The following is a 55,998-nucleotide window of genomic DNA, read 5'->3' as shown; positions in this document are numbered from 1 at the left end:
ACATCGCCGACGAACGCGACTGGACGCCAGGGCGGTTCGAGGCGACTTCGTACTCGACCGACGGCGAGTTGCGGGGGCAGTGGCACGTCGAGCGGGCGTGGTTCGACGGTCTCGGGCTCGAAATCGACGACCTCGAGTTCTCACAGCGAGTTCTCGGGACGATCGGTCGGACCGACGACGCAAGCGCCGAGTGACTGAGACGGACTGCTGTCCCGATCGCCCGCCGATCGCCAGGGTGGGGTCGCCGATCGACAGGACGTGACGACAGGAGACCGTATGATAGACTGCCGGCCAGTCTGGCTGACCGTCGAGACGGGAAGTAAACCCTTCATACGTCGGATTCACACAGCTGACGGATCGTTTCTCTCAATGCTATCGATGGATTAATACTGTCTTGTAGACCAGTCGTTGTCGATTCATCGATGTCCGGCGAACGGATCTACGTCTCGCATGCCTCTGGCGACCTCGAACTCGTTCAGTGTCTGTTTTCGACAGTCAAGAACTTCCCCTTCGGCGTCCACATCGCGCTCGAGGAGGCCGATACCAGTCGCTCACGGAAGCGACTCGAGGGACGTCTCGCGAACAGTGACGTCGTCGTCGCGGTGTTGACCGACGATGGGGTCGACGACCCATGGATCAACCAGGAGGTCGGATACGCCCTGGCCAAGGGAATTCCGGTGGTACCGCTGTACGACCACGAGGAGCTCCGCGGTGGCTTCATCGACGACGTCGACGGCGTGACCATCGACCGTGCCGATCCGACGAGAACGATCTTCGATCTGCTCGGTCGGCTTCGAACGGAACTCGCGCCACTGGGTGCGCTCTCGGTTCCCAACTGGTACGTTCGGTTCCCGTGTACGGTCCCCGACTGTGGCCAGCCAGTGACGCTGGAGATCACACAGGATCAGGCGACGCTGTGGAAACGACACGAACACGGCAAGCCGCTGACGGCGTCCTGTGAAGGGTGTGCGTCGACGTACTACTTCGACCCGGCGACGATCGGTTACATCAGTCGGGAGCGGACGATCGAGGGTCAGTCGTCGTCCCGGAGCCGTTCGTAGGCCTCGCTGACGAGTTTGAACGCGGACTTGCTGCCGCTTTGTCGATCGGGATGGGCGCGTTTGACCTGCTCGTGATACGCGGTCCGGAGTTCTTCGGCGGTCGCGTCCTCGTCGACGCCGAGCACCTCGCGGGCTCTCGTCTTTCGCATATCGACGTCCCTGACGATCCCGTCGGACTCGGCGCGCTCCTTGCAGGTCGGACAGAACCGCTCGGTCCGGTCGTCGATCGTCGTCACGCGGAACAGTTCGACGTCGACCCACTCGTTGCACTGCATACAGAGGTTCTTCTCGCCGTCGGCCGCGTTTTCGTCGCCGGTCGATTCCGTCGCTGACGTGGCCGTCGCGTCGTCCTCGTCGTCGCTGCCGTTGCCGGGTACCTTGGACATGCAGGTCGGACAACAGTCGATTACGGTGCCGTCGTCTAACACGACGTCCGCGAGTTCGGTCTCGAGGTAGGTTTCGGTACAGCCGTCACAGGTGGCCCGGCGCTGGTCGAGTGAGGCGCACTTCCGTGCGGCCTCCCGTGCGTGTGGCTCACAGCGAGGACAGCAGGCGACCCGCTCGCCGTCGGGCATCGTCACTACCGTCAGTTCGTCGAGCGGGACCGTACGGCCACACCCCTCACAGCCTCCCTGACGATCGTCAGCCACAGCCATTGGCCGGCTATTTGAATTCCACCGTAATGAATTTTCTTTTGACAGGCGGTGCCGTGAACGGACTGGCCGACGTCGTCGGCGCTTCGTCGACGGATCCCCGCTCACGGCGGTGCTCGCCGAACCGGGAGAGCAATAGGGCCCCAGCCTCGAGTAACGGGTATGGACACCGCAGTTCGAACGGCCGACCAGTCCGGGGCGATCGACCGCGAGACGATCCTGCTCGGCGTCGGCGACGTCGCCTTGCTCGCCGGGCTGATCGTCGTCGGACAGCTCAGCCACAACGTGAGCCCGATCGAGCAACCGCTCGCGACGCTCGAGGCGATCGCACCGTTCGTGATCGGCTGGCTCGTCGTCGCGGCTCTCGCCGGACTCTATACGCGGTCGGTCGCCGCGTCGGTGTCACAAACGGCGCGGCTGGCGACGGTAACGTGGCTCGCGACGGCAAACGTCGGGCTACTGCTCAGACAGGCCGTCTTCGGTGACACGGCCGTCTGGCCGTTTCCGCTCGTCATCACGGGATTCGGGCTCCTCCTGCTGGTCGGCTGGCGGATCGCATACGCGGCGTACGTGGATCGGTCGCCGTAGCTCCGGCGTCGAATCGTCTTCAGTAGCTACTTGAGTCGACCAGACGACCGACGCATATGGGCGGACGTGGGCCGAAACGGGAACTCGCCGAGAAGATCGCCGGAGAGATCACGCTGAGCGACGATCCCGGTGCGACGTTGCGCAAGTGGCGAACCGACTTCGACGTCTCGCAGACGGATCTCGCGTCCGAGCTAGACGTCTCCTCGTCGGTCATCTCTGATTATGAAAGCGGGCGACGGGAGAGCCCCGGGATCGGCGTCGTTCGACGTCTCGTCGAGGGCCTGCTCGCGATCGACGAGCGACGCGGCGGCGACCGCATCCGACAGTACGGCCGGGTACTCTCGGCTGGCTTCGAGAGCGACGTCGTCTACGACCTGCGGGAGTACGCGACGTCGATCCCGCTGGTGACACTCTACGACGAACTCGACGCGACCCAGATCGCGCCCGGCAACACCGATCGCATCAGCGGGCACACCGTCATCGACAGCATCGAGGCGATCACCCGTCTCTCGAGTGAGGAGTTCTTCCGGCTGTACGGCCAGAGTACGAACCGCGTGCTGGTGTTTACGGGCGTCACTCGCGGGGAGTCGCCGCTGGTCGCCCTGCGGGTCGTCAATCCGACGCCCAACGCCGTCATCCTCCACGGTATCGACGAGGACGAACTCTGGGACCACGCCGGCGATCTCGCACGCATCGACGGCTACTCGCTCGCCGTCACGAACGCCGACTTAGACGAGATGCTCGAGTACCTCGTCGGCCTCGAGTAAGTTATGCTCGATCGACTCGACTGGACGGAACGACTGTCGCTCGCACTGACGGCCGTCTTCGCGGGTACCTTCGCAGTGACCCTCCAGTCGGACAGCCCGTGGGTGTGGCTGGTCTGGGGGACTGCGATGGTCTTGCTCGCGGGCAGTGCGCTCGTTCTCGTCAATCGAAACGGGCCATCGGCCGACTGATACGGACTGCTGTCCCGAGGTCCCGCCGATCGCCAGGGTGGGGTCAGCGATCGGCGGGCAGTGACGACAGGAGGCCGTATGACGCGACGGTACGAGCGGGGCAGCTGGGTTTCTCATACCAATCACTGTCCGGCGGTCCGTATCATGGCCCTGTAATCCACCAGCCGTGACCGGCCAACCACGACAGCATCGAGAGGCCGACCGAACTCGCGACGACGGCTGCGACCGAACACGAGACGATCGTCCGCCGGAAGTGGCGCTCGGTCGTCTCCGCACAGCCGGATGCAACGACGAATTCGGTACCGGTTTCGCCGGCCGTGATCGTCGGTTCGTCGTCTCCAGCAGCGTCGTTCGGCTCGGTCGCGACACCGACCACCGTCACCTCTTCACCCGGTCGAAGCGCTTCCTCGTGGTAGATCCGGTTCCGGTCGGATAACTCGAGTTCGTTCGTTTCGAGCAGATGCGTTGCAAGGGGCTCTGAAGGCGTGGAATCGCCCGGAACGGGTTCGGACGCCGTCCGTTCGAGTCGGAGTTCGGCCGCGGAAGGGTCGACGGCGACACGTCCGGTATCGTCACGAACGGCAAACAGCCGCCGCCGTTCCTCGAGGCGGGTTGTCTGGTCGACCAGCACCGAGTCGAGCGTCGTGTCCCCTGCCGGTGTCGATCCGAACTGATAGTCACTCGCCTCTTGAAGCCGCTCGTCGTCATCGTCGGCCACTCGCGTCGCGGAGAGGCGATACCAGATCACCTCGGCGCCGGTCACAGGTGCCTCGAGTGGCTTCTCGAGCGGGACGACCGTCCCCGACACCTGTACCGGCCCGGACGTAACCGCACCCGCGCTGGTGGGTCGACTGCGTCGAAACGCAACGTAGGACCGGAGGTTCGTCACCACACCGCCGAGAAAATAGAAACCGGTACCGACCAGCAGACCGGCGATGACGACGGTCCCGAAGGCGGTTCGACTGTGCCCGAACGGGTTTGTCGGCCCGATCGGATACTGTCCGACAGCAAACGGAGCCCACACGGCGAGCACCGCGAGGAGCATCATCGTCCCGTAGAGTCGAGTGCTCATGTGGATTCGCCGATCGATCCACCTTACACCTGTCCGGGCGTCGTCGTTCCAGGCAGCCAGCCCGACGACGAGGAGCCAGACGTGAAGAAGCAACACGAGAACGACGATGTCTAACCCCGTGACGATCGTCGTCGGCTGTAGCGTCGGTACTGTAATCGCCATGAAAAAACGTCGTGATCGCCGACCGATCAGGCGATCTGGTCTTCGTACTCCGCGGCCGTTAGCAGCTCCTCGAGTTCGTCGGCGTCGTCGGCGTCGATCTCGAGCATCCAGCCGTCATCGAAGGGCTCCTCGTTGACGAGTTCGGGGGCGTCGAACAGCGCTTCGTTGACGGCCGTCACCTCGCCGCTTACCGGTGCGTAGAGGTCGGAGACGGCCTTGATCGACTCGACGACGCCGAACTCCTCTTCCTGGCCCAGTTCGTCGCCCTCGTCGGGAAGTTCGACGAAGACGACGTCACCCAACTCGTCCTGTGCGAAGTCGCTGATACCGACGCGGACGGTGCCGTCGTCTTCGTGTGCCCATTCGTGCGATTCGAGATATCGTCTGTCGTCTGGAATGTCGAAACTCATGTTATTCAGTATCGATGAACGGCAGTGGTTCAACTCTTGCTTTTTTCGACCGGCCGCGGACGACGACCTGAAGGGTCGTTCCCGGCTCGGCGTACTCGACCGGGACGTACCCGAGTCCGATCGGTTGCTCGAGTGACGGGCTCATCGTTCCGCTGGTGACGGTGCCGATGACCCGGCCGTCGGTGTTCGTGATGTCGTAGCCGTGTCGTGGGACGCCGCGGTCGATCAGCTGGAAGCCGACGAGTTTCTCCTCGACGCCCTCGCGGTCGATCTCGGCGAGTGTGTCCCGACCGACGAACTCGGTGTCTAGATCGACCGCAAAGCCGATGCCGGCCTCGTAGGGCGTTCGCGGGTCGGACTCGTAATCGAAGTCCTGACCCGCAAGCAGGAGGCCGGCCTCGATCCGTAAGGTGTCTCGAGCACCCAGGCCACAGGGCTGGCAGTCGAACAGCGACCAGATCTGCTTGGCTGCAGACCACGGGACGATCAGTTCGAAGCCGTCCTCGCCGGTGTACCCCGTCCGCGCGACCCAACACTCGACGTCGTCGATCGTGGCGTATCGGGCCGCGAACCGCTCGAGTTCCGCGAGCGGTTCGTCGGTGACCGCCTCGACCGGTTCGACGGCGTTTGGCCCCTGGACGGCGAACATGGCGTACTCGTCGGTCCGGTTGTCGACGGTCGCCTCGAGGTCCCACTCGTTGCGGTAGTCGACCCACCGCTCGTGGGTCGACTCGTCGGTGCCGGCGTTGGGGACGAAAAGATACGTCTCGTCGTCCTCGTCGGGCAGCCGGTAGACGATGGTGTCGTCGATGATGACCCCCTCTTCGTCGGTGATCGCGGCGTACTGGGAGTCACCGACCTCGAGTCGGGTGACGTCGTTCGACGTGAGCCGTTGCATCAGCTCGGTCGCGTCGGGTCCGGTGACGTGGAGCTGGCCCATATGAGAGACGTCGAAGATCCCGACGTCTTCACGGACGGCCGCGTGCTCCGTCTGAATCGAATCGAACTCGACCGGCATGTCCCAGCCGCCAAACTCCGTAAACTTCGCGCCTCGCTCGTCGTGGATCCCACGTAACGGCGGCGTCTGAAGCGGCATAGTCGAGCTATCACTGGCAGTGTAGTAATGTCTTTTCGTCGCCGAACGTCTCGCGGTTCCCGCCCTGTTTTCGTCACACCTATCTCGCGCCCGCGGGAACGCTCGAGCATGATCGACCGCGTTCGTGCCCGTCTCGCCCGTCTCGTCGGTCCCGACGTCGAGACTGCGACCGAGAGCGGGCCGACAGTGGGGCTGTTCGTCGACGGGCCGAACGTCTTCCGCGACGAGTTCGACGTCGACTTAGACGACCTGCGCGACGCCGCCCGTGATCTGGGGCGCGTCGGCGTTATTCGACTCTACCTCGACGAACACGCCACACCCGGGCTCATCCAGGCCGCCGAGGCTCGTGGCTTCGAAGTGATCATCACCAGCGGCGACGTCGACGTCAAACTCGCCGTCGACGCGACCGCCTTCTGCAGTAACGGCACGATCGACCGACTGGCGATCGCCTCCCGGGATACGGACTTCAAGCCCGTCCTCGAGTACGCGGGGTCGACCGGTGTCGAGACGGTCGCGATCGCACCGGGATCGTACGGTCGCTCCGATGCTTTGCGAAACGCAGCCGACGACGCGATCACGCTCGAGGACTGAGACGGACTGCTGTAACTAGTTACCGCCGACCCCGTCCTGGCGATCGGCGGTAATTGATACTGCCAGACAGAAGTCAGTGACGTGTATTCGCCAGACGGGAGCGGCGAACGTTCACAATAGTTCTGTCTGGCAGTATGAGACGCACCCGAAGTCGGAGAATTTTCCCCCGTCGCCCACTCACTGTCGGCTATGATCGACGACGAGACGCCGGTGCTCGACAACCATCTCCATCTCGACCCGGACAACAACCGTGGCATCGACGCCGTCCGTGACTTCGCCCGCGTCGGCGGCACGCACCTGCTCGTGGTGAACAAACCCTCCTGGCATCTCGGCGTCGAGGCCGAGACCGGCGAGGACTTCCGTGCGGTCTTCGAGCGGACGATCGAGATCGTCGAAGAGGCCAATGGGGTCCTCGAGGGGCGTGCCTGGCCCGTGCTGGGCGTCCACCCCGGACTGATCTCGCGGCTGGTCGACGACCGCGGATTCAGTCCCGAGGAGGCGGGTGAGCTGATGCAGGCAGGGATCGACGTCGCCGCGGAGTACGTCGCGTCCGGCGAGGCGCTGGCACTGAAGTCGGGCCGTCCGCATTACGACGTCGACGACGCGGTCTGGGAGGCCTCGAACGCCGTCATGCGTCGCGCGTTCGAACACGGCGCCGACCTCGAGTGTGCCGTCCAGCTCCATACCGAGGCCAGCGAGGACATGACCGACGTCGCCGAGTGGGCCGAGGACGCGGGTCTTCCCGCCCACAAGGTGGTCAAACACTACGCGAGTGGCCGCCTCGAGGGGCCGATTCCGAGCGTCATGTCCGAGACGGATCGCCTCGAGACGGCCGCCGAACGCGGTGAGCCGTTCTTGATGGAGACCGACTACATCGACGACCCCGACCGGCCGGGTGCCGTCCTGGGACCGAAGACCGTCCCGCGGCGAGTCGGCTGGCTGCTCGAAAACGACTATGCGGATGCAGTCCGGAACGCCCACGTCGAGACGCCGAAGCTCGTCTACGGAATCGACACGGAAGAGACCCTCGAGCGGGCTTAAAGCGGGGTCTGACTCGAGTAGGGAAGGCGTACAGGTAGAGAAAGGCATTTCAAGCGGCCGGTGTAGGTGTCTGTATGAGCAATCCCCCGACCGAGTTCTACTCGGAGGAACGCTGGCAGAACTGGATCGACCGCATCAAAGACGAGGACATCGATCCGGAAGACGAAGACTCGGCCCGACTCCTGTTGAACCTGCAGGACGACACCGCGATCGCGATCGCCAAGATCGTCGCGGCCTACGACGACGGGGACCTAGAACAGGAAGCGGCACTCGAGGAGATCAACGACGTTCGCGAGATCGTCCTCGACGAGGTCGACATCGAGGACGAGGAGAAACTGATCCTCGTCGACGGCGTCCAGACGAGCCTGGTCTGTGTCTTCTTCGCCGCAGAAGAGTACGTCGCCGGCGGCCCTGCCGAGGACGGCAGCGTCGGTGACTACCTCGGCGCAGCCGCGGACGCGGAAGCCGAGGAGGACTTAGACGCCGCGCTCGGCTACGCCGCACAGGCGGGGACGCTCATCATCGACGGCGAGGAACTCGACATGGGCGTCGCCGAGGACCTGGAGTACGGGCTCGTCACCGAGTGGATCAACGGTCTCGACAGCCTCCAGAGCGCGATGAGCGATCCCGAGGTCGTCGAAGAAGACGACGAAGACTGATACGGTCTACTGTAGCCAATTACCGCCGATCGCCAAATGGTCGGCGATCGGTGGGAACTCGGGACAGCAGTCCGTATGCTACGGTTCCCCCCTCTCTATTCTCCGCGAAGCAGCGATCCGGAGCGCCAGCTCCTCGCGGCGAAGCGATGACTCGTCTCGAGTCACGAGCCCAGCTGCCGGCGGTTTCGAAACCGGATATATTCGCATCGTTCTATCGGATGCTCGACCGCGCAATTTCGCCGACCGATCGCTCGGATACCGATCGCCTACTGACTCGTCTCGCCGCGGTCGATATCGCTTCTTCGTTCCCCGATCGGGTGAAATGCCGGGATACAGCGGCTGAAAATTGCCCCTACGCTTATTACCGATCGACTGGTACCCGCGATTCGAGATCGTGACCGACGGGTCCGTCGCACCTCGCAGCTTCCGTCAGAGGTTTCCGGTCCCCCAAAGGGTTTAAATGTGGTAATTATATCTAATTACACCTCATGACGGAGAACTTCCCCGACTACGTCGACGTCGACTACGACGATGGTGACGGCGAAGATCCTGAAGACTACCCCCACATTCAGGACAAGATCGAGAAGGCGATCGAGGTCACCCGCGAGGGTCTCGAGGCGTACGAGAATCCCGCGGTGATGTGGACCGGTGGGAAAGACTCGACGCTGACGCTGTATTTCATCAAGGAGGTCGCCGAACGCTTCGATCTCGAGGTTCCCCCCGCGGTCTTCATCGACCACTTCCAGCACTTCGACGAGATCCACGGCTTCGTCGACCACTGGGCCGACGAGTGGGACCTCGAAGTCATCTACGCACGCAACGAGGACGTCGGCGATTACGTCGAGGAACACGGCCTAGAGCCCGGTGACGAGATCGAGATCTCCGAACTCTCCGAGCACAACCGCCACCACGTCCGTGAGATCCTCGAGTACGAAGAGGACACGTTCCCGTTCCTGCTCGACACCTACGTCGGTAACCACCTGCTGAAGACGGTCGCGCTCAACGACGCACTCGAGACCCACGACATCGACGGCGTCATCTCCGGCGTCCGCTGGGACGAACAGGAGGCCCGTGCCGACGAGACGTTCTTCTCGCCGCGCCACGATCCCGACATCTACCCGCCCCACGACCGCATCCAGCCCATCCTGCAGTTCGACGAGGCAGCCGTCTGGGACGCGTTCTGGAACTTCGTCGTTCCCGACACCGTCGCCGAGTTCCCCGACGACGGCTACGTCCCCGAGAGCGACGACGACCTCCCCAACGACGTCACGCAGGACGACATCCCGATCTCGCCGAAGTACTTCGCTGGCTTCCGCTCGCTGGGCAGCGAAGTCAGCACCGAAAAGAGCGACGAGGATCCCGCCTGGCTGCAGGACCTCGAGGGAACGACCGAACGCGCGGGTCGCGCCCAGGACAAAGAGGACCTGATGCAGCGCCTGCGCGATCTCGGATACATGTAAGCGCAGCGGCGTCGCGTACCCGCGTTAGTATCGATTGCTTTCTATACCGACTGTCTCCGCGGCGTAGCAGCGGCTCTGTGCTCGAGACCGTCAGTTCGTCAGTTCGTCGCCCGGTACTCGCCGTGTTTGAGCCCGATCGCGAACATGATCGCGCCGAAGACGATCATCGACGGCGCGACCATCATTAGAATCGTATCCGTGACCATCATGTCCGAGGCGATCATTCCGCCAACGCCGACAGCGATGACGGCGATGAACGCAACTGCCGCCGTGAGTTCGTCGAACTCCATACGCGACTGTTAGGAATCGGCCACCTAATGGTCTCGGAAATCGGCAGTCCGCTTGTCGTGGAGTCCAGAGACAGCAATTATTGCGTTTTCATGCGGACGGGCGGACCAAGTTCGCCAGCGCGACGACGACGCCGAGGAACCAGCCAAGCGGGAACGACAGTCCTAACCACATCGCCGCGTAGGCGGCTCCCTCGAGGTCGAAGTTCGCTCGGAGTATCTCGTTGATACCGCCGACGTGAAGGACGTTATCGAGCGTCCAGGCGGCGAAGTCGTAACTGGGCTCGAGAACGACGCCCTCGAGGGCAGGCGTTACGAGCGCGGCGACGACCGGCGGGAGAAACAGCGCGGTCATCGCGAAGGGATAGGCGAGGACAACCGTCACTCCACGACCGCCCTTCTTCGTACACGTCGCGGCGAGCGCGGTCGAGACCGTCGCGACGCCGCTGGCGGCGGCGACGGCAAGCACCGCGTCGACTGGGATATCGACCTGCTCCATGTACGACATCGCACCCCAGACGATCGTCAACAGGCCCCAGCCGAGCAACGCGACACCCGTGACGCCGAGAATGCCGAGTCGGGTGCGCGTCGAGTCGAGTTTCGCCGCGTAGTAGCGGGTCGCGAACCCGATGACGGTAAGCGGGTAGAGGATCAACAAGCCGAACAGTCCGAGAATACTCCAGGCGTGATAGCCGACCTTCTGGAGTGGGGTCTCGGGTTTCCACTTTCCCATGACGGAGTGGCCGCGGCCACGCTGGCGAGGAAAGACGAGTTCCATCCAGGCCCCGTGAAGCCGCTGGACGTCGGCTTTGATCGCGCCGACGATCCCACCACCGCCACGTCGTTGCGTGCGGGTGGACATACCCGAGCCATACGAACGCCGTACCGTAAACGTTCCTGCTTTTTCTTCGATTCCGATAGGTCCGTGAGTGTCGGCCGCTGTAACCCGCAAGCGGCGTGATTCGACGGTCGCCGATCGGTCCGCCGCCATACTCCTCGAATGTATGATAGAAATCGCTGCGTGCTGTGTCCCGCTTCGCTGGCCCGGCAACACCACAACCGGATCTCTGGAGTCGCCGGCTCAGTTCCAGGGTGCGAAGTCGGGATCGACCGTACGGTCGGTCTCGTCGATGCCGTCGATCGCTTCGACGTCCGCTCGATCCAACTCGAGGCTCAGCGACGCCCAGTTGTCCTGAATGTGGTCTTCGCCCGTCGCCTTCGGGATCGCGGTGACGCCCTTTTCGCGCAGCCAGGCCAGGCTGACCTGGGCCTCGCTGACGTCGTGTTTGTCGGCGACGTCTTGAATCTCGGGTTGGTCGAAGACCGCACCGCGGGCAAGCGGCGAGTAGGCGACGACCTCGACGTCGTGATTCTGACAGGCCGCCCTGATCTCGGATTGGGGGAGCAGGGGATGTACCTCGACCTGGTTAGCCAGGATCGGTGCGTCACAGATGTCGACGGCCTCGGCGAGTTGTTCGGGGACGAAGTTGCTAACGCCGACGTGTTCGATCAGCCCCTCCTCGTACAGCTCTGAAAACGCCGCGAAGGTCTCCTCGGGGTCGTAGGTCCGGGCTGGCCAGTGGACGTACAGCAAGTCCAGGTAGTCGACGCCGAGTCGATCGATACTCTCGCGGGCCGTCTCGAGGACGTCGTCGGAGTCGAGATTCGAGATCCAGATCTTGGTCGCGAGGAAGACCTCCTCGCGGTCGACGTCGGCCCGGGCGATCCCCTCGCCGACGGCCGTCTCGTTGTCGTAGCCCTGTGCGGTGTCGATGTGTCGATAGCCCGCCTCGAGGGCCGTCCGGACGCTCTCGGCACACTGATCGGGGTCGTCGTTCTGCCAGGTGCCGAGTCCGAGCATCGGTATGCCGCTTGCGGTCGGACACGCTTCCGGCGTGACGGTGTCGGCGTCATCGGTTCCCATGTCCGGATCGACGCCCAGAACGCGAAAATGGATTTGGGTTGCGGTGAGTGGTTCGGGGTTTCGATTTCGGACACTCCAGTCGCTTGGACCGACGTGGCGACCCGGTCGGTGCGATCTACTCGGTCGGTCTGCCGAGAACGAATCATGCTTCGTAGCGCTCATACTACCGGACAGAACTATTCAACGATCGGTCGCGCGACTGCGGCCGTCCCAACGGGTGACGGCCGCGCGTTCGCGACCGACGACTCACTGACTGCTGTCCGACAGTATCAAGAGAGCTCTCCCCCTCTCGACAAGCAGTGGTTCGGGAGCTCGGTGCCCTGTTAGTCGCAGACCCGTTCGTCGTGATGAACGCGATCGGACTCGTCGCGTTCGCGCTCGTCGGCGCGAGCAAGGCGATCCGCGAGCAGTTCGACCTGTTCGGAATCGCGGTCGTCGGCCTCGCGACGGCCTTCGCCGGCGGGATGACCCGCGACATCCTCGTCAACCGCATCCCGCTGGCGCTTAGCGATCCGAGCGAAATCGCGCTCGGCGTCGTCGGCGTCGGCCTGGCGATCGGCCTCCACGTCGTCCTCGAGTCGCCGGACGATCATCCGGTCACGCTCGTCTCGGACGCCGTCGGTCTCGCGGCGTTTGCCACCGCCGGGGCTATCGTGGCGACCGAGGCGGGCGTCTCGGCGTTCGGTGTCGTCGCCATCGCGACGGTCAACGCGGTCGGCGGCGGCGCGATAGCCGACATCCTGCTGGATCGAGCGCCGTTTATCCTGTTCGAAGACTTCTATGCGAGCTGTGCCGTGCTGGGCGGCACGACGTACTGGCTCGCGGTGACTGCCGGCCTGGGCGGCAGCACCGCTGCGGCCGCCTGCGCGGCGGTAACCGTCGGGACGCGGCTGATAGCCGTCACCCAGGGCTGGTCGCTCCCGACGGCACAGCGGTTCCGACCGGGTTGAGGCTACTGGACATCCACAGCGGCGTCTTCGAGTCTCTCGTGCGAGAGAGCCCTCCGCCTCGAGGACCGCAGCGCTTCGAAACCCACAAACGCCGGGCGCTCGAACGCCGCGTCAATGGAGCCACTCGAGCGGTATCGACCGATCATCGACGACTTCGAGGCGTTTCTCGCGGCCTGTAAGCGGCCGCTTGGTAACGCCGTTCGGATCAACACGATCAAGACTTCGGTCGAGCGAGCGCTCGAGACCCTCGAGGAAGACGGTCTCGAGTACGAGCAGGCCGACTGGAACCCCCGCGTGTTGCGCCTGGAGACGGGATCACCGGGATCGACGTGGACGTCGTTTCACGGCTTCACACACGGGCAGGAAGAAGTCTCGGCGGTGCCGCCGGTCGTCCTCGACCCCCAGCCCGGCGAACGCGTCTGGGACAGCTGTGCCGCGCCGGGCGGGAAGGCGACCCAGCTCGCGGCGCTGATGAACGACGAGGGGACCGTCGTCGCCAACGACAGCAACCTCGGGCGGATCTCGGCGCTGCGGTTCAACGCCGAACGCCTCGGTGCGACGAGTCTGGCCGTAACCAACGACGACGCACGAAACTACTCGCTGAACCGCTTCTCCTTCGACGAGTTCGATCGCGCGCTCGTCGACGCGCCCTGTTCCTGTGAGGGGACGATCCGGAAGAACCCCGACGCCCTGGACAACTGGTCGGAAGATCACATCGCCTCCGTCGCAGGGATCCAGAAGGGCATTCTCCGACGGGCCGTCCAGGCGACGCGCGAGGGCGGCACCGTCGTCTACTCGACGTGTACCTTCGCCCCCGAGGAGAACGAGGCCGTCATCCAACACGCATTAGACGAGGAGGATTGTCGCGTCGTCGACTTCGACCTCGGCCTCGAGCATGCACCGGGGCTGACCGAATGGGACGACGAGACCTACGACTCGAGTCTCGAGCGGGCGGCACGGATCTACCCCCACCACAACGACACCGGCGGCTTCTTCGTCGCGAAACTGGAGGTGACTGCCTGATGGCCGACGACACCGACTCGGGCCTCGAGCGAAACGACGGGCAGCGATTCGATCGCCTCCCCCCGACACCCGACGAGCGCACCGTCGAGGGTCGCGTCAGCCGCGAGGAGGTACTCGACTACTTCGCGGATCGCTTTGGCATCCCACCCGAGACGTTCGACGACCACACCTTCTGGGAGAAAGGCGCCGGCAAGATCTGGATCTACGGCGGTGAGGCGCCGACGCCGCTCGAGATCGAAGCGATCGGTATGACCTGTCTGCGAACGCGACAGGAACACTGGAAGCCGACGACCGACTTCGTCCAGCGCTTTGGCGATCACGCTACCGACTGTGTGATCGACCTCGACCGCGAGGAAGCGCAGGCGTTCGCCGCCGGCGAAGACCAGGCCCTCGAGCGCTGGGAGGGTGACTGGGGCTACCTGATCGCCGCTCACGAAGTGGCCGGCGAACTCGAGGCGCTGGGTATCGGACTCTACGTCCACGGCGAACTGCGCTCGATGGTGCCGAAGGGGCGACAGCGAGAGCTGTAGCGTTGCAGTGTTGTTGTCGGATCGACTCTCGGTCAGCCGGTGAGATCGGGTAGTTCTGCCTCGATTTCCTCGCGTCGGTCCTCGAGCCACGCCGGCAAGACGAGTCGCTCGCCGAGCGCCTCGAGGTCCTCGTCGACCGTGTAGCCGGGCGATTCGGTGGCGAACTCGAAGAGGACGCTCTCGTACTCCCGGGCGTAGACGGATTCGAACCACGTTCGGTCGATGACCTCGGTCGGTCGTAATCCGCGATCGATCAGGAACTGGCGCCACTCGTCTTGTTCGTCGTCGTCGACCCGGAAGGCGACGTGGTGGACGGTCCCCGCGCCGGGGATCCCGGGTCTCGCCTGTGGCTCTTCGACGATATCGACGACGTATCCCAGGTCGCCGCCGGCCTCGTAGCGCAGTCGCGTGCCGTCGCGATTGGTCTGGCGATAGCCCATCCCCTTCAGCAGGTCGCCGGTCGCGTCGCCGCTCGTCAGCGAGAGCGTCACGCCGAAGAAGCCACGAATCGCATGGGCGTGGGGTACCGGGCTCTCCGGGAGATTCGCGGGCGGGGCGTCCGCGCGAGCGACTAACTCGAGTGGGAGGCCGTCTGGATCGGTCGCCGGTAACACGGTGTTCCCGAACCGGTCGTGTGGCGACCCGGGATCGGCATCGGCCTCAGCGAGTCGATCCCGCCAGTACTCGAGCGAGCCGTCGGGGACGAGAAACGAGACCGTACTGACCTGTCCCGTCCCGACGCGGCCGCCGTCGGCGTCTGGATACGGGAAGACGGTCATGCCCGTCCCCGGTGTCCCCTCGTGGTCTCCATAGAAGAGGTGATAGACCGACACGTCGTCCTGGTTGACGCTTCGTTTGACGAGTCGCAGACCGAGCGTCTCCGTATAGAACTCGACGGTGCGCTGTGGATCGCTCGCGACGGCAGTCACGTGGTGGATTCCGGGGGTGGCAGTGGGCATGGCGAGTGGCGCCTACACCGCCAGCCGAAATAAAATACTGTTGTGAGAGGGCGATGCCGTGGTCACGCCGCCGCTGGCGGCAACGTCGCCTCGGCGAACCAAAACGCCTCGACCGCCCGGCCCAGTTCGGTGAACTCGTCCGGATCCGTCGGCTTCGTAAGATAGGCGTTCGCACAGAGTTCGTAACTCCGGGCGACGTCTTCGGTCGCCTCCGAACTCGTAAGGACGAGGATCGGCGGCGCGGTGAGGTCCGAATCGCTCTCGACCGTCTCGAGGACGTCGAAGCCGCTTTTCCGAGGGAGGTTCAGATCGAGCAACACCAGGTCGAGTTCCGGCGTGTCCTCGTTTTGCTGTCGCGTGTACAGGAACTCGAGGGCTGCGTCGCCGTCGTGGACGGTGTGAAACCTCGTCTCGACGTCCACCTCCCGGAACGCCTCCTTGACGAGACGGACGTCTCCGGGATTGTCCTCGACAAGCAGGATCCGTATCGGTTCCGACGGCTGGTCAGTCACGGCTCGTGCGTTTTTGATACCTCGCCAGCATAAGGCTGTGCACTAACAGCATTGGGTCGGCCAGTAGTAGAATCCGTTACACCGTGACCTTGACCTCCTCCCTCGGCTAAACAGTAGTTGCTGATTCGATCAGGAAAACCGCGAGAATGGAATTTCCGTATCGGCCCTAGCTTCGTGAAACTGTTCCCAGGGCTAGCCAGAGAGTGCAACAACTGCCAAATCATCCCGTCAGCCGCTGTTCTCCCAGTCTTGCCAGTATTGAGGGACGTACTGACTCGGGCTGATCAGCCCGAGTCAGTCGCCGAGACAACCGCTATCCGTACGGTATTTGGCCGAGAAACGCGCGAAACAGGGCGGTCGGGACGACTGGGTCCGTCCCGACTGCCCACCGTGGTCTCACGAGCAGATTTGTCAATACCCACAGATTGTACAACGCAACAGCGAACAGGAAGTAGAACAGCCGTACTGAGAACGTCGGTGAGGACGTTCTTGGGAGAAACTCAGTGATCTTGCGATAGGACGTTTCGATACCCCAGCGACGACGATATGCTTCAGCTAGCGGACGAGCGATCTCGACGTCGGCACTGACGTCGAGATCGCGGTTGGTGACCAGACAGAAGTGGTCGTCATCTCGTGTTCGATGCGGAACGACGACGAGCCGGACTGACGTCCGGCCCGTCGGGTGGATTCGATCGAGCCATCTCGTACTCTGCGATGAACGTATCACTGTCGTGGTCGTCAATGAATTGCTGTACCTTTCGTGTTTGCGGCGCACGCATCAGGAACTCAACGTCGAGATCTTCGAGCGTCAATGCGAGGTGAACGCGATAGAAGCCACGATCGAGGTAGAGCCGGTTGATGTCGGCGTACTCGCGGACTTCTGAGACGAGTTGGCGGAGCGCCTCCGCCAACTCGTCGGTATCGCTCCCCCCAACGCTACCGATCCAAGCGTGAATCGAACGCTCGGATCGACAATACAGACGGTAGCGAACTTGTATGCACGATCGGTGCCTTGGATTGGATTCGTTGTACAGACGTGAGGTGTCTCTTCGTCCCCGTATAAAGCCAGTCGTGAACATCGATTGCGACGTCGACTGGCCGGGTAAACACGCGGTTGCGAGCTGCTTCGTCGAGGATTGCGTCGCGGACGCGGTCGAACCTGGTTGTCGACCGCGTCCGCGTTGAGTCCACGCAAATGGTAGAGAAGCGCCCGCGCAAGCGGATTTCGAGCGGTTGCGTCAATAGAAATATCGTCGCCACGGACAAGCTGATAGGCTTTCGCGCCAGTATTGGCGAACTCGTTGTCGAAGGCGATCCGAGTGAGGACTCGCTGGAAGTCCTCGCTTGGATACGTCCCATTCGCAGCGATCCCGAACTCAAGTTCAGGAAACAGTAGTGACGACGCCGCACGGGTCACCTGCGTTGCCTCGCTTGTCTCGACCATATGAGACAACGACCGCGACGATAATCGTTGTCTGGCCACTTCAGCAACTACTGTCAAACCGTGGGACGATCCGCGGACGCTCGCACATCTGTACCACGATTACGACCACACGCTCGTCAAGCTCGCCGATTGCTTCCCCGACGGGCCTGGTGCGGAGACGATTCGCCGTCGGATGGGCCACTACGGGATCAATCGGGACGGACAGACACTTGCCGATCGGCTTGCAGAGCCCGAGATCGGTCCCGAGGATGTCGGACTCTCGGCGATGACGGACGACGAATCGATCGCGAAGTTTAGCAAGCGTGGGGGATCGGTATGACCGAAGCAACCCGACAGGACAAGCAATTTGTGCTCTCGAGCGCGACGACTGCAAGACCGGCTCGCGGAGATCCCACCAATTAGTGCGATCGACAACCCTCTCGACTACGACTACGATTTCGAGAGTCTGGATGGTACTATAGTAACAACTGAAACGATTTACACACCGATCGCACAGCTGTCGTGCGATCGGGTGTTCATTGACTTTCAGTGGCTACTATAGCGCCGGCTCAAGGAAAGAGTATAGTGAACTGATGCATAATTCGAGATGAAGGGTCGTTGTCGTGCATGGACTTGATTTCTTCATTCTTCTCGATTAGAGGCCACGATAAGCCACCGCTATCACGTGGCTTCTCGCTTAGTTAAAAACAGAACTCAATAACTAATATCATTAAGTTTCCAAGAATAATGCTAAAAATATTCCAGATTATCCAAGTATATGGTGGTGATCTATAACTATAATATATTTTACATTTTTATATAATACTTTCTCCATCAGAAACATTATCCGGGAAGTAATTCATTATTACTAACCATATAATTATTGTATTATGGGTCGCAGAATCCCTGTTAATAAGAATCGAAGAAAAGTGCTAAAGGCACTAGGTACAGCATCGGTTGTGAGTTCTGGATTTGCGGTTACCGGAGGTGCATCACGCGGTTCTAGATTTGAGGGTATTGCATACGATCCTTACACCCACGAGATCTTGGGTGAAGCATCTGCTCAACTCAATCAGAACTCTGGAGAATTTGTTGGAAATCTCCGAGTTAATGGAAGAAGTTATAATATGAATCAAAATACCCCTCATTCTAATTATAATAATAATGATCTAAAGGCCCAATCCTTCAGAGAACTTACCCAGAAAGAGGATGAGGTCTATAATGAACTAATCAAAGCAATAGTCCCTAATAAGGGTAATATTACTGGCTTCGTTCGTTCGCCAGAGTCACTGGAGAGAACAGCATTTGTGCTAGATGATACTCGAAATGGTGGGTATGATAGGGTTCTGAATCTTCTTGAAAAAACTAAAGGAGGAGAAAAATAATGAGTCGTCTTGAACCTCCTGGTTCTTTTGAAATTATCCCATCTGGAATCAAAACTAGACAAAGGAATGATTTTTCTGGAACGATCGATGGAGCGACGTATGAATATAGAACATATATATTAGCAGATACTAAGGTAGATAGTTTTGATAATCCGTTAGAGCCGTCAATCCCTTCAGGAAATGAAACCACGTGGGCATTCATGTGGCATTATGATGACGAACCCGAATTATCAGAGAGTGCGGAGGATGATTCCAAAATATATAATTGGATTGCTGATAATATGGTAGTATCACTAGAATATGGTGATAATAGATTTGATAATCATATAGATGTTCAAGATCCATATCCAACTGAAGATGATGACTATACTTCAATTGAAATAGCTCTTGGCGCAGGCCTTGGCCCAATTTCAGCCAGTAGTGATATACTGACAAGGTCGTTTCCTGCCGACAGAGTTACGACCGATGATGAGGATTATCAATACACCGAGTGGGAAATTCCAGTAGATGGATTTCCTAGTGGTCAAAGGGATGCTGCAGGGGTTGCATTTGATATGTCTGGTGGGAATAGTTATACCGAATCTACACTTTCTGCGGAGTGGTCTCGGGACGCTACGTTATACGAGATCGATAGAAATGGATATAGTACTATCTATACCGCTGACGACGGTGAGTTGCTTGAGCTTGATGTCGACATTGTACCAGATAATGAAGACATTTGAGTAGTTTATCTGAACAGCCTAAATGAAAAATTTTTAGTGACTTGTTCTATATATATTGTGTAACAGAATGAAGCAACATATAATTACCATAGCAATATTCACTTTGGGAATAATATTACTACTAAATACTGTTTATTTGTATCCCGATGGGGGTGGTGACGGAGAAATGACCTATTATGTGGACAAAATAGAAAATGAGTCTGCAGCAGAAGCTGCGCTTTTGTCATCAGAACAAGTATTAAACTGTCCCGGTGCTAGAGAATGTATATTCGAAGAAGAGATTCTTGAAGAAGGGTCAATAGAGTATAATGGGAGTATTGATAGAGGCCCCTCGTATCCTGTTATTCAACATGAAGAAGACGTATATATTCCAGAAAGCAATATAAATAATGGTACGACAGAATTCACATTACGAGAGACATCTAATATTAATGCAATACCTCATGCTGCTATCCCGGCCGAAGATCGTCCTCCAGAAGTCAAAGAGGCTGTCAAGACGGGATCAACCACTGTCTATGATGAACGAGTGGAAACTTTTGAGCGAGGTGAAATTATTGAATATGAAAATGAGTATTATTTCAGAACAGGGACTCTGAATCAACCAGCTCCTTGGATAGCAAGTGATGGTCTTATTCCGGTCCGAATAGCTCTGTTTGCCATAGGAAGCGGATTGGTCTTCTATGCTGGAAAAAGACTAAATTCTACTGCCGGATAGAATGAGTGGACTGAGTCTGATTTGAGACCCAAAAGAATGGCCCGGGGCAGGTATTCCTGCTCTATGGTGGTGACACGATAACCTATCGATGGTCGCAACTGGCCGCCCCCGAGATCGCTCCCGAAGATGTCGGACTCTCGTCGACGACGGACGACGACTCACACACGCAGTTCTCGAAGCGAGGCAAGTGGGCATGAGTTACTCCCGTCTACCAGATGATGAACAGGCGACGCAAGCGGACATCGAACAGGTGATGCAGCGCTCGAGCGCGACGACGATCGCGAGACAGAATCGCGGAGGTACTACCAGTGACCACGACTGACAACCCGTTCGATTACGATCATGATCTCAAAGCCCCGCATCACAACCAGATTGATCGCGACCTTGTGCACACGCTCGTTGACGTCAACGATGCGCCCACCGAGCTAGCGATCTATCCCGAGACGACAAACGACGAACTACTGAATCGCTGGATCGTGGCGACCGGCGCCGAGTCGTTTGTTGACCTTGCGGACCGGAGATAGACTGCGCCGGATCACAGCTAATTCCTTGAGTACTGCGCTGGAGTCGTCCTGCGATGGTGGCATCATGGCCCAAGACGACACCGCTTCAATCTCCTCTCGGGTTTTCGGTGTCCTGAGACAGTCCCACAGCGAATTCGTTCACGGTGGGTGAAATCCAAGTTTCAATCCCTTCTCGGGTTTTCGGTGTCCTGCGACCGGCGGGCGATACCGCATCGACTATAAAGCCGTGGGCTTTCGCCTCGATACCCTGTAATTCCCGGCGTTCACTCGAGCGAGTCCCGAATCGCCGTCGCGGCCCGCTCGAGACGTTCCCGCTCGGTGGCCGTAAGCTCCCACTCGACGATTTCGGCGACGCCGTCGCCGTCGAGGACCACTGGAACACTCAGGCTGACGTCCTCGAGTCCGTACGCGCCGTCAAGCGGCGTCGAGAGACAGACTGGCTCGTCCGGGTCGGTGCCACCCTCGAGGAGCCGCGAGACGAGCAAGGCGACGCCACGACCGGTGACCCATCGCGAGGAGTCGTCGCCGCCGCGTTTCTCGATGACGTCGTAGGGGATCGACCGGACGGCATCGAGGATCGCCTCGCGTTCGGCCGCCGAGAACGAGACCGGATCGCCGTCGACGGTCGCCCGTGAGAACAGCGGGACCATGTGTTCCCCGTGTTCCCCGAGGATCGGACAGGAGACGTCGGCCGGCGAGACGTCGCCGTCGACCCGTCGGGCCAGTTCGTCGGCGATCCGTGCGCTCTCGGACAGCGAGTAGCCGAGGAAACACCGCCGTGGCCAGCTACTCGACTCCCAGAGCCGGTGGGTCACCCGATCGGACGGGTTCGCGACGACGACCGTCGGGGTCGGTTCGGCGCTTGCAAACCAGTCGCCGAGCTCGGCCGCCAGCTCGAGGTTCTCCTCGAGGACCGACAGGCGACCACCGCGTTCGAAACTTCCCGGATCGCGCGGTGCGCTGGCCGCGACCACGACGACGTCGGCGTCGTCGACGAGCCCGGGATCGGTTCCCGTTTCGGTGTCGACGACCTCGAGGGAGCCGGGCCGGGCGTCGTCGAACGCCGGCCGGCCAACCGCATGGGCGGCGTGACACCGAGCGTGGTGGATATCGATCGCGTGTCCCTCGGTTACGTCCGTCTGCGGATCGGCGAGAGTCAGATCCGCGGTCGGATGCGTTACGGCCAGCGTGTACGCGACGGTGGCACCGATCGTTCCGCCGCCGCCGATGACGAGAACGTGCATGATCGACGATTACGTTCCGGCGTAAAGAAACTCCTTGTCGTGGGTTCGGTCGGCGAGTCGAGTCACCGGGATCTGAAGCTACAAGGGGTCCCTGACGAAAGCGACAGTCGTGGACACCGCTTCCGGGTCGTCGATGCGGAGCCGCATCCTCGCCGTCTGGAGACGCGTGTTCGATCTCTCCTGGCCGGTGATGGCCGAACAGGTGCTTCGGACGCTGATGCGGACGACGGACCTCATCGTCGCGGGGTTTTTCTCGCCTGCCGCCGTCGCTGCCGTCGGACTTGCGGATATCTACGGCCGACTGCCGCTGTGGTTCGGCCTCGGCGTCGGCGACGGCGCGATCGCACTCTCGAGTCAGGACACCGGTAGCGGCCGGACGGCCAATCGCGACGAGGCGGTCAGTCAGGCGCTGTTGCTCGGCGTCCTCGCGGGGCTTCCCTTCGCCATCTTCGGGCTCGTCGGGAGCTTCTGGGCGATCGAGGTCCTGGGCGCCGACGCGGAGACCGTCCGCCTGGGCGGACTCTACCTGGCGATCATCCTTCTTACGGCGCCGGCGTTTCACGTCACGATGATCGCCGCCCGATCGATCCAGGGGACCGGCGACACCAAGACGCCGATGTACGTCAACGCGGCAGCGAACGCGCTCAACATCGCTCTTACCGTTACGCTCGCGTTCGGGCTCGGCCCGTTCCCCGAACTCTCGGTCGTCGGCATCGCCGTCGCGACAGCAGTCGGCGACGTGCTGGCGGCGCTGACGTTTCTGATCGTGATCTACAGCTCCTGGAGCGAACTGTCGTTCGTTCGACCGACGCAGTTGGTGATCATGAAACAGCTGCTCGTCATCAGCGCACCGCGAGTCGCCGAGGGGATCACCGAACTGATCGCCGAGTTCCCGTTCAACGCGATCCTGCTCGCGTTCGGCACTGAGGTCAACGCGGCCTACCACATCGGTCGCCGGGTGTACCAGCAGATCTCCTCGCCGCTCTCGCGGGGGTATGGCACCGCCGCGAACATCATCTCCGGACAGGCCCTCGGTCGCGGTGATACTGACGCGGCGTACTTCAACGGCCTCGCCGCTGCGGCCCTCGCCGTCCTCACTGTCGGTAGTCTCGGCGCCGTGATTTTCGTCGCCGCCGAGCCGGTCGTCCGCGTGTTCACGAGCGATCCGACCACGATCGGCTACGCCACCGACTTCGCTCGAGCCTACGCCATCTCGACGGTCCTCATCGCCTGTTACGTCGTCCTCGCCGGCTCGCTGCGGGGCGGCAGCGAGACCCGGCCGCCGTTCGTCGCGAAGCTCACCGGCGCCGTCGTCTTCCTGCTGGGGACGACCTACCTCTTTGGCGTCCACCTCGAGTACGGCGTCGTCGCCGCCTACGTCGCAGTCGTCGCCGACTTCGCCTGGCGAAACGTCGTCGTCAGCGCCGTCTACCTCCGGGGTAACTGGCTCGAGCGCGGAACGGAGATGATGCACGAACGGGGGAGTTTGTCCGTCGAGACCGATAGCAAGGAGTAACGACCGTTCGGCAACTGCCTGCCGGTAGCCGTCGATGAGGGTGTCGTCGAACTCCGCCCACAGTGTTGGTTCTACTCGCTTTTCCCGTGAACGGATCGTTGCGTCGGTCTGTTTACTGATCGGTTGAGAAGACGATCTCATGTTGCTTTATCGAAATACAACTCGTGGTCTCGATCATGGTGGTCAGCTTGGCTGCGTACGTGTACGCGTCGGTTCGAACACCCGTCGGCGGCCAACAGTTGTCGTCGGCTATGGGCCGCCGTCGACCGGGTCTCGAAGTCAGGAACGGCGACCTGTCAACACCGAGAATCCCTCGGTACGATGCGGTGAGTCCACTGACAAGCCATCGGTCACCGCGTCCGTGGCAGTTGACGAACTCGCTGATTGCCGATCGATTCGTGGAAAGGGAGACTCTCAGACGACAACCAATCCAGTCACGACAACGTATCCGCCTACGAACACCAACACGGTGGGAACGAGCCATCGGTCGAGCCGATCAGAAATCCCGTCGACAGCGACGTGATACACGATCGAGAGCGCCGCGAGGAACACGATTCCAGCACCGATGAGATACACACAGACGATGAGCGTCAGCTCTGTCGTCGATAGGTCGGCGAAAAACGGGATGAACACTGCGAGGTTTTCACCGCTGAGACCGATTCCTGCGACGGTGACCACACCAATACGTCCAGTCGAGTTTGGCACGGCCGGCGTTCGCTCGATACTCGCTTCCGGTGGGCGACGAAGGAGGCCCCAGAGACCGATACTGAGCGGGACGACTCCCAGAAGAAACGTCCATTCTTCCAGGAGTTCAGCAGCGACGATGGCCCCGATGACCGCAGCGATGAGGCCGATACAGAAACCAACGTAATGCCCGACGAAGACCTCCCAAATCCGATAATCGTTGTCCGCACAAAACGCGCTGATGACGATCAGCGTATCGAGGTGGGTCACACCGAACAACCATATACCCAAAAGTAAGATTTTCTCCACGGAACATCACATTTATCACACCGAAACCGTATATCGGTTCCCCCTCCGCAAGTTCCGATCTTCGTGTTCCTGTATCGAACGCCCGCTACGTTCGTGAACCGAACGAAATCTCACGCTACGTTCGCCAGCCAGCATTGCTAGAGCCGATAAAGGCGGAAAGCTGACAACATGACATCACTAGTTTCTATCTTCGAATTCATAAATAAATCACATTCTGAACTTGAGGGAAACGTATATATGATAATTCGAAATACTGACGGTGTATCATGAAACGCCGTACCACACTGAAAACGATCGGAGGGATCGCAGGTACAGTAGCGCTCGGGCCAAGCGTCGTAAGCGCGGACGAATCGTGGCCACGCGAGGAAACGGGTCTGTTCCTCACACACCAGCAGGTACAGGACGAGCTGGATAGCATCCAACGACGCTCACGAGTCGAGTTCGAACTCGAGGATATCGGTGAGAGCTACGAGGGTCGCGAGCTCACCGTTGCTCGCATCGGTGAAGGTGATACGGATGTTTTCATCACTACCGAACAGCACGGTGACGAACCGACGGGAACGCTGGCGGCGTTGCGAGACTTAGAAGAGTTCGCGGTGACGAACAGTCCATACGCGCGGACGGTCCGGGAGAATTTGACCGTTCACGTCCTCCCGATGCACAACCCGGACGGCGCGATGCGCAACCAGCGTGAGAACGCTCTCCCGGAGGACTATACGTGGGAGGACCCATATTTCGGCGAGCAGACTGGTCCGGCAGATCCGAATCGCCAGCACTACTTCGGGTTCACCGAGGACGAGCTCCAGGAGCTCGACGGCGATGACTTCGACGCCGATGTCGGGATCCCGGACGAGAACCCATCGCCGGAGACGCAGGCGATGCTGGACTACGTGCTGGATCTCGAGCCGCTGTGGGTCGCCGACCTGCATACGCAAAGCGGGATGTACCACAACGACAAGGAGAACCCGGGACATCTCGACCACTCCTCGAACGCCTGGCCGTTCAATCCGAACATCGACGAGGAGGGCCGCAACATCTCGAAACGAATGAATGTCGCGATGTACGACCGGGGATCGGATGTTGCCAACGCGAACGTCACGCTATACCACATCGGCGGCACGACGGTCAATATCGCGCGCAACGCCTACGGTGCCTACGGTTTCGGCAGCGTTCTGAACGAGATGACTGGCCAGACCGGTGACCGTGGCGAGCGTCGAGAGGGACAGATGGTACGGATCGTTCGTGAAGAGAATCGGGCGATCCTCGAGGAGACCGCCGATGAGTCACTCTTCGAACGCGATCCCGATCGGACCGAGGAAATTCCCGACCGGGGCGAGTGGGCAGAGTGGCCTTGGCAGCGCGAGCAACCGGAGTAGCCGGCCTCCTCGGATTTCGTTCGTGACGGTGAAGCGAGTGCTGGTGTGTCACATCCGTTGTGACCCAGCCAGATGCTGAAACTGCGTGAGAACTACGAGAAGGAACGCCGCCGATTCGCCTACTGCTCTCGCTCGACGATCGTCCCACCGGCCAGCCCGTCCCACTCGACGCGATAGCCCAGTTCCGAGAGGATCGCACTCGAGTCGCTTACGCCGTGTGAGTCGAGGACGTCCTCGGCGTCGTCGAGGTCCATTCCGACTTCGATGGTCTCATCGAGTGACTCGAGAACCGAGGGTCGAACGAGCGTGCGACCGACCCGTCGGTGGTCGGGAAAGGCGACGTCGGCGAGCGCGTCTTCACTGACGCCGTGGCGATCGGCGAGGGCCTCGAGGGAGAGGACGTCCTTGTCGGGACACAGCTGTGCGGGCAACGCAGCGGCGCTTTCCGCGACCAGCTGGCGTTCGTACTCCCGGAGGACGCCGGCGACGTCTTTCACCCGGACGGTATCCGAGTAGGGGATCGCCCGGAAGTCACGCGCCGCGATCTCCTCGCCGACGCCAAGCGACTCGTCGACGGCGACGATCAGTTCGACGTCCTCGAGGTCCTCGAGTTGGGCCAGCTTCTTGTCGACGTACTCGGGCGTCCAAAACCCCATGATCTCGAAGTAGACGCGAAAGGTTCCGTGTGCGTACTCGAACGCGAAATCCGGGATCATTACCCGTGTTCCCGTCGCCAGCGGTTCGGGTTCGCGGACGAGGTCCCACTCGAGGTCGAGCGCCGAGAACCGGGCGGCGAAGTCGGCCTCGACGCTGCTGTCGAAGCGCACGTCGGCAACCGGCTCGGCGTCGGGCACCCGAACGGGGTCCTCGTGAATAAGCGAAAGCGTCCGTTCGGTACCGCGGTCGTCGATCGTCGCCTCGAGCGACCACGCCTCGGCGCCGGCGATCGTCCGCAGGAGACGCGCAAAGCGGGTGCCGTACCGCCGGGTCGCCCGGAAGAGGTGGGTCGGTCCGGTGACGACGACTTCGCGCTCGGCGATGTCGTTACCGCCACCGTCGTGTCCGTCCAGTCGCCGGATCTCGTACATCAATCGCAGACGCTTGATCGCCGAAATCAGCGCCTTCGGATCGCTCGAGCGCACCCGAAGCTCGGTCGCGTCGAACAGTGCGGTCTGGGAAAGCGAGAGATTGTACTGCGAGAGGAGATCGTCGGGGTCCCACCGTGACGTCAGTTCCGTGAGGACCTGTCGTTCCTCGAGGTCGGCGTACAGTGCCGCCTCGATGGAATCGGCCGAGACGCCGAGCGACTCGCCTGCGCGGTACAGCGCCGTCGCGCGTTCGTCGTCGGTGACGACGTCGACGGTTTCGGCGGCCTCGAAGGCGGCTCGACGGGCCCGCTCGGGATCGACTGGCGCCTCGGTCTCGAAGGTTGCGTCGCGCTCGAGCAGGGCCGCGAACCCCCGGACGAGTTTGAAGTCCTCGGCGTCGCGTTCGAGGTCGGTGAGTGCGTCCTCGAGAGTACCGCGGGTCTCACCGACGTGCCCCTGGTAGGTGCCGATGACGCGGGCCGCGAGGGGACGGTGTTCGCGGCCGGCGAACTGGAGGTGGTAGCCGCCGCCGGCCCGGGAGACGCGCAGCAGGTCCTTCGTCAGCATTCGACTCGAGATCGGTGCGGCGAGGGCAAAAGCACGGCGCTCCCAGGAGCCCGTCTCGAGACGACAATCAAGCGACGAGAGTACGAGAGGGGACGGTGAAACGCCGGTATGGACGACGACGGCACGGGGGGTCGCGATGACCCGCGATGGGGCGGTCGTCGTCAGCGCCGACGGCGTCGTCCAGCGCCAACTGGTTCGGTTCAGCGACCTGATGCCGAGCGAACTCGAGGCTATCGGCGAGTGGAACCCGAGGACGGACTCCTGATACGCATACGCCAACGGCCGACCGGCTTCTGAGCCCGCCATCTGGCATAGACACGCCGTGGAACTAAGTCCCAATTCGTCGAGAATCGAACCGTGCTGGCGGCGCTTCACAGTTCTGACCGGAGGTATCCATGACCGATCTCGGCTACCACGTCTCCCACGAACAGTTCGCCCCGAGTTCCCTCCTCGAGTACGCTCGGCTCGCGGACGAACAGGGGTTCGACCACGCGCTGGCTTCGGATCACTTCCATCCCTGGAGCGAGGACCAGGGCGAGTCGGGGTTCGTCTGGTCCTGGCTGGGTTCAGCGCTCGAGGCGACCGATCTCACGTTCGGCACCGTCAACGCACCCGGCTACCGCTACCATCCCGCGATCATCGCCCAGGGAGCGGCGACGCTGCGCGAGATGTATCCCGAGCGCTTCTGGCTGGCCGTCGGCAGCGGCCAGCTGTTGAACGAGGGGATCACGGGCACGGATTGGCCGGTCAAAGAGGAGCGCAATGCCCGTCTCGAGGAGTGTGCCGACATCATGCGTCGGCTGTGGGACGGCGAGGAGGTAACCCACCACGGCCGGATCGATGTCGAGCGTGCCCAACTCTACTCCCGCCCCGAGACGGCGCCGCCGCTGATCGGCGCCGCTCTCTCCGAAGAGACCGCCGCGTGGCTCGCCGAGTGGGCCGACGGAATGATCACGATCGCCACACCCGACCACGAGAACGACGCCGCCCGCGTCGAGGCGTTCAAAGAGGCGGCGCCGGAGAAGCCGGTCTATCTGAAGGCCCAACACTCCTACGACGACACCGACGATGCTGCCCTCGAGGGTGCCTACGACCAGTGGCGCACCCAGTGTGTGCCGGGCACGGTGACCCAGGAACTGCGCACGCCCGAGGACTACGACGAACTGACCGAAACCGTCGACGAGGAGCAAGTCGAAGCGAACGTGCGGGTCTCGAGTGACCTCGAGGATCACATCGAGTGGCTCGAGACTGATTTCGACCTCGACGTGGACCGGGTGTTCGTCCACAACGTGAATACGAACCAGGAAGCGTTCCTCGAGGTGTTCGGCGAGGACGTGCTTCCGTCGTTCCGGTAGGTCGAAGACCCCCGTCGCTCATGCGAATCGGACCCGCCACTTCCGGTTCAACGAACTCGAAGACCCCGAAGCGATTCCCAAAGGCGAGGACTTCGCGAGCGTCGTCGAGTCGGACGTCCCGGTTGTCTGCCAGCACACGCGACTGGACTCGAGACAGGCCGAGAACGCACTGCTCACGACGATGGCATACCCGGGTGAGTGATCGTGGTCCGGGACCCGGACGCGGAAGCGGGAGAATCGGACGCGAGTGGACCAACTGGTCGGGCAGCGTCTCGTTCGCGCCACGGTAGGTCTACAAGTTCGACGAAACGGAGTGCGTGCTAGTGATCGAGGACGGCCTCGAGTGTCCTCACAGCGCGTCGTCGCGTCGCCGGTCGGCCACCCGTTCCTCGCCGGTGTCCGCGGCGACGACCTCGTAGAGGACCGCCCGCGTCCCGTCCGCTTTCGGCCGCAAGATACGTCCCAGTCGCTGGACGAACTCCCGTTCGCTGCCGCTGCCAGAGAGGACGACCGCGACCGACGCGTCGGGGACGTCAACCCCCTCGTCCAAGACGTTCGAGGTCGCGATCCGGGTATAGGTCCCCTCGCGGAACCGCTCTAGGATCTCCCGGCGCTCCGCGGCGCCCGTCTGGTGGGTAATCGTCGGGATCAAAAACCGCTCGCTGACGTCGTACGCGAGGTCGTTGTGAGCCGTAAAGACGATGGTTCGTTCGCCGCGATGGTCCTCGAGAATGCCCTCGAGTGCCTCGAGTTTGGCCTCGCTACCGAAGGTGATCTCCCGTGCGCGTTGGCGAGCGAGTAACGCCTCGCGAGCGGCGGGGTCCGAGCCCGAGCGTTTGACGAGCTCCTGGTAGTCCGAGCCGCTTTGCATCCGAATGCCGGATTGCGCGAGGTAGTTCGTAAACGTCTCCTGATTGCGTTCGTACTCCTCGCGTTCCTCGGGTGTGAGCTCGACCTCGAGTCGTTTGAGGTCGTAGTTTGCAAGGTGGTCGCCAGCCAGTTCGTCGACGTCGACGCGGTGGACCAGCGGGCCGACGATCCCCGAGACGATCTCGTGGGCGTCGTCGGGACGCTCGAACGTCGCCGTCAGCCCCAGTCGAGCGGGTGCAGCGAGCAGGCGTGCGATCTCGCGGTAGCCTTCGCCGCCGAGGTGGTGGACCTCGTCGAAGACGACGGCGCCGAACCGATCGCCCACCGAATCGGCTTTCAGGTACGCCGAGTCGTACGTCGAGACCGTGATCGGCTCGAGGCGCTGCTCGCCGCCGCCGAAGCGACCGATCGGACAGTCGAATTCACGTTCGAGTTCCCGTTGCCACTGCTCGAGGAGGTCGATCGTCGGAACGACGACCAGCGTCGGCGTCGCGAACCGCTCGATCGCCTCGATGGCGATCACGGTTTTCCCACTTCCCGTCGGGAGTTCGAGAACGCCCGCAGGGGCACACTCGAGAGCGCCATCGGTATCGGTGTCGCTATCTCGCCAGCGATCGGTCTCGAGCCACGTCTCGAGGGCCTCGCGCTGGTAGTCGCGGAGTTCGTACGCCGAGTGAAGCTCGGGCAGCGACTCGAGGTCGAGAACGCGGTCCTCGAGTCGGATTCCGTCGACCGAGGCGAGGGCGGCCCGCAGCGGCGCGTATCGGTAGCCGGGGACGCGCCGCCCGTCGGTTCGGTGATCGGCCTCGAGTTCGGGGACCGCGTCCCGGACCGCGGTCAGCGCTGGCTCCTCTATGCCGTCGATCCGGACGGTGCCGTCCTCGTACCGGAGCCTGATCGGCGTCGATCCCGTCTCCGCCGCGTTGGGGTCCGTCACGCGCGCTACTGAGGACGGGACGGACAAATACTGTCTGATATTTTGGCCAGCGACACCATTTCCTCATCCTTCCGACAGAACGATTCACGGATCGGGCGCACGACTGCAGCCGTCCCCGCGGGTGACGGTCGCGAATTTCCGACTGACGGGTTACTGACTGCTGTCCGGCAGTACGACGACAGGAGACCGTATGACCCGGCCCGACCGCTCGAGGACGGCGACAGAGTACCGTACCTCAACCCTTTTATTACCGCTGTTCGTTGACTGGCACATGAGCGAAGACGAGGGCACGAACGCTGGGGCCCAAGGTGTCCCGTCCGAGGAGCACTCCGACGACGGCGAGTCGGCGGACGTCGAGTCCACGGCGGGAGCGAACACGGACGAGTCGGACGTCGACGCCTCCGAGACTGACACAGAGTCCGAGGAGCCGTCGGCTCCAGAGACGAGCGAGGACGTCCAGGAACTACTCGATCGGATCACCGAGTACGACGACGACCTCGCCCACGAGGTCAACGCTATCGTCGAGGAGGCCCGCGATCTGAACGAGACGGTCGCCGACCAGCGTGCCGAACTCGAGGACTTGGGCGAACGCGTCGAGGAACAGGCCGAGACGATCGAAGGGCTTCGAAGCGAACTCGAGGCCCGCGAAGCGGAGGTCGACGACCTCGAGAGCCGGCTCAAGCGTAAACAGGCCGACTTCCAGAACTACAAGAAACGCGCCAAGAAACGCCAGGAGCAGATGAAAGACCGCGCGACCGAGGACCTCGTCGAACGGCTCCTCGGCGTTCGGGACAACATGAAACGCGCCCTCGAGGAGGAAAGCGGCGACGCCGACAGCCTCCGTGAGGGCGTCGAGATGACCTTAACGGAGTTCGACCGCGTCCTCGAGGAGGAGAACGTCTCCGAGATCGATCCCGAGCCCGGCGCCGAGACCGATCCACAGCGCCACGAAGTCATGATGCAGGTCGACAGCGCCCTGCCGGAAGGGACGATCGCCGACGTCTACACGCCCGGCTACGAGATGGGCGACAAGGTCATCCAGAACGCGCAGGTGACGGTCTCGAACGGCGAACTCGAGGACGACGCCGACGACAGCGAAGACGCGGACGCGTCGACCGAAGACGACGAGACGGACGACTGACAGCTTTTCTCACACTCGAGGCGTCGTTCTCGAACACTCCTAACCCCGCTTTTCACGCCCGTGAGCGGCCGGTCTGTGCTGCGCGGACTTATTTTATTCGGCCGTCGATATTCCCTAGTAACCTTTAAAACAAAGTGCGCACAATAGCCTCCACGATGGCGAGCAACAAAATTCTCGGAATCGACCTCGGAACGACGAACAGCGCGTTTGCGGTGATGGAAGGTGGCGACCCGGAGATCATCGTCAACGCCGAAGGCGAGCGAACGACGCCCTCGGTCGTTGCCTTCACCGACGACGACGAGCGACTCGTCGGGAAACCCGCGAAGAACCAGGCCGTACAGAACCCCGAAAAGACGATTCAGTCGATCAAGCGCCACATGGGGGAAGACGACTACACCGTCGAGATCGAGGGCGAGGAGTACACGCCCGAAGAGATCTCGGCGATGACCCTCCAGAAGATCAAACGCGACGCCGAGGAGTACCTCGGCGACGAGGTCGAGAAGGCCGTCATCACGGTCCCCGCGTACTTCTCGGACCGACAGCGCCAGGCGACCAAAGACGCCGGCGAGATCGCCGGCTTCGAGGTCGAGCGCATCGTCAACGAGCCGACGGCCGCCTCGATGGCGTACGGACTGGACGACGAGTCCGACCAGACCGTCCTCGTCTACGACCTCGGTGGCGGCACCTTCGACGTCTCTATTCTCGATCTCGGTGGCGGTGTCTACGAGGTCGTCGCGACCAACGGTGACAACGACCTCGGTGGCGACGACTGGGACGAGGCCATCATCGACTGGCTCGCCGAGACCTTCGAGGAGGAACACGGCATCGACCTCCGCGAGGATCGTCAGGCCCTCCAGCGGCTGAAAGACGCCGCCGAGGAGGCCAAGATCGAACTCTCCTCGCGCAAGGAGACCGAGATCAACCTGCCGTTCATTACCGCGACCGACGACGGTCCGATTCACCTAGAGGAGTCGCTCACCCGCGCGAAGTTCGAGTCGCTCACCAGCGACCTCATCGAGCGTACCGTCGAACCGACGGAACAGGCCCTCGAGGACGCGGGCTACGAGAAAGACGACATCGACGAGGTGTTGCTCGTCGGCGGTTCCACCCGGATGCCCCAGGTTGCCGAGAAGGTCGAAGAACTCACCGGCCAGGAACCCCAGAAGAACGTCAACCCCGACGAGGCCGTCGCGCTGGGCGCGGCGATCCAGGGTGGCGTGCTGGGCGGCGAGGTCGACGACATCGTCCTGCTCGACGTCACGCCGCTGTCGCTGGGTATCGAGGTCAAAGGCGGGCTCTTCGAACGGCTCATCGAGAAGAACACGACGATCCCGACCGAGGAGTCGAAGATCTTCACCACGGCCGCTGACAACCAGACCTCCGTGCAGGTCCGGGTCTTCCAGGGTGAGCGCGAACTGGCCGAGAAAAACGAGTTGCTCGGTGAGTTCCACCTGACTGGCATCCCGCCGGCACCCGCTGGAACGCCCCAGATCGAGGTCACGTTCTCCATCGACGAGAACGGGATCGTCAACGTCGGCGCCGAGGACAAAGGCTCCGGCGAGTCCGAGGAGATCACCATCGAAGGCGGTGCTGGCCTCTCCGACGAGGAGATCGAGGAGATGCAACGCGAGGCCGAGCAACACGCCGAAGAGGACAAGAAGAAACGCGAGCGTATCGAGGCCCGGAACACGGCCGAAGCGACGATCCAGCGCGCCGAGACGCTGCTCGAGGAGAACGACGAGCAGGTCGACGACGATCTGCGAGCCGACATCGAAGCCGCGATCGAGGACTTAGAGGAGACGATCGACGACGACGAGGCAGACGCCGAGGATATCGAAGCCGCGACCGAGACCCTGAGCAAGGAGCTCCAGGAGATCGGCAAGCAGGTCTACCAGCAACAGGCCGGAGAGGCCGGCGCCGCGGGTGCCGGCGGTGCGGCCGGTGGCGCTGCAGGCGGCGCTGCTGGCGCCGGCATGGGCGGCATGGGCGGCGGCCCGAACGCCGGTCCCCAGGGTGGCGCTGCTGGCGGCGAGGACGAGGAGTTCGTCGACGCCGACTTCGAAGACGTTGACGAAAACGACGAAGACTGAGTCGTTTTCGTCACGACGACGACAACTAACGGGACGAGTCGTCATCTTCGGCTCGGAAGACTCACGTCGTTCGTCTTCCGTAGTTTCGAAAACGAGCGAAGCGAGTTCTCGAGTGTGGCCTCGAAGGGAGTATACGGAGTGGTGGCTCCGGATTGAAGCGCCGAGTGCTGCACCCGTCACCGACCTGAGGGAACGAGTGGCTTTTCTCGCGGGGTTCGAACGCGCCAACGGCGCGTGATACGGACTGCTGTCCGGCAGTATGACGACAGGAGACCGTATGAGGGCCCTGCTAAAAAGGTATCTGCGGAACGGTCGTTTCAAGTGGTTCAACCGAGTATCGGTGTGACAACGAATGAGCGAGGACTTCTACGACGTACTCGGCGTGAGTCCCGACGCCTCTACCGAGGAGATCAAACAGGCCTACAGGGAGAAGGCCACGGAGTATCACCCGGACGTCAGCGACGACCCGGACGCCGAAGAGAAATTCAAGAAGATTCAGAAGGCCAAGAAAGTCCTCACCGACGAGGAGAAACGCCAGGCCTACGACCAGATGGGTCACGACCGCTACGAGCAGGCCGAAAAACACGGCTTCGACGCCAGCGAGGGCGGTGCCGGCGGGATGGGTGGCGACCCGTTTGGCGGCATGGGCGGTGGCGGTATGGGCGGCGGCGGACTCGGCGACATCTTCGAGCAGGTCTTCGGCGGCGGTGGCGGCCGCGGTCGCCGCCGACCACGGAAAGGTCGCGACCTGCGAACCGAACTCGAGATCGACTTAGAGGAGGCCTACGAGGGCGCCCAGAAGCAGTTCACCGTCGAGCGACCCGAGGAGTGTGACACCTGCGACGGCGCGGGCCATCCGCCGGACGCCGACTCCCGAACCTGTCCGGAGTGTCAGGGCCGCGGGCAGGTGACCCAGGTCCAGCAGACGCCGCTGGGTCGGGTACAGCAGACGACCACGTGTCCACGGTGTGACGGTGAGGGCACGCTGTACTCCGAGACCTGTGACGACTGTCACGGCGAGGGGTACGTCCGCAACGAGGCGACGCTCACCATCGAAGTGCCCGCGGGCATCCAGGACGGCCAGACGCTCCGGATGGAGCGGGAAGGCGCCCCGAGTCCCGAGGGCGGCCGTCGCGGTGACCTGCTGATCGACGTCACGGTGCGCGAACACGAGGAGTTCGAACGCGAGGGCGACGATCTGCGCTATCGGCTGCCGATCTCGTTCCCACAGGCGACGTTCGGCGACACCGTCGAAGTGCCGACGCTCGACGGCACCGTCGAGTTCGACGTTCCCAAAGGCACCCAAAGCGGCGAGACCTTCCGTCTCGAGGGGAAGGGCATGCCCCGCCTGCGCGGCCGCGGCCACGGCGACCTCTTCGTCAAGGTACAGGTCGTCACTCCCGAGAGCTTAAACGACGAGCAACGCGAGGCACTCGAGGCGTTCGCCGAGGCCGGCGGTGACGAAATCGAGGTCAACGAAGGGTTCTTCGAGAAGATCAAACGCGCGTTCTAGCGCGACTCCCGTTCGTTCAACCGCACTTCGTCTGGCGTCACCTCGATCTCGAACCCCGCGTACTCGAAACGCACACGGACGTCGTCGGCGTGATCGACGAGCGCGTCAAGGGACTCGCCGTCTATGGACTCGTGGATCGGTTCCAGTCGTTCGTGTGGCGTCTCCGTAATCGACGACACGGCGTCGGCGATGACCACCGTCGCTGGCTGGTCGTCGATCTCCCACCGATAGCTCCCCTGTTCCATACGTCGAAGTCGGCACGAGATACTGAAAGGTGGCGCGTGCAGTTCCCAGAAGTCGGGACCACACGTCGATTCGTAATGGCGTGATACTGCCGGACAGCACGATTCGACGATCGACCACGATATCACCGCCGTCTGGCGGGTCTTTTCGGCGGCCGCGCTGTCTCGAGTCGGCGTGCTTTTTTCCGCCCGGCCGCGAGTAGTGAGTATGACTGCCACGACTGTCGACGAACTACTCACGCGCGAACTCAGGGCCGAGCACACGTCGTTGATCGACGCGACGGGCCGGGAGTTCGATCATCACTGGCTGTGTACGACTGCCTGGAAGTCCGGCAACTTCCTGCGACACTCGGGCGTTCGCGAGGACGTCACCGTCGGAATCGTCGGCGAGAATCCCCTTTCCTTGCTTGCGTTTTTCGGAACGACGCTGCTCGAGGGGACCAGCCGCTTCGATCCGCCGACCGACCTCACCGAGGTCGACGACTTCCGGGCGCTCGTGGCGCCGGTCCACAAACTGGAGTCAGATACGTACGACCTCCCGCGGGGTGCCCAACGGGTCGGTTACGGAGCCAAACCCGAGGAGCCGGACATCCACCACTTCGACGCCGGCGTCTGGACCGAGAACCCCGCCTTTCCGCCGCTCGACATCGATCCCGAGAGGACGATTCTGACCGACGGCGAGCGGACCGTCAGCCACCGCGGAATCCTCGAGGCCGCAAGCGACGTCGTCGACGAGTACGATCTCGAGGCCGAGGATCGTGTCGTCGTTCGCGCGCCGTTTTCGAAGCCCGAAACGATCGCCGCGGGCGTTCTCGCACCCCTGATCGCCGATGGCGTGATCGTCCTCACCGGCGACGGCAGCGAGAACGAGACCACCGTCGACCGGGGCACATACGCCGTCTCGAGTGAGCCGGTTCCCGAGTCGACGCGTATCGATCCAGAGGACGTGACGATTCCCTGAGACGGATTGCTGTGCCGATGTACCGGCGCAACCACAGCCCGGGTCACGGGTGCGCCGGTACTGACTACAGTAGTCCGTATGAGACGAGTTGCTGTACCGACGTCTATAGCAACAACTGAAACGATGTACACACCGATCGCAGGGCTCACGGGTCACGCTGCTCCCCGCTCGCCAGTTCGCGGGTCTCGCTCCGGTAGTCGCGTCGACCCGCGTGCCCCTCGTGCGATCGGATGTGGATTGACGTTCAGTGGCTACTACAACAGCCCGTACGTGACGGGTCGCCGTCCAGATGATCGATCGGAGAGCGATCCGTTTTTGCACCGATTTCTCCAACCGGCAGTATGGAGAGGCTCATCGAGTCGCTCGACGACGCACCGATCATCGACAAAGACGGCTACGAGTATCTCGTCCATCCGATCAGCAACGGTGTTCCACGGCTCGATCCCGACCTGTTGCGGGAAGTCGTCGTCGAGGTCATGCGCACGATCGACCTCGACGTCGACAAGATCGTCGCTCCCGAAGCGATGGGGATCCACCTCGCGACGGCGCTGTCACTGCAGACCGACATCCCGCTGGTCGTGATCCGCAAACGCGAGTACGGCCTCGAGGGGGAGGTTTCGCTCCATCAAGAGACGGGGTACTCGGAGTCGGAGATGTACATCAACGATATCGAGGCCGGCGACCGCGTCGTCATCGTCGACGACATGCTCTCGACGGGCGGAACGCTGGCGGCGATCTGTGAGGCCTTAGACGACATCGGCGCCGACATCGTCGATATCGTCGTCGTGATGCGAAAGGCGGGTCCGTCCGCCCTCGACGAGACGGAGTTCGAGGCGACGAGTCTCATCGATATCACCGTCGAAGACGGCGAAGTGGTCGTTCACTGATATTCGATAGTGGGCTGTGGCGTGGGACTCGAGTCCATTGCCGAGGTCTCCGTCGCAGACGGAATATCCACAAACGTGGGTATTTTCGACTGGAGTACTCCGCATGATGAGCGTATATACGAGACTTTTTGTGCCTCAGTTCGCTACGGGGTCCGTACAGAATGTCGAACGACGTTGACGGGAGCATCCAACTCGAGTACGGCCTCGACGACAGGCCGCCGTGGCTCCGATCGATTCTCCTCGGATTGCAACACGTCGCGGTGATGATCGTCCCGGCGACGGCGGTCGCGTTCATCGTCGCGGGTGGCGTCGGTCTCAGTCCGGCCGACACGGCGTATATCGTCCAGATGGTCCTGTTGTTCTCCGGGCTGGCGACGATCGTCCAGGCCTATACCGTCGGTCCGGTCGGGGCACGGCTCCCGATCGTGATGGGCTCGAGTTTCACCTTCGTCGGTGCGGCGACGACGATCGGCGTCGATTACGGGATGGCCGCGGTGTTCGGGGCGATTCTCGTCACCGGCTTCGCCGTCGAAGGGCTGATCGGCTGGCAGTTCGAACGCATCAAACCGTTTTTCCCGCCGCTCGTAACCGGACTGGTCGTCGCTATCATCGGGCTATACCTCATCCCGACGGGGATGGATTACGCCGCCGGCGGCGCTGACGCGGCCGACTACGGCGCGCTCTACAATATCGGGCTGGCCGCGCTCGTGTTGGGACTTGCGGTCGGACTCAACATGTTCACGCGGGGCGTCGCCCGACTGTTGAGCATCCTCGCCGCGATCGTCGTCGGCTACGTCGTTGCCGTCGTCCTCGGTTTTGGATTCGGGTACGACGTCGTCGATTTCTCGGCGATCGGTGATGCCGCCTGGCTCGCCGTTCCGTCGCCGACCAGGTTCGGCCTCGAGTTCGAGCCGGTCGCGATCGTCGTCTTCGCCTTTCTCTTTCTGGTCTCCGCGATGGAGACTGTCGGCGACATGTCGGGTGTCACGGCCGCCGAAGGTCGTAACCCGACCGACAAGGAGTTTCGCGGCGGCCTGTTCACCGACGGAATCCTGAGTTCGATCGGGTCGGTCTTCGCCGCGTTCCCGATCACGTCGTTCTCCCAGAACGTCGGTATCGTCGCCTTCACCGGCGTGATGAGCCGCCACGTCGTCGGCATCAGCGGCGTGATCCTCGCGCTGTTGGGCCTCAGTCCAAAAGTCGGGGCCGCCGTCACGACCATCCCGAGTGCCGTCTTCGGCGGCGCCGTCTTGTTGATGGTCGGGATGGTCGCCGCCAGCGGCGTCCGACTGATCGTCATGCACACCGAACTCGACCGCCGGAACATGGTCATCGTGGCCGTCTCGCTCGGTCTCGGCCTCGGCGTCGCGACGACGCCCGAAGCCCTTGCAGGACTCCCGGACGCGGCGGAGACCTTCTTCGGCGAACCCGTCATCCTGACGGCGCTTTCGGCGCTGCTTTTGAACACGCTCGTCCCCGGCGAACAAAGCCCGCTGTTCGACACCGTGCCCGCGGAGTCGACTTCGGATCCCGTCGACTCGAACGCCCCTGCGGCCGGCCCCAGCGACGATTAGCGTCAGTACTACATCGAACAGGAACTCGTCGAGACGTTAGACGAGATGGCGATCAACGCGACCAACGACCGGATGAGCGAGGGGTTTGCGGACCACCGCGACGAGACCCGAACACAGGTCCAACGTCTCGAGGACGTCTTCGCGGCGCTCGACCGACCAGCCGAGCGGCGCGAGGCGCCGATCCTCGACGCGCTCGAGGCCGAGCGATCGACCCTCGAATCGGTCATCGAGGACGACGACCTGCTGGACATGGCCTACATGAACGCGGGAATGATGACCGAACGCATCGAGATGACCGCCTACGAGGGTCTGACGTCGATGGCGGGCCAACTCGACTACGACGACGAGGTCCGCAAACCGCTCGAGTCGAACTACGACGAGGAGCAGTCGGCCTACCGCGAGCTGTCGGCGATGGAAACGGCATCGGACATGAAGTCGCTGTGGGACCGGCTGACACTGTCGTGATTCGGACCGATACCGGGACACTGCCCGGTGACTATCCCTACGTCAGCGTCGGGAACGGCTCGCGGGCGCTCGTCGTGTCTGGATTTCGACGGCTGCGACCGGCTCGCAGCGATCGAACAACCCACGCTCGTCTTCGGTGGCGAGGGGGATCCGTTCTTTACGGCCGATCTGGCCCGTGAGACGGCTGCTGGTGTGAGAAACGGAAGGCTCGAACTCGTCCCGGGTGCGAAACACGCTGCGTTCCACGAGCGCAAACTTACGTTCGATTCGACGGTCCGGAAGTTCCTCTTCGTAGACCGACTCGAAGTACTACCCCCCATCAGTTGCAGGTGTACGCATTTTTTATCGCTATATCCAACCGATTCATGTGAGTGGAAATACCAACCACACCCGGCGGCGTCTCCTCAAGGCAACAGGTATTGCAGGGATCACGGCACTGCTCGCTGGCTGTCCCGACGAAGAAGACGACGACGAAGTGGATGACGAAGAAGTGGACGACGAAGAAGTGGACGACGAAGAAGTGGATGACGAAGAGGTGGACGATGAAATGGATGACGACGAAGAAGTGGACGACGAAGAGGACGATGAAATGGATGACGACGAAATGGATGACGACGAAGAGGACGATGAAATGGATGACGACGAAATGGATGACGAAGAGGACGACGAAGAAGACGAGTAGCGAGTGATCCGTTATACACGGAACAGGTGCAATACCACGGCCAAAGGCCGTGGATACGCCTCGTAATCTTAACCGACCATTAGCACCCAACAGCCATGCTAAAAACGATAGCTACTGAACGTCACTGCACATCCGATCGCCGGAGAGAGTTGCGATCGAAATCGGCCCAGTAGCTACTATAGCAGCCGGCTCGGTGGTTGCCACGGCGAAAGACGGATATTTTCGGCCTGCGCGCCCGAGTGTAGTCGTCGACGGCTACTCACAGCCACCCGAGGTCCCACTCCGATCCGCGACCCACTCGAGGACCTGTGGCCATCCCGATTCGTGGGCCTCGCCAGCAACCGACGTCCCGACGTGGTTGGTCGGGAACTCGAGGACGGCCGTCTCCTCGCTGGCGATCGCCTCGAGGAAGGGGACGGCAGCCCGCCGCGGGATGAACTTGTCCTCCGCGCCGAGGATCAACAGGACAGGCATTTCGATTCGTTCGAGGTCGACGTCCCGACCGAGGAGTTCCCAGGTCCCCTCGAGCAGCCGGTTCTGAAGTACCAACTCCTCGACGAACTCGCGGTAGGCCCTGCCAGGCAGGCTCGGTCCGCTTCTCGCCCACGCGAGTTTCCGGCCGTACTCCTCGACGAACGCATCGTCGTCGAACCGGTCCCAGAGCCGCAACGGGTTCATCACGGTGTACTCGACGGGTTTGCGAAGTGCCAGTCCGACCTCGAGCAGCGGCGTCGGCACGGCACCGAAGGCGTCGGCGACCTGTTCGGGATCGTGGGCGGCTGCCAGTTTTCGGAAGAGATCGATTCCGTCGGCGCCGTCGACCGACTCGAGCGTCGAATCACGCGCCCCGGAGCCGTCGACGGCCTGTGGCTCCGACACGCCGTCGAACGCGAGCGGCGGCCCCTGAAGCATCAGCGTCCGGATGTCGTCGGGAAAGCAGCCGGCGTAGCCGGCGACCAGCGGCGCACTCGTCGAGTAGCCCTGCAGGTGAACGGTGTCCGCACCCGTCTCCGCTCGAGCGTGGGCGAGACAGTTGTCGAGAAATCGGCAGACGTAGTCGCCGAGTCCGAGCGACCGATCCAGTGGCAGCGGATCGCCCCACTCGACGACGTAGACGGGAAACCCGGCGTCTGCGAACGCGCGGACGACGCTCCGGTCCGCGGCGAAGTCGAGGATCGACGGATCGTTGATGAACGGATAGGCGATCACCACCGGGACGTCCCGACGCTCGCCGGCGGAGACACGGGGCTCGTACCGCCGCATCGATATCGGCCCTTCCTCGAAGACGACCTCATACGGCGTCACGCCGGGTTCGGCGGTCGCGAGCTGGAGTGCCCGCAGCGGTGTCTGGCCGAGTCTCGTCGGTGTTCTCACGGCCCGGTCAACGACCTGCCAGTAGCAGTCCCATAGGTCCATCTCCTGACGTACTCGAGGGTATGGGTCGGCCGGACATCAGGGATAGCCCTGCATTACACCAGTCTGCCCCTCGTCCCAAACGACCCTCGGATACAAGAGACAGACCCTCGAAAACCGCGGCATGGAACTCGAGTGTGTCTTCTTTGGCCCGTTCCGGGACGCCGTCGGTCAGAAGACCGTCCGCTACGAGACCGACGCTGCCACCGTCGGCGAACTGCTCGCCGACCTCGAGGCGAGCTATCCGGACCTCGAAGGACAGCTCGTGGTCGACCCCGAGGAGCCGACCGCCCTCGCGGGCGACACCGTCGTGACGAAGAACACGCGCAACGTCGCCCACCTCGACGGCCTCGAGACGGGACTCGAGGACGGCGACGTGATCCGCCTGGTGCCGTCGGTGTACGGTGGCTGTGACGTGATCGGAACGCGTGTTCATGCATGAGTATGACACCCATGCTGCTTATGTGGGTGGCCGTCCAACCGACGAATACAGTCGGACGATAGCAAGTCCGACGGTCGGCCGAAGGCACCGTGTGCGAACGCGCCAGTGGGTCACGCACCTTCGTGCCGTGTTACAACGGGCGTCCACCGTCGATCCGGACCCGTCATCGCGTGACCCACTTCTCCCGATCCCTTCGAACGACGGCCCATAGCCACGGTTCCCGTCGTTCATTCGGTCGGTAATGGCAGGGACTCGAGACTCGAGTCCGCAACGACGCCATCGTTCGACCAGCCGCGGGCCGCGTAGTACTCCTCGATTGCGGCCTCGAGGTCTGGCAACTCGTACGGTAAGACGTCGTCGCCTCGATCGAAGCCGCGTTGGTTGTTGAAGTGGCGCTCGCGCTCGACGGTCCGTGCGCCGACGGCGAGCAACTCCTCGTAGTCGGCGTCGAACAGCGTCTCGAGGCGGTCTTCGGTGACGTACTCGCTGCCAAAGACACAGACGATTCCGGAGTCGTGAAACGCCGAGTCGTTCTCGCAGGCGACGAGCGTCTCGGCCTTGCCGAGCGTACCCTGTGGATCGAGTTGGCCGGCGTACTCGAGGCGGAGCATGCTCGCGTACAGGTGGTCTGCGCCGCGGTTGGCGACGGCGTAGGACAGTCCCTGTCCGTGGAGCGTACGGCCGTCGTGGGCGGCAAACTCCAGTCCCTTGACCGTGTAGTCGTCGACCCCCAGCTCGTCGTGACAGCGGGCGACACCTTCCGCGAGCGTGTCGCCGATCCCCTCGCGGTAGGCGATTCGTTCGGTGATTTCCTGTGCGAGTTTCGCATCCCCGAACGCGTCCTCGCTTGCGAGGTAGGCCGCGACGGTGACGCCCGCCGAGATCGTATCCATCCCGAGGATGTCACACAGTTCGTTCGCACGCATGACGTCGACGATGTCGTCGACGCCTTGCATCGCGCCGAAGGCGTAGACGGTCTCGAACTCCGGCCCCTCCGTTTCGACGCCGGTCTCTGCGTCCCGTGTCGGGAGCTTGCAGGCGTAGGCACACGCCGAGCAGGCACCGGTCTCGTATTTCTTCTCCTCGACTGCGTTGCCGCCGATGTCGGCGGCGCCCTCGAACTCGTACTCGCGGAAGTACCGCGTCGGCAGCGAGAAGTTGTCGTTGATGAACTCCGTGTTGCCGGTCGTTCCCTGCGTTCGCATCCGATCGTCGGCGGTGGCGGCCTCGCGGTGGACGTCCATCTCGGGTGGGTCCGGGATCTCGAGGGGCGGATCGACCTCGCCGTCGAAGGTGACGCATTTGACGTTTTTCGACCCCAAGACGGCGCCGAGCCCGCCCCGGCCGAACGCGCGAGAGTCGAAGGTCATCACCGACGCGAACCGAACCAAGTTCTCCCCGGCGGGACCGATCGCGATGCAGTGTTCGGGACCGAGATCGTGTTCGTCGGCGATGTAGTCGGACGTTTCGGGTACCGTCGCCCCCTCGAGGTCGGGTACTGGCTCGAACTCGACGCCCGAATCCGTGACGTGGATGGCCAGAAGTTCGTCGCTCGCGCCGGTCAGTTCGAGGACGCTGTAGCCGGTTGCGACGACGTTTCGCGAGAGATAGCCACCGGCGTTGCTCGAGACCAGCCCGTCGGTCAGCGGCGAGAGACCGGTCATGTTCAACCGACCGGTAAAGGACATCCGCGATTGCTGGAGCGGTCCCGTCGAGAGATACGCGCGGTTTTCCGGGCCGAACGGATCCGCGTCGAACGGAATTCGATCGTGGGCCAGCGCCGTCGCCGTCGCGCGACCGCCGACGGTGACCTCGAGTAGGTCGTCGATCTCCGTCTCGATGATCGTCCGCTCGTCGACGTCGATGGTGAGCATCGGTCCCGTGGCGTGAAGCATGGCACCAGATACCAGGAACGATCCCTTAACTCGTCTCCCGATTCGTCGGCCGTTGCGAACGCGTCGAAACACCTCGAAAGAGCGTCTCGAGTCGCCGGCTACCGGTCGGTATCGAATCGGTCTGCCGTGGGCTCTAGCTCCGCGTACTGTTTGGTTGCCCAGTCCCAGATCGGCGTCCCCGAGTCGGCCCGCAGGACCGACTGCGTCCGCATGTGTTCGTCGAAGGCACCGAGCAACACCGTATCGTCGACGAAGCCGATCGCGTACTGCGGGACCGAATCTGACTCGTACAGTCGGATCGACGGCTGTTCGACGATCGCTTCGAACGCATCGGGGTGGTTGCGTTCCACCCGTTCGTAGGACGACGGCGGCGCGATCACGTCGACGCTGACGTCGGTTTCGGTGCTCCGGCGGAGTGCGTCGACGTACAGGGGGTTGATCACGGGGAGGAACCCACGAACGGTCTCGCCGTCGACGATTTGAGACTCGACGGTCGCGATCGGATCGAACGGTGCCTCGACGTCCGAGACGACGACCTCAGCCGCGGCCACCGATTCGGACGTGGTCGGTAGTTCGGCGGGAAAGTACTCGAGAAACGGCCGTATCGACTGTGCCCGCTCGACGGCGGTAAGCGCATCGGACACCGCCTCGTTGACGATCTCTCCCGTCGGCGTCAACTCGTACTCCGCCGCCGACGCCGACCGGGAAACGAACCCACGATCGACGAGCGCCGAGAGATTCCGGTGGAGCGTCGACCGAGGCACCTCGAGGTGTTCCTGGAGCCGTCGACCCGCCATCGGACCGTCGGCTAACGCCGCCACGATCCGCGGACGAACCGGCGACGAAACGAGAAACTCGAGGCTCTCGAGTGCGTCCCGCGTCGAGTCGTTCATACGACTGCTGACAGCTAGCTGAACTTTGTGGTTCCGGTTCGGCCCGCTGGATCGTTTCACGGCGTGGGACACTCCCACGCAGGAGTCTTTTTACTGTTGGGGAAGTAGTCCGTCGTAGTAATGCAGTACGACGCGGTCCTGTTCGACTTCGATGGGGTCGTGGTCGAGACCCCCTCGTCACGGCGGATGTACGACGCGCTCGGCCGGACCTACGAGAAGCTCGGTCGATCCAGCCCGTCGCCGGAGACCCTCCAGGAGTTCATGCACGGCGACTTCGAATCGATCGCCGACCGCTGTCGGCGCCTCGAGATCGATACCGACGCGTTCTGTACACAGGCGGCCCGCGAGATGGTTCGAGCCCAGCTCTCGGAGGTCGAACGCGGGCTGCGGTCGATGTACGACGACGTCGATACCGTCCGCTCGCTTTCCCTTCCGCTCGGGATCGTCAGCGACAACCATCCGACCGTCGTCTCGCGACTGCTCGATCGCTTCGGCCTGCGGTCGCTGTTCGAGACCGTCTACGGCTGTCCTCTGACGCCGGAGGGGTTCTCCCGCCGGAAACCCGACCCGACGAACATCGAGCGCGCGATGGACGCCCTCGAGGCCGACTCGGCGCTGTACGTCGGCGACCGGCCGGTCGACGTTCGAGCCGCCGACAACGCGGGAATCGATTCGGCCCTGTTGTCGCGCTCGAGTGAGGATGGGACTGACGACGAAGACGAAAGCGAAGACCGATCCGAACTCGAGACGTCGCCGACCCACCGCCTCTCGTCGCTTACGCAGCTACCGACGGTCCTCGAGTGAGACGGACCGCCGCCCATCGGTTCCGTTGCATTCCCACATGGATCGCGGGCGTTCAAGCTCGCCGTTGCTCGAGGTGGTCCGCACAGAGCACGTGGTAGACGTCGTCGTCGGGGACGATATCCCCGGTCGGCGTCTCCTTCAGCAGGGTGATCGCGTACGTGGCCGGTTCGTCGCAGTCGATACACGTCCCGCTGGCACCCTGGTGACCGTAGCCGCTGAACTGTTCGCCGTCGGTTCGGATCTCGGCACAGTCACGACAGAGCCGCCACCTGTTCTCGACGTCGGTGAGCTCGAAGACGTGATACGCCATCTCGTGTTGAGTAAACGGCACCGCCTCGTCACAGAAGAGACAGTCCATACTAACCACTGTTCCGGACAGCGCCGTAACGGTTCGCCACGTATTCGCATGGGTCCGACTCGAGTTAGCTCAGCTGCGACGATTTCGCCATCGGCGTCTGCGCCGCCGTCGGGATTTCCCCCGCGGATTTTTGCGTACGGGAGCCGGAGCTCTCTCCATGAACGACGACGCGTGGTCCGACCTTCGAACCCGCTGTGAGAACCTCGAGCCCGGCGCCCAGCTCCTGACACCGCTTTCGGAGCGGCCGTTCCGGATCGATTCGACCACGGACGATCGGATCGTCGTCCGCTTTACTGACAGCACCGAGGACCGACCGCTCTGGCGCGAACAGTTCGGCGTCTTCGACGAGCAACTCGAGGGCCAGGCGATGGCGATCGACGACCTCCAGCCGGGCGTCGAGCCGTACGCGACAGTGCTGACGCTCTCGGCGTCGTACACCGTCACGGACGATGCGATCGTCGAGGCGCCCGACGACGCGGTCGGCGGCGAGAGTCCGTTTCTCGTCTCGGCGGCCGACGCCCGGACGCCGCCCGAGCGCGTCCACGACGATGCGTTGTTGCTGGCCCACCTCGTCGAACACCTCGGGATCGACGACAACGACGACCTCGAGTCACTCGATACCGACTCGCTGACCGACTACTACGTCCTCGCGTCCGACGTCCAGCGCGGTGCCGACGGGCTCCGGTCTGTGGCTCGTGACGAACTGCTCGAACGACTCGGCCCCGACCAGCAACTCCACGGTCGGTTCGGGACGGTTCGACGGACAGCCCGCCAGCGTCGGCGGCCGAAAGACGACGAGACGATCCTCGCGGCCCTCGACGAGCGTGGTATCCCCCGCGAGTGGGTTCTCGGTGTCGACCCTGACAAACTCGACGTCGTCCTCTCGGTGACCGACCTCGAGAAAGCGGACGTCTACGACACTACCGAGTCCGTCTACGTCCAAAAGACCGGCGTCGACGAAGACGAGAAGTTCGACCGACTTCAGGGACTCGCCGATCGCATCGACGACCTCGAGGACGCCGCGGGCGACCCCCTCCGCGAGGACCTCGAAGAGATCGAGGATCGACTCGAGGAAGCGCTGACGGCGGGATAGTCCCCGTTCGATCCCACTTGGCTGAACGGCCGCAGTGCTCTCGAGGAATACTGTTGCTATGCGGACGTGTTCGTTCGACCGAAAGAACTACCAGTTGGAGATCTGAACTATGTGCCGATGTGGTTCGACCCCGCTATCGTCGAGGCCGTCCGTGATCTCGTCCCGACCTGGCTCGGTATCGTCATGGTCGTGCTCTCCTATTTCGGCAGCGTCTACCTGATCGCTCCCGGGATGATCGCCGCCTACTGGGCGAACCGGGATCTCGCTGCCCCCTGGATCGGCGGCGTCATCGGCTGTTACGGGCTGATGTCGATCACCAAATCCTACCACTCCGCGAGTCGACCGACCGTCGAGCCGCCGGTAAGCAGCGCGGATTTTCCCTCATGGTTCGTTCCGGCGTACGAACACGCCGCACACATCTCCACGACGAGTTTCCCGAGTGGCCACGCGATGGCGGCGACGATCATCGTCGGCATGTTGGTCGTCGATCTCCCCGTGAGCACGTTCCGGCGGCGTCTCGTCGCCGGCATCGCCGCCGTCGGCTGGGTCGGCTTCACCCGCGTCGGCCTCGGTGTTCACTATCATGGCGACGTCGTCGGCGGTATCGCCTACGGACTCGGCTTTCTCGCCGTCTACTACCTGGCGAGATACACCGTGGTGGGCCGGACGTCGCTCGATACGACGTCGGTCGCGTTCGCGGTCGGCCTCGTTGTCGGCCTGATCGCGGCGGTCTACGTCGGCAGTCGCAACTCCTACATCGTCTTCGGTGGCGCCGTCGGCGGTCTCCTCGCCTGGTACTGTGCACCGACGATCGCGCGTCACACCCGAAACACCGTCTGGGAGACGCTCGCGCCGGTGTTCGGTCTCGCCATCGTCGGCCTCACCTGGTTCGTCGCCGAGCTGGAACTGGGCACCTACGCGGTCATGGCGCCCCTCGCTGCGCTGTTTCTCGCGGCCGTCGTCCTCGTCCCGTGGATCGCGCCGACGCGGGAACTCTGGACGTCCGCGAAGCGACGAAGTCGACGTCTCGCCGGCTGATACTGCCGGACAGACTATTGTCAGCTTCGCCGCTCGTCCGGCAGTATGAACCGACTCCATCGTCGTCCGCCACGCTCGACTGCGTGTCCCGAGCCGACACCCGTTTCCGACCCTCGTTCGTCGTATCGGATACGCATGCGCTCGCGCTCACGCTCGAGGACGCCCCGCTTCCTAATGGTCGCCGTGGGCGTGCTGGTGCTCCTGACGTCGCTCGGGCTGGCCGCGGTCGGCTATCTGACACTCGTGGCTCTCTGGCAGTCGGCCCTCGACCCGGGGACGGCCGTTCTGGCCGTCGTCGTCGCCGGCTTGCTCGCTGGCTACTTGAGCTACCGGTTCGGGACGACGACGTTGCTCTCGCGACTGGAGGCCGTCGAACTCCCGCGATCGCGGGCACCCGAACTCTACCGGCGGCTCGATCGCCTCGAGGCGCGAATGGGCGTGGAGACGCCGACGCTACTGGTCGCGCGACTTCCAGCACCCAACGCCTTCGCGATCGGCACCGCTCGAAACGGCGTGATCGTCCTCGACCGATCGCTCCTGCGGGTTTTGAGCGTCGACGAACTCGAGGCGCTGCTCGCACACGAACTCGCCCACCTCGAGGGATACGACGCGTTCGTCCAGACACTCGCCTTCGGCGTGTTTCGGACGGTCGCCGGCGTCGCCTTTCTGCTCGCGTCGCCGCTGTTGGTGGCGATCGTCGGGCTCGCACGGTCCGTCGCCTGGATCCGTGGCCGTCCGAGCGCGTGGACGCAGACGGCATTCGGTCGGTTCCTGCGATGGATCGAACGCGGCGTCCAACTGATCCTGCTGTTCGTCACGCTGCTGGTCAGGGCCCACTCGCGACGACGCGAGTACGCGGCCGACGACCGGGCAGTCGACGTCACCGGGAATCCGCTGGCGCTGGCCCGCGCACTGCGGAAGATCCAGCGTGTGGCCGATCCGCGCCGCGGGCTGCTCTCACCCCTGTACGTCCACACCGAGGAAGACGACTGGACGCGGCTGTTCTCGACCCACCCCTCGACGGACGACCGCATCGAACGGCTGGTCGAGCGGGCCCACGCTGATCGACGCCGATCCAGCCACAATCGACGCACGTGACGTTCTCGCCGTCGTCGGTGTCTCACCCGCCGTCGGTAACCAGGCGCTCGCGTTCGAACTCGCCCTCGAGGGCGGCCGGAACGGCTGGATGGCAGTTCGCACAGACGCGTTCGGTACGGCGGTACGTCATCGTCTCCGTTCGGGCTCGGTGTTCGAAGCGTCGCGCGACCTCGTCACCGCAGCGTTCGCATTCTACCATCGTATGACAACACACAACACACCGAAATATAAGCATTTCCCAAAGACGTGTGTTACTCCGTAATAATTCCCCATTCGTACTCCGAATGTCTCGTTTTCGTTGCAGCTATACACGGATCCCGACTATCGCTTCGAATAGTATCACTGACGTCTCGCTCGCTACCGGACGGCTGCGTCGTCTCGACGGCGCTCGTTCGGCGGGCCCGTGTCGGACCGCGAGCCCGCCGGTCCCACAAATACTTTTGGCCACACGCACCCTACGTCGAATCATGTACGTGCGGGACGCGAAAAACAGAGAGGAGGTCTGGCTGCTCGAGCACATCGAGGCGATGGGCCTCGACGAGACGGCGTTCCGCTCGCGAGACTACGTCGTCGCGGTCGACGAACAGTCGGGCGAGAAGGCCGGCTTCGGACGTATCCGGATCCACAAGACCGACGACGGCGACGTCTGTGAGCTGACCAGCATCGGCGTCCTCGAGGGCTGGCGCGGCCAGGGCGTCGGGGCCCACGTCGTCGAGCGACTCGTCGAGTACGCCAGCGACGAGGGATTCGATACCGTCTACGCGTTGACGGGTGACGGGGCGTATCTCGCCCAGTTTGGCTTCCGTCGTATCGACGAGTCACAACTGCCGGAGCCGTTACAGAGTCGTCTCGAGGACAAACGTGAGGGCGTCGATCCGGACGCGGTTCCGCTGTCGATCGACGTCGATCGGTTCCGCATGCCCGAGCGACTCCGGGAGGCGTTCAAGCGAGCACCCGAGGGCCGAGACGACGTCTCCGACGACGAGTCCGCCGAGGACTTCGGGATCGACCCCGACACCGCGACCTACAAGTACGATACGGGTCGGTAGGCTCGCCCGATTTGTTAGGTGTTAGAACAGTTACGGCCGCGTTCATCAAGCTTCAAGCCCCACCCGACCCACCATAACAATAATGTTCGACCCTGACGAACTCGAGGAGATCCGTGCCAGCAAAGAAGAGTGGCACGAGGAGGAGGTTCAGCCAGTCCTCGAGCGATTCGGCGAGCGGAAGGAAACGTTCACGACAGATACGGGTGGCCAGGAGGTCGACCGGCTCTACACGCCCGACGACGTCGCGGACTTCGATTACCAGGAGGACCTTGGCAACCCCGGCGAACCGCCGTACACGCGCGGGGTGTACTCGACTGGGTATCGCGGCCGGCTGTGGACGATGCGCCAGTACGCCGGGTTCTCGACGCCGGAGGACACCAACGAGCGCTACCACTACCTGCTCGATCAGGGCCAGACGGGGCTTTCGATGGCCTTCGACCTGCCGACCCAGATGGGGTACGACTCCGACGACAGCATGGCCGCCGGCGAGATCGGCAAGGCAGGGGTCGCGATCGACTCGCTGCGGGACATGGAGACCGTCTTCGACGGCATTCCCCTAGACGAGGTCTCGACGTCGATGACGATCAACGCACCGGCCTCCGTGTTGCTGGCAATGTACATCGCGGTCGGTGACCAGCAGGGTGTCGACCGCGAGCAGCTCCGGGGGACGATCCAGAACGACCTCCTGAAGGAGTACATCGCGCGCAACACGTACATCTATCCGCCGGAGCCGTCGATGCGGATCATCACCGACATCTTCGAGTTCTGTGGCGAGGAGACACCGAAGTTCAACACGATCTCGATCTCGGGGTATCACATCCGCGAGGCCGGTGCAACAGCTGCACAGGAACTCGCCTTTACACTGGGTAACGGCATCGAGTACGTCGAGGCCGCGATCGAGGCTGGTCTCGACGTCGACGACTTCGCCCCCCAGCTGTCTTTCTTCTTCAACGGTCACAACAACATCTTCGAGGAGGTCGCGAAGTTCCGCGCCGCCCGTCGGATGTGGCACGACATCATGGAAGAGCGGTTCGACCCGGACGATCCCAAGTCGAAACAGCTCAAGTTCCACACCCAGACCGCGGGCTCGATGTTGACCGCCCAGCAGATCGAGAACAACGTCGTCCGCGTCGCCTACCAGGCACTCGCGGCCGTTCTCGGTGGCACCCAGAGCCTCCACACCAACGGCAAAGACGAGGCGCTTGCCCTGCCGACCGAGGAATCCGTCCGAACCGCGTTGCGGACCCAGCAGATCCTCGCCCACGAGTCGGGCGCGGCCGACACGATCGACCCGCTTGCGGGCAGCTACTACGTCGAGTCGCTGACCGACGAGGTCGAGGAAGAGGCCTACGAGATCTTAGACGAAGTCGAGGATCGTGGTGGCATGCTCGAGGCCGTCGAACAGCAGTGGGTTCAGCGCCAGATCCAGGACACTGCCTTCGATCGCCAAAAGGAGATCGAAGAGAAAGAGCGCATCATCGTCGGCGTCAACGAGTTCGAAATCGACGAGGGCGAACCCGAGATGGACGTCGAGGAGGTCACCGAGGAAGACCAGCAGCGCCAGATCGACCGCCTCGAGTCCGTCCGTGGCGACCGCGACAGCGAGGCCGTCGACGCCAAACTCGAGGCCCTGCGCGAGGCCGCCCGCGGCGACGAGAACCTGATGCCGTACATCATCGAGGCCGTGAAAGTCTATGCGACCGTCGGGGAGATCTGTAACGTCCTGCGCGACGAGTTCGGCGAATTCCAGCCCGGCAGCGCGGTCTGACGGGCCGAACCCACGTTTCACGCTGACGTAGCCGACGTCGAACGTGTACACCGTAGCGGACGCTTCAGCCACCCGGTGTTCTCGCTCGAGGGAGGTTCGGTCTGGATTGGTGACCTCATACGGACAGCTGTTACTGTGTACCGCCGATCGTCAGGACGGGTCGGCGCTCAACGTAATTGACGACAGTAGGCCGTATCACTCGTGTGAACGGTAGATCCCGGGACACCCGCCCTCATATTGTCAGACGGCAGTCAGTGAGCCGTCGGTCGCGACGTCGCGGCCGTCACCGTCGGCAACGGCCGCAGTCGTGGGACCGACCGGTGACCCGTGCTGTCCGACAGTACCAGAAGTGACCACGTCGCTCGTCCGCTGTGGAGGACCCGGTTCCCGGTCTGCACCCGAGCTTTTTTCAGTGCTTGGTGTAACGGCACTGGTGACGTCCAGTCTCTATCGTGTCGTCTGGTACGTATCGACAGTTACGGCGATCGTCGGCGTGATCGGTCTCGGACTGGATATCGACCCGCTGGGTGGAATGCTCGTGTTCGCTGGCGGCGGGATTCTTTCGGCCCTCGCGCTCGTTGCAGCGGTCCGCCGAACGAGAGCAGTCACGAAATCCTCTCTGGGGAGCGCTCTCGCTGTCGTGCTCACCACGGTAACCGTACTCGCAGTGTCGGTGACCGCTGCTGCCACGCTCTCCCCACGTGTGCCGACCGACGTTCGCGTGGTCCTGTACGTGACCGTGGCGCAATTGTTCCTCCTCGCTCTCGAACTCCGTCCGGTGAGCGCATCCCGCGACGTTCGGTGGTATCTGGTGGTTGTCGGTCACGCGCTCGTCCTTCTAGGTACCGCACAAGTCCTCGAAGTGACTGTCACCGAACCCGGTGTGGCGGTGCTCGTGTACACCGTTGGCTTCTCAATACTGGTGATACACGAGTTCTGGATGCGTCAACTCGGCGATATCGCGTTGCCACCCCGTCCAGGGACGGAGGCCCGGTACTGGGAGGGAGTGTTACTCGCCATTGTGACCGTCGCGATCGCCGGCGCTATCGCATGGAGCTTCACCGCGCGAGAAGGGCTCTTGATTCCAGCCGATACCCTCGGTCGATCGGCGGCAGTCGTGGTCGGCGTTTCGTCGGTGGTCGCCCTCGCGACGCTCGCCGCTCCCGGCCCTCCACCTGCCGCCGTCAACTCTCTGACGACGCCGACCGTAACTATCGTTCAACACGCCGTCGTGATCGTCCTCGCGCTGAACGCGCTCGTGCTCGCTGTCCTCTTGATCGCACCGGGGCTCTTTCCGTGGGTGCTTGGTGGGTACCTCGGGCTTCTCTCTGTCGGGGTCACCATCGAGTATCTCGAGATCGGATACGCACACCGACGAAAACAGGAGCCACCCCCACCGATGCCCGACGACACATCCGTCACCGTGATGGTCGCAGCTGCCTTCGAGGGCGCGGTGCTCCCTGAGACACTGCGACACAACCTCGAGACGCTCGACGACCTGCCGTTCGTCGTCGTTCCGGCGACGAAGTCCACTGACGACACCGTCGACGTAGCCCGGCAGTTCGAAGCCGACTATCCCGATCGGGTCCGTGTCGTGGAGGGGACGACGGGATCGAAAGCGGGCGACCTGAATCAGGCCTGGGAGCACGTAGAAACGCCGTACGTACTCATCCTCGATGCCGACGAGTTCGTCGACGCCGAATTCGTGGCTCGCGGGCTGGCGTGGCTCCGTGAACACTCCGACGTCGGCGTCGTTCAAGGGCGAAAAGCAGCGGCAAACCCGGACGAGAGCCGCCTGTCACGGTTCGTTAGCCTCGAGCGCCAGCACAGCACGTGGATCGATCACCCGTTCGTCGACGATGCCTTCGACGCGGGACACTTCGCCGGGTCGGCGGCGATCTTCCGTCGCGAGGTCCCACCGTCGGTCGATGGCTGGACGGAAGGTGTTCTCACAGAAGACATCGAACTCACGATCCGTCTCTATCTCCAGACTGACTGGGGGGTGGTGTACGATCCGCAGATGGTGGTGTGGGAGTCGACGCCGGAAACGCTCTGGGACCTGGTCCGCCAGCGGATTCGGTGGTCGAGAGGGTGGGCACAAGTGACCCGACTCCACGGTGTTGCTATCTGGCGCTCCTGGCGGGACCTCGGCTGGCGGCGAACGCTGGGGCTGGCGTGGGTGTTGTTCATTCCAATAAGCTCCCCGTTCGTCACGATCTTTCCGATTCTCTTTCTCCTGTGGATCGTTGGGTTCGCACCTCCACTACCGCTGGTCCTCGCGATCGCGCTCGCTCTGTTCTTGCTGCCGGCACGATCTATCGTCTACGGGTACGCGGCGTTCAAAGATCCGGTCGTTTCCAGAACTGCGACACCAATCCACGTCGCCGAAGCGGTCGTCTACGCAAACCTGTGGATCCTCTTCGGGTGGATCGCGCAACTCCATTCGCTGTATCTGCAGGCAGCCGGCGCTCCAGCCGTGTGGAGCGTGACTACCAAGGCCGTCGCGAAAACGGATTCGGCGTCCGAATCGAATGCGGACCACGGCGACGACCACGAGCGAGAGCGCGAACCGACGTAACCGCTCCGGTGGTCTCCGTGATCGGGCGCGGATAGTCCGCAGTCACCGCCGGAGTTTCGAGTGCGGACCGATAAGCGTCCCGCTCAGTTCGAGCCCGGTAACCGACGCGTACTGATCGATGATCGAACGCTCGATCTCGCTGTTCGACACGGTCGCTTCCTGGAACACCACCGTATCTCGTAGCGTCGAATCCTCGATCGACGCACCGGACATGACGTGGACGTTTCCTTCGAGCGTCGAGTTTTCGACCGTCGCCTCGTCGGCGACGATCGATTCGCCCTCGAGCGTCCAGGCGACGGCGTCGAGATAGCTCTCGGCGGAGCCGATGTCGTACCAGACGTCGTCAAACGAGTAGGTGTAGACGTCTCGGCTGTCCTGGAGCCACTGAATGAACCAGCCGATCTCGTCGGGATTGTTACCGTCTGCGAGGTACTCATCGAAGACAAGCGTCTCTTGGGGGAGTGCATAGCAGGCGATCGAGACGAGCGTGCTCTCCGGTTCGTCGGGTTTCTCCTGGAAGTTCGTCACGCGGTCGTTTTCGACCTGGACGAGACCGTACTTCTTTGCCTCCTCGAGCGAGCCGATGTCGTAGGTTGCAATCGTCGGTGTGTTCCGTTCCCGAAAGGCGTCGATGAAGTCGCTCATATCGAAACTCACGAGGTTGTCTCCCGCGATAATCAGTACGTCGTCGTCGATTCCTTCGCGTTCGACGAGTTGACCGAGTGCGCCGACGACGCCGAGTTTCTCGAACTCGCTCGTACTCTCCTCGACGCTGACACGCGGCCGAGAGAAGTCACTGTTCGCGATGAACAGCTCGAACTCGCTTACGAACCGGCGATTGACGCTGAGATAAATTTCGTCGATACGATCGTCGGCCTCGAGTTGTGAGATCGTCTGCCCGATGACCGTTCGCTCGCCGAGCGGGAGGAGCATTTTCGGGCGATCCTTCGTGATGGGCCACATGCGGGTTGCATAACCGCCTGCGAGTACGATTGCGTGCATGGTCGATGAAGCCGCTGGTGGTGATCCGACAGTCGCTCGATCGAGGCGCCACGCCGGATACCGGTGATCGGAGTCGTGGACAGCCGTCTACCAGGGTTGCTGTCTTAAATCCTATACCGATACTTTTGAACAGTCACAGTGGTCGACCGCGCTTCGTCGGAGTATGATGACCCACCTGGGACCTGCTCGACGATAGTAGCCACTGCACGTCACTGCACACCCGATCGCACGAGGGCCCTGCAATCGGTGTGTAAATCGTTTCAGTTGTTACTATACAGTCACGACCAGCCATCCTCGAACGATTCGCTCGCGCGATGAGTGGTCAGAACGCCTGTCAGTCACGCCGAGTCCGTACTGTAGCTA

58 protein-coding genes and 1 pseudogene (1 of these 59 only partly in view) are annotated in these 55,998 nt (G+C 62.5%); 38 read left to right on the top strand and 21 right to left on the bottom strand.

The features are described 5' to 3' along the window. Window positions 1-194, top strand: the 3' end of a protein-coding gene (locus RBH26_RS15760) for a hypothetical protein (RefSeq protein WP_306759334.1). 262 nt of this gene lie to the left of the window's left edge; 194 of the gene's 456 nt are visible here — the last part of the coding sequence; the start codon falls outside the window, past its left edge; the stop codon is at window positions 192-194. A gap of 228 nt (window positions 195-422) precedes the next feature. Continuing rightward, window positions 423-1,061 carry a toll/interleukin-1 receptor domain-containing protein gene (locus RBH26_RS15755; protein ID WP_306759333.1) on the top strand — a complete coding sequence of 213 codons (639 nt, stop codon included), beginning with the start codon at window positions 423-425 and terminating at the stop codon, window positions 1,059-1,061. Here the strand turns inward: RBH26_RS15755 and RBH26_RS15750 are convergent. Further along, window positions 1,034-1,717 carry a J domain-containing protein gene (locus RBH26_RS15750; RefSeq protein ID WP_306759332.1) on the bottom strand — a complete coding sequence of 228 codons (684 nt, stop codon included), beginning with the start codon at window positions 1,715-1,717 and terminating at the stop codon, window positions 1,034-1,036. The genes RBH26_RS15755 and RBH26_RS15750 overlap by 28 nt on opposite strands. Window positions 1,718-1,876: 159 nt before the next feature. Between RBH26_RS15750 and RBH26_RS15745 the strand changes: the two genes are divergently transcribed. From RBH26_RS15745 to RBH26_RS15735, 3 genes are read left to right on the top strand one after another with little or no spacing between them, the layout of a single operon-like run. Beyond that, window positions 1,877-2,302, top strand: a complete 426-nt coding sequence (locus RBH26_RS15745) for a DUF3054 domain-containing protein (protein ID WP_306759331.1) — start codon at window positions 1,877-1,879, stop codon at window positions 2,300-2,302. Window positions 2,303-2,358: 56 nt separating this feature from the next. Next, a complete protein-coding gene (locus RBH26_RS15740; RefSeq protein ID WP_306759330.1) occupies window positions 2,359-3,069 on the top strand; it encodes a helix-turn-helix domain-containing protein in 711 nt (236 codons plus the stop codon). A 3-nt stretch (window positions 3,070-3,072) separates the two neighbouring features. After that, the gene (locus RBH26_RS15735; RefSeq protein WP_306759329.1) at window positions 3,073-3,258 is read left to right on the top strand and encodes a hypothetical protein; all 186 of its coding nucleotides are present in this window, start codon (window positions 3,073-3,075) and stop codon (window positions 3,256-3,258) included. Between the two features lie 142 nt (window positions 3,259-3,400). On the opposite strand, the gene RBH26_RS15730 is transcribed toward RBH26_RS15735, so the two are convergent. The 3 genes from RBH26_RS15730 to gcvT are packed head-to-tail and all read right to left on the bottom strand — an operon-like array spanning window position 3,401 to window position 5,998. After that, complete coding sequence (locus tag RBH26_RS15730) at window positions 3,401-4,492, bottom strand: GIDE domain-containing protein (RefSeq protein WP_306759328.1); 1,092 nt, start codon at window positions 4,490-4,492, stop codon at window positions 3,401-3,403. 26 nt (window positions 4,493-4,518) lie between these two features. Further along, window positions 4,519-4,902, bottom strand: a complete 384-nt coding sequence (gcvH, locus tag RBH26_RS15725) for a glycine cleavage system protein GcvH (protein WP_306759327.1) — start codon at window positions 4,900-4,902, stop codon at window positions 4,519-4,521. 1 nt (window position 4,903) lies between these two features. Beyond that, window positions 4,904-5,998, bottom strand: a complete 1,095-nt coding sequence (gcvT, locus tag RBH26_RS15720; RefSeq protein WP_306759326.1) for a glycine cleavage system aminomethyltransferase GcvT — start codon at window positions 5,996-5,998, stop codon at window positions 4,904-4,906. A 108-nt stretch (window positions 5,999-6,106) separates the two neighbouring features. Between gcvT and RBH26_RS15715 the strand changes: the two genes are divergently transcribed. From RBH26_RS15715 to RBH26_RS15700, 4 genes are all read left to right on the top strand, one after another. Then, window positions 6,107-6,589 (top strand): NYN domain-containing protein, encoded by a 483-nt coding sequence (locus tag RBH26_RS15715; RefSeq protein WP_306759325.1) that lies wholly within the window; start codon window positions 6,107-6,109, stop codon window positions 6,587-6,589. 189 nt (window positions 6,590-6,778) lie between these two features. Then, on the top strand, window positions 6,779-7,630 hold the full coding sequence (locus tag RBH26_RS15710) for a TatD family hydrolase (RefSeq protein WP_306759324.1): 852 nt from the start codon (window positions 6,779-6,781) through the stop codon (window positions 7,628-7,630). 74 nt (window positions 7,631-7,704) lie between these two features. Continuing rightward, entirely contained in the window at window positions 7,705-8,289 is a 585-nt protein-coding gene (locus tag RBH26_RS15705; RefSeq protein WP_306759323.1) for a DUF2150 family protein, read from the top strand. 488 nt (window positions 8,290-8,777) lie between these two features. Further along, entirely contained in the window at window positions 8,778-9,749 is a 972-nt protein-coding gene (locus RBH26_RS15700; RefSeq protein ID WP_306759322.1) for a phosphoadenosine phosphosulfate reductase family protein, read from the top strand. 98 nt (window positions 9,750-9,847) lie between these two features. On the opposite strand, the gene RBH26_RS15695 is transcribed toward RBH26_RS15700, so the two are convergent. From RBH26_RS15695 to RBH26_RS15685, 3 genes are all read right to left on the bottom strand, one after another. Continuing rightward, complete coding sequence (locus tag RBH26_RS15695; RefSeq protein WP_306759321.1) at window positions 9,848-10,039, bottom strand: hypothetical protein; 192 nt, start codon at window positions 10,037-10,039, stop codon at window positions 9,848-9,850. 88 nt (window positions 10,040-10,127) lie between these two features. After that, window positions 10,128-10,898 (bottom strand): hypothetical protein, encoded by a 771-nt coding sequence (locus tag RBH26_RS15690; RefSeq protein ID WP_306759320.1) that lies wholly within the window; start codon window positions 10,896-10,898, stop codon window positions 10,128-10,130. A 219-nt stretch (window positions 10,899-11,117) separates the two neighbouring features. Beyond that, the gene (locus RBH26_RS15685; protein ID WP_306759319.1) at window positions 11,118-11,960 is read right to left on the bottom strand and encodes an aldo/keto reductase; all 843 of its coding nucleotides are present in this window, start codon (window positions 11,958-11,960) and stop codon (window positions 11,118-11,120) included. Between the two features lie 299 nt (window positions 11,961-12,259). Here RBH26_RS15685 and RBH26_RS15680 point away from each other — a divergent pair, with 299 nt between their 5' ends. The 3 genes from RBH26_RS15680 (at window position 12,260) to RBH26_RS15670 (ending at window position 14,463) form a co-directional block, all read left to right on the top strand. Then, the gene (locus tag RBH26_RS15680) at window positions 12,260-12,910 is read left to right on the top strand and encodes a TRIC cation channel family protein (RefSeq protein ID WP_306759318.1); all 651 of its coding nucleotides are present in this window, start codon (window positions 12,260-12,262) and stop codon (window positions 12,908-12,910) included. 114 nt (window positions 12,911-13,024) lie between these two features. Next, window positions 13,025-13,933: an RsmB/NOP family class I SAM-dependent RNA methyltransferase gene (locus RBH26_RS15675; RefSeq protein ID WP_306759317.1), complete on the top strand. Its 909-nt coding sequence runs from the start codon at window positions 13,025-13,027 to the stop codon at window positions 13,931-13,933. Then, window positions 13,933-14,463 (top strand): hypothetical protein, encoded by a 531-nt coding sequence (locus RBH26_RS15670; RefSeq protein ID WP_306759316.1) that lies wholly within the window; start codon window positions 13,933-13,935, stop codon window positions 14,461-14,463. The genes RBH26_RS15675 and RBH26_RS15670 overlap by 1 nt, the downstream gene beginning before the upstream one ends. 32 nt (window positions 14,464-14,495) lie before the next feature. Here RBH26_RS15670 and RBH26_RS15665 read toward each other — a convergent pair whose 3' ends face one another. From RBH26_RS15665 to RBH26_RS15655, 3 genes are all read right to left on the bottom strand, one after another. Continuing rightward, complete coding sequence (locus RBH26_RS15665) at window positions 14,496-15,422, bottom strand: VOC family protein (protein ID WP_306759315.1); 927 nt, start codon at window positions 15,420-15,422, stop codon at window positions 14,496-14,498. A gap of 62 nt (window positions 15,423-15,484) precedes the next feature. Further along, on the bottom strand, window positions 15,485-15,934 hold the full coding sequence (locus tag RBH26_RS15660) for a response regulator (RefSeq protein ID WP_306759314.1): 450 nt from the start codon (window positions 15,932-15,934) through the stop codon (window positions 15,485-15,487). Window positions 15,935-16,560: 626 nt separating this feature from the next. Then, window positions 16,561-16,845 (bottom strand): hypothetical protein, encoded by a 285-nt coding sequence (locus RBH26_RS15655; RefSeq protein ID WP_306759313.1) that lies wholly within the window; start codon window positions 16,843-16,845, stop codon window positions 16,561-16,563. A gap of 705 nt (window positions 16,846-17,550) precedes the next feature. Between RBH26_RS15655 and RBH26_RS15650 the strand changes: the two genes are divergently transcribed. From RBH26_RS15650 to RBH26_RS15630, 5 genes are all read left to right on the top strand, one after another. Continuing rightward, on the top strand, window positions 17,551-17,697 hold the full coding sequence (locus RBH26_RS15650) for a hypothetical protein (RefSeq protein ID WP_306759312.1): 147 nt from the start codon (window positions 17,551-17,553) through the stop codon (window positions 17,695-17,697). Window positions 17,698-18,247: 550 nt separating this feature from the next. Next, window positions 18,248-18,742: a hypothetical protein gene (locus RBH26_RS15645; RefSeq protein ID WP_306759311.1), complete on the top strand. Its 495-nt coding sequence runs from the start codon at window positions 18,248-18,250 to the stop codon at window positions 18,740-18,742. Then, window positions 18,742-19,464: a hypothetical protein gene (locus tag RBH26_RS15640; RefSeq protein WP_306759310.1), complete on the top strand. Its 723-nt coding sequence runs from the start codon at window positions 18,742-18,744 to the stop codon at window positions 19,462-19,464. The genes RBH26_RS15645 and RBH26_RS15640 overlap by 1 nt, the downstream gene beginning before the upstream one ends. A gap of 67 nt (window positions 19,465-19,531) precedes the next feature. Further along, a complete protein-coding gene (locus tag RBH26_RS15635) occupies window positions 19,532-20,179 on the top strand; it encodes a hypothetical protein (protein WP_306759309.1) in 648 nt (215 codons plus the stop codon). 308 nt (window positions 20,180-20,487) lie between these two features. Continuing rightward, the gene (locus tag RBH26_RS15630; protein ID WP_306759308.1) at window positions 20,488-20,703 is read left to right on the top strand and encodes a hypothetical protein; all 216 of its coding nucleotides are present in this window, start codon (window positions 20,488-20,490) and stop codon (window positions 20,701-20,703) included. 263 nt (window positions 20,704-20,966) lie between these two features. Here the strand turns inward: RBH26_RS15630 and RBH26_RS15625 are convergent, their stop codons facing one another. Continuing rightward, complete coding sequence (locus RBH26_RS15625; RefSeq protein WP_306759307.1) at window positions 20,967-21,947, bottom strand: lactate dehydrogenase; 981 nt, start codon at window positions 21,945-21,947, stop codon at window positions 20,967-20,969. Window positions 21,948-22,137: 190 nt separating this feature from the next. Here RBH26_RS15625 and RBH26_RS15620 point away from each other — a divergent pair, with 190 nt between their 5' ends. Next, window positions 22,138-23,463: an MATE family efflux transporter gene (locus RBH26_RS15620; protein ID WP_306759361.1), complete on the top strand. Its 1,326-nt coding sequence runs from the start codon at window positions 22,138-22,140 to the stop codon at window positions 23,461-23,463. Window positions 23,464-23,877: 414 nt separating this feature from the next. Here the strand turns inward: RBH26_RS15620 and RBH26_RS15615 are convergent, their stop codons facing one another. After that, window positions 23,878-24,417, bottom strand: coding sequence for a cadmium resistance transporter (locus RBH26_RS15615; protein ID WP_306759306.1), 540 nt, complete (start codon window positions 24,415-24,417; stop codon window positions 23,878-23,880). Window positions 24,418-24,722: 305 nt separating this feature from the next. Between RBH26_RS15615 and RBH26_RS15610 the strand changes: the two genes are divergently transcribed. After that, window positions 24,723-25,832 carry a M14 family zinc carboxypeptidase gene (locus RBH26_RS15610; protein WP_306759305.1) on the top strand — a complete coding sequence of 370 codons (1,110 nt, stop codon included), beginning with the start codon at window positions 24,723-24,725 and terminating at the stop codon, window positions 25,830-25,832. Window positions 25,833-25,951: 119 nt separating this feature from the next. On the opposite strand, the gene RBH26_RS15605 is transcribed toward RBH26_RS15610, so the two are convergent. Then, entirely contained in the window at window positions 25,952-27,487 is a 1,536-nt protein-coding gene (locus RBH26_RS15605) for a DUF790 family protein (protein ID WP_306759304.1), read from the bottom strand. Between the two features lie 136 nt (window positions 27,488-27,623). On the opposite strand from RBH26_RS15605, the gene RBH26_RS15600 reads away from it, so the two are divergent. The 3 genes and pseudogenes from RBH26_RS15600 to RBH26_RS15590 form a co-directional block, all read left to right on the top strand. Next, window positions 27,624-27,752 (top strand): hypothetical protein, encoded by a 129-nt coding sequence (locus tag RBH26_RS15600; protein WP_306759303.1) that lies wholly within the window; start codon window positions 27,624-27,626, stop codon window positions 27,750-27,752. A 130-nt stretch (window positions 27,753-27,882) separates the two neighbouring features. Continuing rightward, entirely contained in the window at window positions 27,883-28,842 is a 960-nt protein-coding gene (locus RBH26_RS15595) for a TIGR03885 family FMN-dependent LLM class oxidoreductase (protein WP_306759302.1), read from the top strand. 22 nt (window positions 28,843-28,864) lie between these two features. After that, window positions 28,865-29,044, top strand: a pseudogene (locus tag RBH26_RS15590) (sensory rhodopsin transducer); the annotation flags it as partial. Between the two features lie 147 nt (window positions 29,045-29,191). Here the strand turns inward: RBH26_RS15590 and RBH26_RS15585 are convergent. Continuing rightward, window positions 29,192-30,649: a DEAD/DEAH box helicase family protein gene (locus RBH26_RS15585; RefSeq protein WP_306759301.1), complete on the bottom strand. Its 1,458-nt coding sequence runs from the start codon at window positions 30,647-30,649 to the stop codon at window positions 29,192-29,194. 271 nt (window positions 30,650-30,920) lie between these two features. Between RBH26_RS15585 and grpE the strand changes: the two genes are divergently transcribed. The 3 genes from grpE (at window position 30,921) to dnaJ (ending at window position 35,393) form a co-directional block, all read left to right on the top strand. Further along, window positions 30,921-31,790 carry a nucleotide exchange factor GrpE gene (gene grpE / locus RBH26_RS15580; protein WP_306759300.1) on the top strand — a complete coding sequence of 290 codons (870 nt, stop codon included), beginning with the start codon at window positions 30,921-30,923 and terminating at the stop codon, window positions 31,788-31,790. A gap of 155 nt (window positions 31,791-31,945) precedes the next feature. Then, window positions 31,946-33,880: a molecular chaperone DnaK gene (gene dnaK, locus RBH26_RS15575; RefSeq protein WP_306759299.1), complete on the top strand. Its 1,935-nt coding sequence runs from the start codon at window positions 31,946-31,948 to the stop codon at window positions 33,878-33,880. 352 nt (window positions 33,881-34,232) lie between these two features. After that, window positions 34,233-35,393, top strand: a complete 1,161-nt coding sequence (gene dnaJ / locus RBH26_RS15570) for a molecular chaperone DnaJ (RefSeq protein WP_306759298.1) — start codon at window positions 34,233-34,235, stop codon at window positions 35,391-35,393. Here the strand turns inward: dnaJ and RBH26_RS15565 are convergent. Next, a complete protein-coding gene (locus tag RBH26_RS15565) occupies window positions 35,390-35,638 on the bottom strand; it encodes a HalOD1 output domain-containing protein (protein WP_306759297.1) in 249 nt (82 codons plus the stop codon). The two genes, dnaJ and RBH26_RS15565, sit on opposite strands and share 4 nt — an antisense overlap. Window positions 35,639-35,843: 205 nt before the next feature. On the opposite strand from RBH26_RS15565, the gene RBH26_RS15560 reads away from it, so the two are divergent. The 5 genes from RBH26_RS15560 (at window position 35,844) to RBH26_RS15540 (ending at window position 40,204) form a co-directional block, all read left to right on the top strand. Next, entirely contained in the window at window positions 35,844-36,596 is a 753-nt protein-coding gene (locus RBH26_RS15560; protein ID WP_306759296.1) for a hypothetical protein, read from the top strand. Between the two features lie 341 nt (window positions 36,597-36,937). Continuing rightward, window positions 36,938-37,483, top strand: coding sequence for a hypoxanthine/guanine phosphoribosyltransferase (hpt, locus tag RBH26_RS15555; RefSeq protein WP_306759295.1), 546 nt, complete (start codon window positions 36,938-36,940; stop codon window positions 37,481-37,483). A gap of 161 nt (window positions 37,484-37,644) precedes the next feature. Then, a complete protein-coding gene (locus RBH26_RS15550) occupies window positions 37,645-39,057 on the top strand; it encodes a nucleobase:cation symporter-2 family protein (RefSeq protein WP_306759294.1) in 1,413 nt (470 codons plus the stop codon). Between the two features lie 12 nt (window positions 39,058-39,069). Next, window positions 39,070-39,522, top strand: a complete 453-nt coding sequence (locus RBH26_RS15545; RefSeq protein ID WP_306759360.1) for a DUF892 family protein — start codon at window positions 39,070-39,072, stop codon at window positions 39,520-39,522. Between the two features lie 367 nt (window positions 39,523-39,889). Further along, a complete protein-coding gene (locus tag RBH26_RS15540) occupies window positions 39,890-40,204 on the top strand; it encodes a hypothetical protein (RefSeq protein ID WP_306759293.1) in 315 nt (104 codons plus the stop codon). Window positions 40,205-40,459: 255 nt separating this feature from the next. On the opposite strand, the gene RBH26_RS15535 is transcribed toward RBH26_RS15540, so the two are convergent. Continuing rightward, on the bottom strand, window positions 40,460-41,620 hold the full coding sequence (locus tag RBH26_RS15535) for a poly(R)-hydroxyalkanoic acid synthase (protein WP_306759292.1): 1,161 nt from the start codon (window positions 41,618-41,620) through the stop codon (window positions 40,460-40,462). Between the two features lie 121 nt (window positions 41,621-41,741). Here RBH26_RS15535 and RBH26_RS15530 point away from each other — a divergent pair, with 121 nt between their 5' ends. Then, entirely contained in the window at window positions 41,742-42,059 is a 318-nt protein-coding gene (locus RBH26_RS15530; protein WP_306759291.1) for a ubiquitin-like small modifier protein 1, read from the top strand. A gap of 227 nt (window positions 42,060-42,286) precedes the next feature. Here RBH26_RS15530 and RBH26_RS15525 read toward each other — a convergent pair whose 3' ends face one another. After that, the gene (locus RBH26_RS15525) at window positions 42,287-43,954 is read right to left on the bottom strand and encodes an aldehyde ferredoxin oxidoreductase C-terminal domain-containing protein (RefSeq protein ID WP_306759290.1); all 1,668 of its coding nucleotides are present in this window, start codon (window positions 43,952-43,954) and stop codon (window positions 42,287-42,289) included. A gap of 98 nt (window positions 43,955-44,052) precedes the next feature. Next, a complete protein-coding gene (locus RBH26_RS15520; protein WP_306759289.1) occupies window positions 44,053-44,847 on the bottom strand; it encodes a helix-turn-helix domain-containing protein in 795 nt (264 codons plus the stop codon). A 120-nt stretch (window positions 44,848-44,967) separates the two neighbouring features. On the opposite strand from RBH26_RS15520, the gene RBH26_RS15515 reads away from it, so the two are divergent. Then, window positions 44,968-45,651 (top strand): HAD family hydrolase, encoded by a 684-nt coding sequence (locus RBH26_RS15515; RefSeq protein WP_306759288.1) that lies wholly within the window; start codon window positions 44,968-44,970, stop codon window positions 45,649-45,651. A gap of 52 nt (window positions 45,652-45,703) precedes the next feature. Here RBH26_RS15515 and RBH26_RS15510 read toward each other — a convergent pair whose 3' ends face one another. Next, window positions 45,704-46,009 carry a hypothetical protein gene (locus RBH26_RS15510; protein WP_306759287.1) on the bottom strand — a complete coding sequence of 102 codons (306 nt, stop codon included), beginning with the start codon at window positions 46,007-46,009 and terminating at the stop codon, window positions 45,704-45,706. A 157-nt stretch (window positions 46,010-46,166) separates the two neighbouring features. On the opposite strand from RBH26_RS15510, the gene RBH26_RS15505 reads away from it, so the two are divergent. From RBH26_RS15505 to RBH26_RS15495, 3 genes are all read left to right on the top strand, one after another. Further along, window positions 46,167-47,102, top strand: coding sequence for a hypothetical protein (locus RBH26_RS15505; protein WP_306759286.1), 936 nt, complete (start codon window positions 46,167-46,169; stop codon window positions 47,100-47,102). A 117-nt stretch (window positions 47,103-47,219) separates the two neighbouring features. Then, entirely contained in the window at window positions 47,220-48,140 is a 921-nt protein-coding gene (locus RBH26_RS15500; protein ID WP_306759285.1) for a phosphatase PAP2 family protein, read from the top strand. A 174-nt stretch (window positions 48,141-48,314) separates the two neighbouring features. Then, a complete protein-coding gene (locus RBH26_RS15495) occupies window positions 48,315-49,238 on the top strand; it encodes a M48 family metalloprotease (RefSeq protein ID WP_306759284.1) in 924 nt (307 codons plus the stop codon). A 22-nt stretch (window positions 49,239-49,260) separates the two neighbouring features. Here RBH26_RS15495 and RBH26_RS15490 read toward each other — a convergent pair whose 3' ends face one another. After that, window positions 49,261-49,437 (bottom strand): hypothetical protein, encoded by a 177-nt coding sequence (locus RBH26_RS15490; protein ID WP_306759283.1) that lies wholly within the window; start codon window positions 49,435-49,437, stop codon window positions 49,261-49,263. Window positions 49,438-49,705: 268 nt separating this feature from the next. On the opposite strand from RBH26_RS15490, the gene RBH26_RS15485 reads away from it, so the two are divergent. The 3 genes from RBH26_RS15485 to RBH26_RS15475 all read left to right on the top strand — a co-directional run bounded on the left by RBH26_RS15485 (window position 49,706) and on the right by RBH26_RS15475 (window position 54,633). After that, window positions 49,706-50,287, top strand: a complete 582-nt coding sequence (locus RBH26_RS15485) for a GNAT family N-acetyltransferase (RefSeq protein ID WP_306759282.1) — start codon at window positions 49,706-49,708, stop codon at window positions 50,285-50,287. Window positions 50,288-50,369: 82 nt separating this feature from the next. Next, on the top strand, window positions 50,370-52,055 hold the full coding sequence (locus RBH26_RS15480) for a methylmalonyl-CoA mutase family protein (protein ID WP_306759281.1): 1,686 nt from the start codon (window positions 50,370-50,372) through the stop codon (window positions 52,053-52,055). Window positions 52,056-52,488: 433 nt separating this feature from the next. Continuing rightward, window positions 52,489-54,633, top strand: coding sequence for a glycosyltransferase family 2 protein (locus RBH26_RS15475; protein ID WP_306759280.1), 2,145 nt, complete (start codon window positions 52,489-52,491; stop codon window positions 54,631-54,633). 42 nt (window positions 54,634-54,675) lie between these two features. On the opposite strand, the gene RBH26_RS15470 is transcribed toward RBH26_RS15475, so the two are convergent. Beyond that, a complete protein-coding gene (locus RBH26_RS15470; protein WP_306759279.1) occupies window positions 54,676-55,635 on the bottom strand; it encodes a sugar phosphate nucleotidyltransferase in 960 nt (319 codons plus the stop codon). Window positions 55,636-55,998: the final 363 nt, after the last annotated feature.

The sequence above is a fragment of the Natronolimnohabitans sp. A-GB9 genome, from assembly GCF_030848565.1.
Classification (GTDB): Archaea; Halobacteriota; Halobacteria; order Halobacteriales; family Natrialbaceae; genus Natronolimnohabitans.
This window is presented reverse-complemented; position numbering and strand designations above follow the sequence as displayed.

Bases quoted from the DNA above. Each gene is read 5' to 3' on its own strand.
- RBH26_RS15755 (WP_306759333.1), top strand. From the start codon at position 423: ATGTCCGGCGAACGGATCTACGTCTCGCATGCCTCTGGCGACCTCGAA.
- RBH26_RS15750 (WP_306759332.1), bottom strand. From the start codon at position 1,717: ATGGCTGTGGCTGACGATCGTCAGGGAGGCTGTGAGGGGTGTGGCCGT.
- RBH26_RS15745 (WP_306759331.1), top strand. From the start codon at position 1,877: ATGGACACCGCAGTTCGAACGGCCGACCAGTCCGGGGCGATCGACCGC.
- RBH26_RS15740 (WP_306759330.1), top strand. From the start codon at position 2,359: ATGGGCGGACGTGGGCCGAAACGGGAACTCGCCGAGAAGATCGCCGGA.
- RBH26_RS15735 (WP_306759329.1), top strand. From the start codon at position 3,073: ATGCTCGATCGACTCGACTGGACGGAACGACTGTCGCTCGCACTGACG.
- RBH26_RS15730 (WP_306759328.1), bottom strand. From the start codon at position 4,492: ATGGCGATTACAGTACCGACGCTACAGCCGACGACGATCGTCACGGGG.
- gcvH (WP_306759327.1), bottom strand. From the start codon at position 4,902: ATGAGTTTCGACATTCCAGACGACAGACGATATCTCGAATCGCACGAA.
- gcvT (WP_306759326.1), bottom strand. From the start codon at position 5,998: ATGCCGCTTCAGACGCCGCCGTTACGTGGGATCCACGACGAGCGAGGC.
- RBH26_RS15715 (WP_306759325.1), top strand. From the start codon at position 6,107: ATGATCGACCGCGTTCGTGCCCGTCTCGCCCGTCTCGTCGGTCCCGAC.
- RBH26_RS15710 (WP_306759324.1), top strand. From the start codon at position 6,779: ATGATCGACGACGAGACGCCGGTGCTCGACAACCATCTCCATCTCGAC.
- RBH26_RS15705 (WP_306759323.1), top strand. From the start codon at position 7,705: ATGAGCAATCCCCCGACCGAGTTCTACTCGGAGGAACGCTGGCAGAAC.
- RBH26_RS15700 (WP_306759322.1), top strand. From the start codon at position 8,778: ATGACGGAGAACTTCCCCGACTACGTCGACGTCGACTACGACGATGGT.
- RBH26_RS15695 (WP_306759321.1), bottom strand. From the start codon at position 10,039: ATGGAGTTCGACGAACTCACGGCGGCAGTTGCGTTCATCGCCGTCATC.
- RBH26_RS15690 (WP_306759320.1), bottom strand. From the start codon at position 10,898: ATGTCCACCCGCACGCAACGACGTGGCGGTGGTGGGATCGTCGGCGCG.
- RBH26_RS15685 (WP_306759319.1), bottom strand. From the start codon at position 11,960: ATGGGAACCGATGACGCCGACACCGTCACGCCGGAAGCGTGTCCGACC.
- RBH26_RS15675 (WP_306759317.1), top strand. From the start codon at position 13,025: ATGGAGCCACTCGAGCGGTATCGACCGATCATCGACGACTTCGAGGCG.
- RBH26_RS15670 (WP_306759316.1), top strand. From the start codon at position 13,933: ATGGCCGACGACACCGACTCGGGCCTCGAGCGAAACGACGGGCAGCGA.
- RBH26_RS15665 (WP_306759315.1), bottom strand. From the start codon at position 15,422: ATGCCCACTGCCACCCCCGGAATCCACCACGTGACTGCCGTCGCGAGC.
- RBH26_RS15650 (WP_306759312.1), top strand. From the start codon at position 17,551: ATGGGCCACTACGGGATCAATCGGGACGGACAGACACTTGCCGATCGG.
- RBH26_RS15645 (WP_306759311.1), top strand. From the start codon at position 18,248: ATGGGTCGCAGAATCCCTGTTAATAAGAATCGAAGAAAAGTGCTAAAG.
- RBH26_RS15640 (WP_306759310.1), top strand. From the start codon at position 18,742: ATGAGTCGTCTTGAACCTCCTGGTTCTTTTGAAATTATCCCATCTGGA.
- RBH26_RS15635 (WP_306759309.1), top strand. From the start codon at position 19,532: ATGAAGCAACATATAATTACCATAGCAATATTCACTTTGGGAATAATA.
- RBH26_RS15625 (WP_306759307.1), bottom strand. From the start codon at position 21,947: ATGCACGTTCTCGTCATCGGCGGCGGCGGAACGATCGGTGCCACCGTC.
- RBH26_RS15620 (WP_306759361.1), top strand. From the start codon at position 22,138: ATGGCCGAACAGGTGCTTCGGACGCTGATGCGGACGACGGACCTCATC.
- RBH26_RS15610 (WP_306759305.1), top strand. From the start codon at position 24,723: ATGAAACGCCGTACCACACTGAAAACGATCGGAGGGATCGCAGGTACA.
- RBH26_RS15605 (WP_306759304.1), bottom strand. From the start codon at position 27,487: ATGCTGACGAAGGACCTGCTGCGCGTCTCCCGGGCCGGCGGCGGCTAC.
- RBH26_RS15600 (WP_306759303.1), top strand. From the start codon at position 27,624: ATGACCCGCGATGGGGCGGTCGTCGTCAGCGCCGACGGCGTCGTCCAG.
- RBH26_RS15595 (WP_306759302.1), top strand. From the start codon at position 27,883: ATGACCGATCTCGGCTACCACGTCTCCCACGAACAGTTCGCCCCGAGT.
- grpE (WP_306759300.1), top strand. From the start codon at position 30,921: ATGAGCGAAGACGAGGGCACGAACGCTGGGGCCCAAGGTGTCCCGTCC.
- dnaK (WP_306759299.1), top strand. From the start codon at position 31,946: ATGGCGAGCAACAAAATTCTCGGAATCGACCTCGGAACGACGAACAGC.
- dnaJ (WP_306759298.1), top strand. From the start codon at position 34,233: ATGAGCGAGGACTTCTACGACGTACTCGGCGTGAGTCCCGACGCCTCT.
- RBH26_RS15565 (WP_306759297.1), bottom strand. From the start codon at position 35,638: ATGGAACAGGGGAGCTATCGGTGGGAGATCGACGACCAGCCAGCGACG.
- RBH26_RS15560 (WP_306759296.1), top strand. From the start codon at position 35,844: ATGACTGCCACGACTGTCGACGAACTACTCACGCGCGAACTCAGGGCC.
- hpt (WP_306759295.1), top strand. From the start codon at position 36,938: ATGGAGAGGCTCATCGAGTCGCTCGACGACGCACCGATCATCGACAAA.
- RBH26_RS15550 (WP_306759294.1), top strand. From the start codon at position 37,645: ATGTCGAACGACGTTGACGGGAGCATCCAACTCGAGTACGGCCTCGAC.
- RBH26_RS15535 (WP_306759292.1), bottom strand. From the start codon at position 41,620: ATGGACCTATGGGACTGCTACTGGCAGGTCGTTGACCGGGCCGTGAGA.
- RBH26_RS15530 (WP_306759291.1), top strand. From the start codon at position 41,742: ATGGAACTCGAGTGTGTCTTCTTTGGCCCGTTCCGGGACGCCGTCGGT.
- RBH26_RS15525 (WP_306759290.1), bottom strand. From the start codon at position 43,954: ATGCTTCACGCCACGGGACCGATGCTCACCATCGACGTCGACGAGCGG.
- RBH26_RS15520 (WP_306759289.1), bottom strand. From the start codon at position 44,847: ATGAACGACTCGACGCGGGACGCACTCGAGAGCCTCGAGTTTCTCGTT.
- RBH26_RS15515 (WP_306759288.1), top strand. From the start codon at position 44,968: ATGCAGTACGACGCGGTCCTGTTCGACTTCGATGGGGTCGTGGTCGAG.
- RBH26_RS15510 (WP_306759287.1), bottom strand. From the start codon at position 46,009: ATGGACTGTCTCTTCTGTGACGAGGCGGTGCCGTTTACTCAACACGAG.
- RBH26_RS15505 (WP_306759286.1), top strand. From the start codon at position 46,167: ATGAACGACGACGCGTGGTCCGACCTTCGAACCCGCTGTGAGAACCTC.
- RBH26_RS15500 (WP_306759285.1), top strand. From the start codon at position 47,220: ATGTGGTTCGACCCCGCTATCGTCGAGGCCGTCCGTGATCTCGTCCCG.
- RBH26_RS15495 (WP_306759284.1), top strand. From the start codon at position 48,315: ATGGTCGCCGTGGGCGTGCTGGTGCTCCTGACGTCGCTCGGGCTGGCC.
- RBH26_RS15490 (WP_306759283.1), bottom strand. From the start codon at position 49,437: ATGGTAGAATGCGAACGCTGCGGTGACGAGGTCGCGCGACGCTTCGAA.
- RBH26_RS15485 (WP_306759282.1), top strand. From the start codon at position 49,706: ATGTACGTGCGGGACGCGAAAAACAGAGAGGAGGTCTGGCTGCTCGAG.
- RBH26_RS15480 (WP_306759281.1), top strand. From the start codon at position 50,370: ATGTTCGACCCTGACGAACTCGAGGAGATCCGTGCCAGCAAAGAAGAG.
- RBH26_RS15470 (WP_306759279.1), bottom strand. From the start codon at position 55,635: ATGCACGCAATCGTACTCGCAGGCGGTTATGCAACCCGCATGTGGCCC.